Annotated in this window: 52 protein-coding genes, 5 tRNA genes and 1 pseudogene; 17 read left to right on the plus strand and 41 right to left on the minus strand. The window is 71.4% G+C overall.

Translation table 11 applies throughout. From position 1 onward, the window contains the following. The 4 genes from ACFWUZ_RS32365 to ACFWUZ_RS32380 form a co-directional block, all read right to left on the minus strand. Nucleotides 1-1,827, minus strand: a 1,827-nt coding sequence (locus ACFWUZ_RS32365) for a chromosome segregation SMC family protein (protein ID WP_384381037.1), incomplete at its 3' end; no start/stop codon positions are given. A 162-nt stretch (nucleotides 1,828-1,989) separates the two neighbouring features. Next, nucleotides 1,990-2,205 (minus strand): hypothetical protein, encoded by a 216-nt coding sequence (locus tag ACFWUZ_RS32370; RefSeq protein WP_031144198.1) that lies wholly within the window; start codon nucleotides 2,203-2,205, stop codon nucleotides 1,990-1,992. A 349-nt stretch (nucleotides 2,206-2,554) separates the two neighbouring features. Then, nucleotides 2,555-2,836: an acylphosphatase gene (locus ACFWUZ_RS32375; RefSeq protein ID WP_384381041.1), complete on the minus strand. Its 282-nt coding sequence runs from the start codon at nucleotides 2,834-2,836 to the stop codon at nucleotides 2,555-2,557. 319 nt (nucleotides 2,837-3,155) lie between these two features. Continuing rightward, entirely contained in the window at nucleotides 3,156-3,539 is a 384-nt protein-coding gene (locus ACFWUZ_RS32380; protein ID WP_384381044.1) for a hypothetical protein, read from the minus strand. Between the two features lie 40 nt (nucleotides 3,540-3,579). Here ACFWUZ_RS32380 and ACFWUZ_RS32385 point away from each other — a divergent pair, with 40 nt between their 5' ends. Next, complete coding sequence (locus tag ACFWUZ_RS32385) at nucleotides 3,580-3,936, plus strand: CAP domain-containing protein (RefSeq protein WP_384381047.1); 357 nt, start codon at nucleotides 3,580-3,582, stop codon at nucleotides 3,934-3,936. Between the two features lie 4 nt (nucleotides 3,937-3,940). On the opposite strand, the gene ACFWUZ_RS32390 is transcribed toward ACFWUZ_RS32385, so the two are convergent. Next, nucleotides 3,941-4,540, minus strand: a complete 600-nt coding sequence (locus tag ACFWUZ_RS32390) for a flavodoxin family protein (RefSeq protein WP_384381132.1) — start codon at nucleotides 4,538-4,540, stop codon at nucleotides 3,941-3,943. A 128-nt stretch (nucleotides 4,541-4,668) separates the two neighbouring features. Here ACFWUZ_RS32390 and ACFWUZ_RS32395 point away from each other — a divergent pair, with 128 nt between their 5' ends. Then, nucleotides 4,669-5,073: a winged helix-turn-helix transcriptional regulator gene (locus tag ACFWUZ_RS32395; RefSeq protein ID WP_384381050.1), complete on the plus strand. Its 405-nt coding sequence runs from the start codon at nucleotides 4,669-4,671 to the stop codon at nucleotides 5,071-5,073. On the opposite strand, the gene mutM is transcribed toward ACFWUZ_RS32395, so the two are convergent. From mutM to ACFWUZ_RS32440, 9 genes are all read right to left on the minus strand, one after another. Then, entirely contained in the window at nucleotides 5,046-5,915 is an 870-nt protein-coding gene (gene mutM, locus ACFWUZ_RS32400) for a bifunctional DNA-formamidopyrimidine glycosylase/DNA-(apurinic or apyrimidinic site) lyase (protein WP_384381053.1), read from the minus strand. The genes ACFWUZ_RS32395 and mutM overlap by 28 nt on opposite strands. Nucleotides 5,916-6,074: 159 nt before the next feature. Continuing rightward, the gene (rnc, locus tag ACFWUZ_RS32405; protein ID WP_384381056.1) at nucleotides 6,075-6,881 is read right to left on the minus strand and encodes a ribonuclease III; all 807 of its coding nucleotides are present in this window, start codon (nucleotides 6,879-6,881) and stop codon (nucleotides 6,075-6,077) included. A gap of 19 nt (nucleotides 6,882-6,900) precedes the next feature. Next, nucleotides 6,901-7,074 (minus strand): 50S ribosomal protein L32, encoded by a 174-nt coding sequence (gene rpmF, locus ACFWUZ_RS32410; RefSeq protein ID WP_003965982.1) that lies wholly within the window; start codon nucleotides 7,072-7,074, stop codon nucleotides 6,901-6,903. Between the two features lie 2 nt (nucleotides 7,075-7,076). Then, nucleotides 7,077-7,745, minus strand: coding sequence for a YceD family protein (locus tag ACFWUZ_RS32415; protein ID WP_384381059.1), 669 nt, complete (start codon nucleotides 7,743-7,745; stop codon nucleotides 7,077-7,079). A gap of 125 nt (nucleotides 7,746-7,870) precedes the next feature. Continuing rightward, a complete protein-coding gene (locus ACFWUZ_RS32420) occupies nucleotides 7,871-8,983 on the minus strand; it encodes a DivIVA domain-containing protein (protein WP_384381062.1) in 1,113 nt (370 codons plus the stop codon). A gap of 103 nt (nucleotides 8,984-9,086) precedes the next feature. Next, nucleotides 9,087-9,566, minus strand: a complete 480-nt coding sequence (gene coaD, locus ACFWUZ_RS32425; RefSeq protein ID WP_384381134.1) for a pantetheine-phosphate adenylyltransferase — start codon at nucleotides 9,564-9,566, stop codon at nucleotides 9,087-9,089. Between the two features lie 29 nt (nucleotides 9,567-9,595). Further along, a complete protein-coding gene (gene rsmD, locus ACFWUZ_RS32430; protein ID WP_384381065.1) occupies nucleotides 9,596-10,174 on the minus strand; it encodes a 16S rRNA (guanine(966)-N(2))-methyltransferase RsmD in 579 nt (192 codons plus the stop codon). Nucleotides 10,175-10,268: 94 nt separating this feature from the next. Continuing rightward, nucleotides 10,269-12,467, minus strand: coding sequence for an ATP-dependent DNA helicase RecG (gene recG, locus ACFWUZ_RS32435; protein ID WP_384381068.1), 2,199 nt, complete (start codon nucleotides 12,465-12,467; stop codon nucleotides 10,269-10,271). 37 nt (nucleotides 12,468-12,504) lie between these two features. Then, nucleotides 12,505-14,178, minus strand: coding sequence for a DAK2 domain-containing protein (locus ACFWUZ_RS32440; protein ID WP_384381071.1), 1,674 nt, complete (start codon nucleotides 14,176-14,178; stop codon nucleotides 12,505-12,507). A 243-nt stretch (nucleotides 14,179-14,421) separates the two neighbouring features. On the opposite strand from ACFWUZ_RS32440, the gene rpmB reads away from it, so the two are divergent. Further along, nucleotides 14,422-14,607, plus strand: a complete 186-nt coding sequence (gene rpmB / locus ACFWUZ_RS32445) for a 50S ribosomal protein L28 (RefSeq protein WP_073911113.1) — start codon at nucleotides 14,422-14,424, stop codon at nucleotides 14,605-14,607. Nucleotides 14,608-14,695: 88 nt separating this feature from the next. Here the strand turns inward: rpmB and thiD are convergent, their stop codons facing one another. Both thiD and ACFWUZ_RS32455 read right to left on the minus strand, forming a co-directional pair. Next, nucleotides 14,696-15,496, minus strand: a complete 801-nt coding sequence (gene thiD, locus ACFWUZ_RS32450; protein ID WP_384381074.1) for a bifunctional hydroxymethylpyrimidine kinase/phosphomethylpyrimidine kinase — start codon at nucleotides 15,494-15,496, stop codon at nucleotides 14,696-14,698. Next, on the minus strand, nucleotides 15,493-16,476 hold the full coding sequence (locus ACFWUZ_RS32455; protein ID WP_384381077.1) for a thiamine-phosphate kinase: 984 nt from the start codon (nucleotides 16,474-16,476) through the stop codon (nucleotides 15,493-15,495). The genes thiD and ACFWUZ_RS32455 overlap by 4 nt, the downstream gene beginning before the upstream one ends. 245 nt (nucleotides 16,477-16,721) lie before the next feature. Here ACFWUZ_RS32455 and ACFWUZ_RS32460 point away from each other — a divergent pair, with 245 nt between their 5' ends. Both ACFWUZ_RS32460 and ACFWUZ_RS32465 read left to right on the plus strand, forming a co-directional pair. Next, a complete protein-coding gene (locus ACFWUZ_RS32460; protein WP_030028650.1) occupies nucleotides 16,722-16,955 on the plus strand; it encodes an Lrp/AsnC family transcriptional regulator in 234 nt (77 codons plus the stop codon). A gap of 23 nt (nucleotides 16,956-16,978) precedes the next feature. Continuing rightward, entirely contained in the window at nucleotides 16,979-17,470 is a 492-nt protein-coding gene (locus tag ACFWUZ_RS32465) for a DUF3515 domain-containing protein (RefSeq protein ID WP_384381080.1), read from the plus strand. 78 nt (nucleotides 17,471-17,548) lie between these two features. Here ACFWUZ_RS32465 and ACFWUZ_RS32470 read toward each other — a convergent pair whose 3' ends face one another. The 3 genes from ACFWUZ_RS32470 to ACFWUZ_RS32480 are packed head-to-tail and all read right to left on the minus strand — an operon-like array spanning nucleotide 17,549 to nucleotide 20,505. After that, nucleotides 17,549-18,706 carry a D-alanine--D-alanine ligase family protein gene (locus ACFWUZ_RS32470; RefSeq protein ID WP_384381082.1) on the minus strand — a complete coding sequence of 386 codons (1,158 nt, stop codon included), beginning with the start codon at nucleotides 18,704-18,706 and terminating at the stop codon, nucleotides 17,549-17,551. Between the two features lie 39 nt (nucleotides 18,707-18,745). Then, a complete protein-coding gene (locus ACFWUZ_RS32475) occupies nucleotides 18,746-19,756 on the minus strand; it encodes an NAD(P)H-dependent glycerol-3-phosphate dehydrogenase (protein WP_384381084.1) in 1,011 nt (336 codons plus the stop codon). Then, complete coding sequence (locus ACFWUZ_RS32480; RefSeq protein ID WP_384381086.1) at nucleotides 19,753-20,505, minus strand: lysophospholipid acyltransferase family protein; 753 nt, start codon at nucleotides 20,503-20,505, stop codon at nucleotides 19,753-19,755. Before ACFWUZ_RS32480 ends, ACFWUZ_RS32475 begins: the two co-directional genes overlap by 4 nt. A 190-nt stretch (nucleotides 20,506-20,695) precedes the next feature. Between ACFWUZ_RS32480 and cofC the strand changes: the two are divergent. Beyond that, a pseudogene (gene cofC / locus ACFWUZ_RS32485) lies at nucleotides 20,696-21,346 on the plus strand (2-phospho-L-lactate guanylyltransferase); the annotation flags it as partial. Nucleotides 21,347-21,653: 307 nt separating this feature from the next. Here the strand turns inward: cofC and ACFWUZ_RS32490 are convergent. The 4 genes from ACFWUZ_RS32490 to leuC all read right to left on the minus strand — a co-directional run bounded on the left by ACFWUZ_RS32490 (nucleotide 21,654) and on the right by leuC (nucleotide 24,872). After that, nucleotides 21,654-22,340, minus strand: a complete 687-nt coding sequence (locus ACFWUZ_RS32490; RefSeq protein ID WP_384381088.1) for an HU family DNA-binding protein — start codon at nucleotides 22,338-22,340, stop codon at nucleotides 21,654-21,656. Between the two features lie 145 nt (nucleotides 22,341-22,485). Continuing rightward, nucleotides 22,486-22,713, minus strand: a complete 228-nt coding sequence (locus ACFWUZ_RS32495) for a hypothetical protein (RefSeq protein ID WP_384381090.1) — start codon at nucleotides 22,711-22,713, stop codon at nucleotides 22,486-22,488. A 137-nt stretch (nucleotides 22,714-22,850) separates the two neighbouring features. Continuing rightward, nucleotides 22,851-23,444 (minus strand): 3-isopropylmalate dehydratase small subunit, encoded by a 594-nt coding sequence (leuD, locus tag ACFWUZ_RS32500; protein ID WP_384381092.1) that lies wholly within the window; start codon nucleotides 23,442-23,444, stop codon nucleotides 22,851-22,853. Between the two features lie 3 nt (nucleotides 23,445-23,447). Then, nucleotides 23,448-24,872, minus strand: a complete 1,425-nt coding sequence (gene leuC, locus ACFWUZ_RS32505) for a 3-isopropylmalate dehydratase large subunit (RefSeq protein WP_384381094.1) — start codon at nucleotides 24,870-24,872, stop codon at nucleotides 23,448-23,450. Nucleotides 24,873-25,056: 184 nt separating this feature from the next. Between leuC and ndgR the strand changes: the two genes are divergently transcribed. Beyond that, nucleotides 25,057-25,773 (plus strand): IclR family transcriptional regulator NdgR, encoded by a 717-nt coding sequence (gene ndgR / locus ACFWUZ_RS32510; protein WP_007266782.1) that lies wholly within the window; start codon nucleotides 25,057-25,059, stop codon nucleotides 25,771-25,773. A 170-nt stretch (nucleotides 25,774-25,943) separates the two neighbouring features. Here ndgR and ACFWUZ_RS32515 read toward each other — a convergent pair. The 10 genes from ACFWUZ_RS32515 to ACFWUZ_RS32560 all read right to left on the minus strand — a co-directional run bounded on the left by ACFWUZ_RS32515 (nucleotide 25,944) and on the right by ACFWUZ_RS32560 (nucleotide 30,614). Then, nucleotides 25,944-26,016: transfer RNA gene (locus ACFWUZ_RS32515), tRNA-Glu, on the minus strand. 23 nt (nucleotides 26,017-26,039) lie between these two features. Continuing rightward, nucleotides 26,040-26,111, minus strand: a tRNA-Gln gene (locus ACFWUZ_RS32520). Nucleotides 26,112-26,135: 24 nt separating this feature from the next. Beyond that, nucleotides 26,136-26,208: transfer RNA gene (locus tag ACFWUZ_RS32525), tRNA-Glu, on the minus strand. Between the two features lie 61 nt (nucleotides 26,209-26,269). Then, nucleotides 26,270-26,342 (minus strand) — tRNA-Glu (locus ACFWUZ_RS32530). A gap of 27 nt (nucleotides 26,343-26,369) precedes the next feature. Then, a tRNA-Gln gene (locus ACFWUZ_RS32535) sits at nucleotides 26,370-26,441 on the minus strand. An 88-nt stretch (nucleotides 26,442-26,529) separates the two neighbouring features. Continuing rightward, nucleotides 26,530-27,258 (minus strand): HAD family hydrolase, encoded by a 729-nt coding sequence (locus ACFWUZ_RS32540; RefSeq protein ID WP_384381097.1) that lies wholly within the window; start codon nucleotides 27,256-27,258, stop codon nucleotides 26,530-26,532. A 10-nt stretch (nucleotides 27,259-27,268) separates the two neighbouring features. Next, entirely contained in the window at nucleotides 27,269-27,940 is a 672-nt protein-coding gene (locus ACFWUZ_RS32545; RefSeq protein WP_384381099.1) for a DUF4241 domain-containing protein, read from the minus strand. A 128-nt stretch (nucleotides 27,941-28,068) separates the two neighbouring features. Next, nucleotides 28,069-29,544 (minus strand): glutamate--tRNA ligase, encoded by a 1,476-nt coding sequence (gene gltX, locus ACFWUZ_RS32550; protein ID WP_384381101.1) that lies wholly within the window; start codon nucleotides 29,542-29,544, stop codon nucleotides 28,069-28,071. Continuing rightward, nucleotides 29,537-30,325 carry a fumarylacetoacetate hydrolase family protein gene (locus ACFWUZ_RS32555; RefSeq protein ID WP_384381103.1) on the minus strand — a complete coding sequence of 263 codons (789 nt, stop codon included), beginning with the start codon at nucleotides 30,323-30,325 and terminating at the stop codon, nucleotides 29,537-29,539. The genes gltX and ACFWUZ_RS32555 overlap by 8 nt, the downstream gene beginning before the upstream one ends. A gap of 97 nt (nucleotides 30,326-30,422) precedes the next feature. Continuing rightward, the gene (locus ACFWUZ_RS32560; protein WP_384381105.1) at nucleotides 30,423-30,614 is read right to left on the minus strand and encodes a hypothetical protein; all 192 of its coding nucleotides are present in this window, start codon (nucleotides 30,612-30,614) and stop codon (nucleotides 30,423-30,425) included. Between the two features lie 567 nt (nucleotides 30,615-31,181). On the opposite strand from ACFWUZ_RS32560, the gene ACFWUZ_RS32565 reads away from it, so the two are divergent. The 8 genes from ACFWUZ_RS32565 (at nucleotide 31,182) to ACFWUZ_RS32600 (ending at nucleotide 41,549) form a co-directional block, all read left to right on the plus strand. Next, the gene (locus ACFWUZ_RS32565; protein ID WP_384381108.1) at nucleotides 31,182-34,886 is read left to right on the plus strand and encodes a nitrate- and nitrite sensing domain-containing protein; all 3,705 of its coding nucleotides are present in this window, start codon (nucleotides 31,182-31,184) and stop codon (nucleotides 34,884-34,886) included. A 9-nt stretch (nucleotides 34,887-34,895) separates the two neighbouring features. Continuing rightward, nucleotides 34,896-35,309 carry a roadblock/LC7 domain-containing protein gene (locus ACFWUZ_RS32570; RefSeq protein WP_150212026.1) on the plus strand — a complete coding sequence of 138 codons (414 nt, stop codon included), beginning with the start codon at nucleotides 34,896-34,898 and terminating at the stop codon, nucleotides 35,307-35,309. Nucleotides 35,310-35,460: 151 nt separating this feature from the next. Beyond that, entirely contained in the window at nucleotides 35,461-35,853 is a 393-nt protein-coding gene (locus ACFWUZ_RS32575) for a DUF742 domain-containing protein (protein ID WP_266940920.1), read from the plus strand. After that, a complete protein-coding gene (locus ACFWUZ_RS32580) occupies nucleotides 35,834-36,415 on the plus strand; it encodes an ATP/GTP-binding protein (RefSeq protein ID WP_031144253.1) in 582 nt (193 codons plus the stop codon). The genes ACFWUZ_RS32575 and ACFWUZ_RS32580 overlap by 20 nt, the downstream gene beginning before the upstream one ends. A 293-nt stretch (nucleotides 36,416-36,708) precedes the next feature. Further along, nucleotides 36,709-39,912, plus strand: coding sequence for a nitrate- and nitrite sensing domain-containing protein (locus ACFWUZ_RS32585; RefSeq protein ID WP_384381110.1), 3,204 nt, complete (start codon nucleotides 36,709-36,711; stop codon nucleotides 39,910-39,912). Between the two features lie 10 nt (nucleotides 39,913-39,922). Continuing rightward, nucleotides 39,923-40,336, plus strand: coding sequence for a roadblock/LC7 domain-containing protein (locus tag ACFWUZ_RS32590; protein ID WP_030037347.1), 414 nt, complete (start codon nucleotides 39,923-39,925; stop codon nucleotides 40,334-40,336). 93 nt (nucleotides 40,337-40,429) lie between these two features. Next, entirely contained in the window at nucleotides 40,430-40,987 is a 558-nt protein-coding gene (locus tag ACFWUZ_RS32595) for a DUF742 domain-containing protein (protein ID WP_384381112.1), read from the plus strand. Beyond that, complete coding sequence (locus ACFWUZ_RS32600; protein WP_037792108.1) at nucleotides 40,968-41,549, plus strand: ATP/GTP-binding protein; 582 nt, start codon at nucleotides 40,968-40,970, stop codon at nucleotides 41,547-41,549. Before ACFWUZ_RS32595 ends, ACFWUZ_RS32600 begins: the two co-directional genes overlap by 20 nt. 169 nt (nucleotides 41,550-41,718) lie before the next feature. Here ACFWUZ_RS32600 and ACFWUZ_RS32605 read toward each other — a convergent pair whose 3' ends face one another. Further along, a complete protein-coding gene (locus ACFWUZ_RS32605) occupies nucleotides 41,719-41,919 on the minus strand; it encodes an acyl-CoA carboxylase subunit epsilon (protein WP_384381114.1) in 201 nt (66 codons plus the stop codon). A gap of 23 nt (nucleotides 41,920-41,942) precedes the next feature. Next, entirely contained in the window at nucleotides 41,943-43,526 is a 1,584-nt protein-coding gene (locus ACFWUZ_RS32610; RefSeq protein WP_384381116.1) for an acyl-CoA carboxylase subunit beta, read from the minus strand. Between the two features lie 248 nt (nucleotides 43,527-43,774). Between ACFWUZ_RS32610 and ACFWUZ_RS32615 the strand changes: the two genes are divergently transcribed. Continuing rightward, nucleotides 43,775-44,395, plus strand: coding sequence for a YceI family protein (locus tag ACFWUZ_RS32615; protein WP_384381118.1), 621 nt, complete (start codon nucleotides 43,775-43,777; stop codon nucleotides 44,393-44,395). A 44-nt stretch (nucleotides 44,396-44,439) separates the two neighbouring features. Here ACFWUZ_RS32615 and ACFWUZ_RS32620 read toward each other — a convergent pair whose 3' ends face one another. The 6 genes from ACFWUZ_RS32620 to ureA all read right to left on the minus strand — a co-directional run bounded on the left by ACFWUZ_RS32620 (nucleotide 44,440) and on the right by ureA (nucleotide 51,995). Continuing rightward, nucleotides 44,440-45,780 carry a hypothetical protein gene (locus tag ACFWUZ_RS32620; protein WP_384381120.1) on the minus strand — a complete coding sequence of 447 codons (1,341 nt, stop codon included), beginning with the start codon at nucleotides 45,778-45,780 and terminating at the stop codon, nucleotides 44,440-44,442. A gap of 65 nt (nucleotides 45,781-45,845) precedes the next feature. Next, nucleotides 45,846-47,474 (minus strand): citramalate synthase, encoded by a 1,629-nt coding sequence (gene cimA / locus ACFWUZ_RS32625; protein ID WP_384381122.1) that lies wholly within the window; start codon nucleotides 47,472-47,474, stop codon nucleotides 45,846-45,848. A gap of 347 nt (nucleotides 47,475-47,821) precedes the next feature. Next, entirely contained in the window at nucleotides 47,822-48,445 is a 624-nt protein-coding gene (locus ACFWUZ_RS32630; RefSeq protein ID WP_384381124.1) for a TetR/AcrR family transcriptional regulator, read from the minus strand. Between the two features lie 37 nt (nucleotides 48,446-48,482). After that, nucleotides 48,483-49,520: an agmatine/peptidylarginine deiminase gene (locus ACFWUZ_RS32635; RefSeq protein ID WP_384381126.1), complete on the minus strand. Its 1,038-nt coding sequence runs from the start codon at nucleotides 49,518-49,520 to the stop codon at nucleotides 48,483-48,485. Nucleotides 49,521-49,551: 31 nt separating this feature from the next. After that, entirely contained in the window at nucleotides 49,552-51,234 is a 1,683-nt protein-coding gene (locus tag ACFWUZ_RS32640; RefSeq protein ID WP_384381136.1) for an urease subunit alpha, read from the minus strand. A 47-nt stretch (nucleotides 51,235-51,281) separates the two neighbouring features. Next, complete coding sequence (ureA, locus tag ACFWUZ_RS32645; RefSeq protein ID WP_384381128.1) at nucleotides 51,282-51,995, minus strand: urease subunit gamma; 714 nt, start codon at nucleotides 51,993-51,995, stop codon at nucleotides 51,282-51,284. Between the two features lie 169 nt (nucleotides 51,996-52,164). On the opposite strand from ureA, the gene ACFWUZ_RS32650 reads away from it, so the two are divergent. Further along, nucleotides 52,165-53,592, plus strand: coding sequence for a cytosine permease (locus ACFWUZ_RS32650; RefSeq protein ID WP_384381130.1), 1,428 nt, complete (start codon nucleotides 52,165-52,167; stop codon nucleotides 53,590-53,592). Nucleotides 53,593-53,639: the final 47 nt, after the last annotated feature.

Here is a 53,639-nt window from a genome sequence, read left to right on the forward strand (position 1 = left end):
CGCCGGGGCCGGGGCCGGTGGGGCCGGGGCCGCCGGGGCCGGGGCCGGTGGGGCCGGGGCCGCCGGGGCCGGGGCCGGTGGGGCCGGGGCCTGGCCCGGGACCACGGCCCCGGCCGGGGCGACCAGGAACGTGGCGCGGCCCGCATCCGCCTCGCGGAGGTGGCGGATCGCCTCGGCGGCCGATGCCGGGGAGGAGACCGCCAGGGCGTCCGCCGCCGAACCCAGCGCCGCCGCCACCGCGACCTCGTACCCCGCGGTCACCGACAGCCGCTCCGCCGCCGGGCCCAGCAGCCCGGCCAACCGGTCCCGCGCCGCGAGCAGCGCGCCGGTGCCGTCCTTGCGGCGCAGTCCCAGGGCCAGCGCGTCACGCCGCGCCGACACCGCCGCCCGCGACCGCTCCTCGGCCGTCAGCGCGTCACGGGCAGCGGCCAGTGCGGTCTCCGCCGAGGCCAGGTCCGCGCGCGCCGCCTCGTACTCCCCCGTCGCCGCCGCGTCGCCGTCCAGCTCCCCGACCTCCGCGGCGAGGGCCTCGTACTCCTCCTGCGCGGCGGCCGCCCGGGACCGGGCCTCGTCCCGGGCGGCGACCAGCCGGTCGATCTCGGCCTGGGCGCCGGCCGCCCGGGACCGGGCCGCGCCGAGGCGGCCCGTCAGCCGGGCCAGGGTCTCGCGCCGGTCGGCGACGGCCCGCGCCGCGTCCCGCAGCCGCCGCTCCTCCTCGGCCAGGGCCCGTTCCAGCTCCGCCCGGTGGGCCGCGGTGTCCTCCAGGGCGTACGAGGCGGCTTCCAGCGCCGCCGTCAGCTCCGCCTCCTGCTCGCGGATCCGGGCGGCCTCCCGCTCCAGTTCCTCGGGGTCCCGGCCGCGCCGCTCCTCCTCCACCGGAGCCGAGGCGCTCTTGACCCGCGCGTCCGCCAAGGACGCGGTGCCCCGTACGCGTTCGGCGAGCTGCGACAGCTCGTACCAGGTCTGCTGGGCGCGCCTCAGCCGTGGCGCGAGCTCCCGTACGGCCTGCTCCAGCTCCGCCTCGCGCCGCTGCGCCGCCCCGAGCTGCGCCTCGGCGGCCTCCTTGCGCTCCTTGAGGGCCGCCTCGTCCGCGATCTCCGCTTCGAGGGCTCCGCGCAGCGCGACCAGGTCGTCGGCGAGCAGCCGCAGCCGCGCGTCCCGCAGGTCCGCCTGGATCACCGCGGCCCGGCGGGCCACGGCCGCCTGCCGTCCCAGGGGCTTGAGCTGGCGGCGCAGCTCGTCGCCGAGGTCCTGCACACGGGCGAGGTTGGCCTGCATCGCATCCAGCTTGCGCAGCGCCTTCTCCTTGCGCTTGCGGTGCTTGAGGACGCCGGCCGCCTCCTCGATGAAGGCGCGCCGCCCCATGGGGTCGGCGTGCAGGACGGAGTCGAGCTGGCCCTGGCCGACGATGACGTGCATCTCGCGGCCGATGCCGGAGTCGGAGAGCAGCTCCTGGATGTCGAGCAGGCGGCAGGTGTCACCGTTGATCTGGTACTCGCTGCTGCCGCCGCGGAACATGATCCGGGTGATGGTGACTTCGGCGTAGTCGATCGGCAGCGCGCCGTCGGAGTTGTCGATCGTCAGGGACACCTCGGCGCGGCCGAGGGGCGGACGCCCGGTGGTCCCGGCGAAGATGACGTCCTCCATCTTGCCGCCGCGCAGGGATTTGGCGCCCTGCTCGCCCATGACCCACGACAGTGCGTCCACCACGTTGGACTTGCCGGAGCCGTTCGGTCCCACGACACAGGTGATGCCGGGTTCGAAGCGCAGGGTGGTGGCGGATGCAAAGGACTTGAAGCCACGCAGGGTCAGGGACTTGAGGTGCACGCCGCCGGACTCTACCTTTCGCGTCCGGTTTCACCCATGAAGGTGCAGGGCACGACTGACGTCGACGGGAGGAGACCCCCGGCCGGCCCAAGAAAGAAGGGACGCCGAAGCGTCCCTTGCAGATCATGCGGGCTGGATGTGAGAGCGACGAATGAGCGCGGATCAGGTGAGCGCAGGCTCCGCCTGGGGTACGTCGATGTCGATGCTGTCCAGCAGCGAGTCTCCGTGCTGAGCGGCGGCCGCGTTCAGCGCGTCATTTTCGGACTGAATCCGTACGAGCTCGGACTCGAGGTCCTGGACGCGCTGCTGAAGCCGTCGCATCTCGGCGAGGAGTCGCGGATCGGAACCGCCGACGTAACCGAGAAGCGCCTTTGCCATGATGGATGGTCCTCCACATTGAGTGACCGACCGTAGCGGTGTGGGTCGTGAGGGAATCGCACCCGCGGATGTCCGGCAGCGACTGTCAGTCACTGCGCTTACTACTGCCAACACTGCCAAACAGCTCGGGTGCGCGGGGCTTCCAGCGTCTCACCAAAAAGTTTGACGGTCAACACGATCACGCCCTGTATCGGCGGGCGTCCCGGTCCTCGCAAGGGGCGTCGAGATCATCCTCATCTCCGAGCCTTCCACGAATCGGCCTCCTCGGCAACGCGTCGGCGGAGAATGCGCAGATCCGACCAGGTGCGGACCCTCGGAGGGTGTGATCAGTACATGATCAGCCGATCGGTCACCTGATCGCGAAGCCGTCGTAGCCACCGCGCGGTGTGCCCCAGATCTCTGTCACTCCGTCCACCCTCCCGGGCGTGTCGGCGGACCGCAGCCAGTCCAGCAGCCGGTGGCAATTCTCACGTTGACCTTCGGCCACCACCTGCACTCGCCCGTCGTCGAGGTTGAGGGCGAAGCCGACGACTTCCCCGATCTCCAGGGCGTTGGCCCTGGTGAACCAGCGGAAGCCCACTCCCTGCACGCGGCCGCGCACCCAAGCGGTCAGGCGGACATCTTCATTCATGCGTGAACGCTAACCGGGCAAACACTTCCGGGCCGCATCACCCCCCGGCGCCATGGCGTACAGTCGCGCAGCAATGAACTCACCCATTTGGGTGAGTAAAGGATGATCTTGGAAGAAAGGGCACGACGCCGATGGGACGCCACCGACTCCACGCCGCGCCGCGCCGCGGCGGCAGGCACGCCACGGCCGTGCGCACCGGCCTGCTCGGCGTCGCGGTGGCCGTGGCCCTCGGGACGACGGCCGTGACCACCGGCATGCTGTCGGTCGGCGGTTCCTTCCCCTATGTAGGCGTCAGCGGTACGGACGACTCCACCGACGGTCAGACCGAGGCCAAAGCCTCTCCGAGCCCGGAGAACTCGGCGCGGGAGCGGGGCGGCCTCGCCGGCCTCTCCGGGCGCACCCCCGAGGCGCCGGCCTCCTCACCGTCCGGCACCCCCTCGGCTCCGCCCTCCCCCTCGGCCTCGCCGAGCCCGTCCGCCTCCCCGTCCGCCTCGGCCTCGCCCAGCCTCTCCGCCTCCCCGTCCGCCTCGGCCTCGCCGAGCCCGTCGGCCCCGCCTTCGCCGAGCACGGCGCCGAGCAAGCCGCCGGCCGCCCCGCCGTCCCCGCCGGCCGAGGCTCCGCAGAAGACCAGGGCCCCGGCGCCCCCGAAGCCGCCGGCTCCGGCGCCCTCGACCCCGGCGCCCTCCACCCCGGCGCCCTCCACCCCGGCGCCCTCGGACGGGCACTCGGCGGAGGAGTCCGCCGTGGTGACCCTCGTGAACCAGGCGCGCGCCCAGGCCGGCTGCGGTCCCGTACGGGCCAACCCGCCGCTCGCCGCCCTGGCCGGAGCCTTCAGCGTGGACATGGCCACCCGGGGCTTCTTCAGCCACACCGACCCCGACGGGGACAGCCCGTGGGACCGCGCCGCCCAGGCGGGCCTGTCCGGTCTCGGCGGCGAGAACATCGCCCGCGGCCAGGGCGACGCCCCGTCCGTGATGAACGCCTGGATGGAGAGCCCGGGCCACAAGGCCAACATCCTCAACTGCGAGTTCCGCACGCTGGGCGTCGGCGCCCACTTCGCCGCCGGCGGCCCCTGGTGGACCCAGGACTTCGGCTTCTAGTCGCTCAGGCCGCGACGGAGGACAGCGCCGCACGGCCCGCGATCACGACGCGGGCGTGCTCGGCCACGCGCCGGCCCAGGTGCTCGGCGGTCGCGATGTCGGCCTTGTGGACGGCTTCCGGGCCCTCGTCGGAGTTGGTCTGGGCCGCGGCGCCGGCGAAGACGCCGAGGCGGTTGAGGTCGTTCTCGGAGGCGGTGCTGGCGTTCCAGCCCGGCTTCAGACCCAGGTTCACCCAGCTCATGCCGTGCTGCGCGGCGAGGATCTGGAAGAACTGCAGGGTGTGCAGCTTGTCGCCGCTCTTGGACGCGGAGTTCGTGAAGCCCGCGGCCACCTTGTCCTGCCACGCGTCGCCGAACCAGCGCTTCGAAGTGGCCTCGGCGAAGACGTGGAACGCACCCGAGGCGGTGCCCATGTAGGTCGGGGAGCCGAAGACGATCGCGTCGGACGCGTCGAGCAGCTCCCACTGCGCGTCGTCGATCTCGTCGACCTTGATCACGTGCACGGTGGCACCCGCCTCGGCGGCGCCCGCTCGGACGGCCTCGGCGACGACGGCGGTGTGGCCGAATCCGGAGTGGTAGGCGATCGAGACGACCGGGGCGTGCATGGCTGCGGACATGGCTGTTCTCCCTCAGGGGTTCGTTCTGGTGCCGCGGTGCGACGAGAGAAAGAAAAGCACTAACTTTTAGAAAGCGCAACCTGCCGGTTAGCGCTACCTGAGAGTACGCTTCCCTCATGGAGACCTCCGCCTGCAACGAAGCCGCCATAACCGAACTCTCGTTCGATGTCTTTGCGCGCGCCTGCCCGTCCCGGGAGACCCTGGAACACGTCACCGGCCGCTGGGGCAGCCTCACCGTGGGCGCACTGCGCGAAGGGCCCTGCCGCTTCAACGAGTTGCGGCGCCGGGTGGAGGGCGTCAGCGAGAAGATGCTCTCGCAGACCCTGCACGCCCTGGAGCGGGACGGCATCGTCAACCGCGAGGCGCAGCCGACGAACCCGCCCCGCGTCGACTACGAACTGACCCCGCTCGGTATCGAGGTCGCGGACCGGCTGCTCTCGCTCATCCACTGCCTGGAGGGGAACATGCCGCAGGTGCTGAGCGCCCGGCAGGCCTACGACGGGACGCGCGGCGGCCTCTGACAGCGCGGGCAGAAGTAGCTCGACCGGTTCATCCACGGCCGGCGGCGCATCGGCGTGCCGCAGCGCCGACAGGGCTCGTCCTCGCGCCCGTAGGCGTCGAGCGAGCGGTCGAAGTAGCCCGACTCCCCGTTCACGTTGACGTAGAGGCTGTCGAAGCTGGTGCCGCCGACGGCCAGGGCCGCGTTCATGACGTCCCGGACGTGGCCGAGGAGTTCCGCACTCCGGGGGCGCGTCAGGGCGGCGGTGGGGCGCTCGTAGTGCAGCCGGGCACGCCACAGGGCCTCGTCGGCGTAGATGTTGCCGACCCCGCTGATCAGGGACTGGTCCAGCAGCGCCCGCTTGACGGTGGTCCGCTTGGCGCGCAGCGCGAGGTGGTAGGCGCCCTCGTCGAACAGCGGGTCCAGCGGGTCGCGCGCGATGTGCGCGATGACGTCGGGCAGCCCGTCCGTGCTGTCGGGGACCGTTTCGTGCAGCGAGAGCCCGCCGAAGGTGCGCTGGTCGACGAAGCGCAGCTCCGTCCCGGCGGCGTCGGCGAAGCGCACCCGGATCCGCAGGTGCTTCTCGTCCGGGGCGCCCTCGGGCTGGACGAGCAGCTGCCCGCTCATCCCCAGGTGCCCGAGCACGGACAGGTCTCCGCTCTCCAGCGGCAGCCACAGGTACTTCCCGCGCCGCCGCGGCACGCCGAAGGTCCGCCCGCCGAGCCGTGCCGCGAAGTCCGCCCCGCCCCCGGGATGCCTCCGGACGGCCCGCGGGTGCAGCACCTCGACGGCCTCGACGGTCCGCCCGGCCACCCATCGCTCCAGCCCCCGCCGCACCACTTCGACTTCGGGCAGCTCGGGCACGGTGTTCCTCCGGAAGGTGCGGGCAGCAGGCTCCGGCGAGCGTACCCGAGCCCGGAAACGGGCCCGCCCGCCCCTGCCGGAGCAGGGGCGGGCGGGGAGATCCCGAAGGAAGGGTCAGGCGTGCGGCGCCGGATCGACGGGCACCGGCGCCCCGCCGTCCTAGGCCGGGTCCGGGGACACGTCCCCGGTCCCGGCCGGAGCGGCGGCGGCCACGGCTGTCGCCGCGATCCGTTCGTCCGCCGCGGCACGGATGCCGCGCCAGGCGGATTCCGCCGCCTGCTGCTCCGCTTCCTTCTTGCTGCGGCCGGTGCCGGTGCCGTACGAGACACCACCGACGCGAGCGGCAGCTGTGAAGGTCTTCTCGTGGTCCGGTCCGGTCTCGGTGACCAGGTATTCCGGTACGCCAAGACCTTCGGCCGCCGTGAGCTCCTGGAGACTGGTTTTCCAGTCCAGGCCGGCCCCGAGGTTCGAGGACTTCTCGATGAGCGGGTCGAAGAGCCGGTGCACCAGCTCCGAGGCCGCGTCGAGGCCCTGGTCGAGGTAGACCGCGCCGATCACCGCTTCAAGGGTGTCGGCGAGGATGGAGGCCTTGTCCCGGCCGCCCGTGCCCTCTTCGCCCCGGCCGAGCCGGATGAAGGAGCCGAGTTCGAGGCCGCGCCCGACCTCCGCCAGTGCGCGCGAGTTGACCACCGCGGCCCGCAGTTTGGCCAGCTGGCCTTCCGGCAGGTCGGGGTGGGTCGTGTACAGCGTGTCCGTGACCACCAGGCCCAGCACGGAGTCCCCGAGGAACTCCAGCCGTTCGTTGGTGGGCAGACCGCCGTTCTCGTACGCGTACGAGCGGTGGGTCAGTGCACGCACCAGAAGGGCGGACTCGAGTCGATACCCGAGCCGCCCTTCCAGAAGCGTGTGGGACGAGGCCGCGTTGTTACTGTCTGCCTGCTTCTCAGCGTTGGACAGCTCAGACATTGCGCCTCTCACCAGCCGCTCAGACCTCGAGGACCTGGCGCTTGTTGTAGGTGCCGCAGCTCGGGCACGCAATGTGCTGGAGCTTCGGCTCCTGGCAACGCTCACACGAAACCAGGGTGGGGACCGCAGCCTTCCACTGCGACCGGCGGTGGCGCGTGTTGCTGCGCGACATCTTCCGCTTCGGAACAGCCACGGCTACTTCTCCTGCTTCTCGGCGGCGCCCTGAACTCCGTCAGAGGCAGTGCCGCTCATGTTGTCCTTCTCGTCGTCCTGATCGGTCACGACGAGTCCTTGCAGTGCCGCCCAACGGATGTCGACGGCTTCATGGTGGTGGTCCGGGTCGTCGTTCAGGCTGAGCCCGCAATCGGGGCACAGTCCGAGACAGTCCTCCCGGCACACCGGCTGCAGCGGCAGTGCAAGCACCACCACGTCGCGCAGCACGGGTTCGAGGTCGAACAAGCCGTCCTCGAGGAAGAGCGTGTCCTCGTCGTCCTCGGCGTCGTCGGCCGGTTCCGCCTTGGAGCGGCTCCGGTCGTCGGCGTCAGGGTACGAGAACATCTCCTGGAAGTCCGCCTTGAGCTCGCGCTCGACGGACTCCAGACACCTTACGCACTCACCTGTTGCCGATGCACGGGCGGTGCCTGTGACAAGCACCCCTTCCATGACCGACTCCAGGCGGAGGCTGAGCTTCAGCGGGGTGCCCTCCGGCACTCCGATGACTCCTGCGAGACCGAGGTCCGCCGGTGCCGCGATCTCACGGGAAAGCCGCTGCATGGCACCAGGACGCCGACCCAGCTCGTGCGTGTCGAACACGAGGGGGTTGTGGTGGTCGAGGCGGGTATTCAGGGCCGTTCCTGCTTTCACAGATCGCTGAAGATCGAACACTCTGCTGCCGAAGAGGATCCTCTTGCGGGCAGCATGGACCGCGGTGCATACGCGCGACCGAAGAGCCAGGATACCCGCCGGGGCGCTCTGCGCCCAATCCGGTGCTAGCGGCCCTGCTCGTAGGCGCGCAGCTGGTCCAGATCGATCATGCTCGTGTCGAAGAAGCTGGTCTCGTCGAGCGCAGGCTGCTGCTGGGGCTGCGGCTGCTGGTACCCCGCGTAGGGGTCCGGCTGCTGGTAGCCCGCGTACGGGTCGGGCTGCTGCGGATCGTACGGCGCGGCGTAGACCGCTCCGCCGGAGCCTGCGTCCGCGCCGGCGTAGGGGTCCTGGTGGCCCTGGTAGGCGTAGCCGTCCTGCTGCTGCGGCTGCCCGGAGTACTGGTCGGCGTAGGCCGCCCCGGTGGAGCCGGCGCCGGGGTACGCGTCGTACACGGGGCCGGGCTGCGCCGGGACGGGCGCGTGGGCCGGGGCCGCCGGACCGGGATCCGCCAGCCCCGCCAGGAAGTCCGCGTCGCTCGCCGACCGGGAGGAGTGCCCCGCCGCGTCCTGGGCGGCCATGTGCGCGCCGAGGTCGTCCGAGGGGACCCGGCCCAGCAGCTTCTGGCGGCCGCGCCCGACGGCCTCCAGGGTCTTGGAGAGCACCGCCTCGAAGGTCGCCAGCTTCGTGTCCACGTAGGCGTCCGCCTGCTGCCGCTGGACCTGCGGGTCGTGGCTGCGTTCGGGTGCGTCCGGATCGCCCCCGTCCCCGTACTCCGGGTAGCCGTCCTGGCCGGGCCCGCGGCCCAGCAGCTTCTCCCGGCCGCGGTCGACGGAGCCGATCGTCTTGGTCAGCACGACCTCGAAGTTCGCGAGCTTGCTGTCGACGTAGTCGTCGGCCTCGGCCCGGATCTCCTCGGCCTCCCGCCGGGCCTCGTCGAGGATCCGGTCCGCCTCGGCCTGGGAGCGGCGCGCGATCTCCGTGTCGGAGATCAGCGAGCCCCGCTGGCTGTGCGCGGACTCGATGATCCGGTCCGCCTCCCGGCGGGCCTCCTCGACCAGCTGCTCGCGGCCGCCGATGAGTTCCTGGGCCTGGGCGAGCGAGCCGGGGAGCGCCTGGCGGACCTCTTCGAGCTGGGCGAGCAGCTCGGCGCGGTTGATCACGCAGGAGGCCGACATGGGCATGGACCGGGCGCCGCCGACGGCCGCGACGATCTCGTCGAGCTTCTTCTGCACGTCCATGGGGGCTCGCACTCTCTCGGCCTCAGGCGGGTCCTGAGACGGACGGGACGACTGTAAGGCCGGCGGACGGGCCCCCGACACCGACTGACGGCCCGTCAGGCGGTCAGCGGTTGCGCAACCGGTCCAGCAGCGCCGTGTGCACGTGCGCGGGCAGCAGGTGGGCGACGTCGCCGCCCCAGGCCGCGACCTCCTTGACCAGCGAGGAGGACAGGAAGCTGTACGTGGGGTTGGTCGGCACGAACAGCGTCTCGACGCCCGAGAGCCCGATGTTCATCTGGGCCATCTGGAGTTCGTAGTCGAAGTCGCTGACGGCGCGCAGGCCCTTGACGATGGCGGGGATGTCCCGCTGCTTGCAGAAGTCGACGAGCAGTCCGTGGAAGGACTCGACCTCGATGTTCCCGTAGTCGGCCGTCGCCTCGCGGATCAGCTCGATCCGCTCCTCGACGCTGAAGAGCCCCTGCTTGGACTGGTTGATCATCACGGCGACGTGGACCACGTCGTAGAGCCGGGAGGCCCGTCCGATGATGTCGAGGTGTCCGTTGGTGATGGGGTCGAACGACCCCGGACAGACGGCGCGGCGCAACTGAAGTCCCTCGCTCTCCGGTGCGGGCATCATGAATCTTCGCTGGTGAAGGCGGCGCGACCGTACCAAAGGGTGCCCTCGCCGTACTTCCGCGACCGGAGCGGCTCGAAGCCCTCCGGCCACGGGAAGGCACCGCTCCTGGTGCTGCGCTCCACGGTGACGAGCGCATCGCCGGTGAGCCAGCCATTGGACCGGAGTGTGAGCAGGATCTCCCGGAGATCGTCGTGCGTGACGACGTAGGGCGGGTCCAGGAAGACGACGTCGTACGGGTCCCCGCCGGGCCGGGCCGCGACGATCTGCTCCGCCCTGCCGGGCCGGAACTCGGCGCCGGGCAGCCCCACCGCCGTGATGTTGTCCCGGATGGACCGGGCGGCCTTCGGGTCGGTCTCGACCAGCAGGGCGTGGCCGGCGCCCCGGGAGAGGGCCTCCAGGCCGACGGCGCCCGAGCCGGCGTAGAGGTCGAGCACCCGGGCCCCTTCGAGGCCGTGCAGGGACTCCCAGGTGGAGAAGAGGCCTTCGCGCATCCGGTCCGAGGTCGGCCGGGTGCCGGTGCCGGGGGGCACGGACAGCCGTCGCCCGCCGGCGCTTCCGGCGATCACGCGGGTCATCTGGGGTCCTTCGCTACGGCGGTCGGGGGCTGCCGGGAGCAGCCGAGGGGTGCCGCGGGGGGTGCCGCGGAAGTCCAACGATAGGTCGTACCGCTCAGCCCTTCTCCAGGTACTGCTCCCGCTCGGTGTCGAGGAGGGCGTCCAGGGCGGTCCGCAGGCCCGGCAGCCGCTCCAGCTCGGGGTCGTCGGCGACGACGCGGGCGGCCTCCTCCCGGGCCTGGGCGATGACCTCCTCGTCCTCGATGACGGCCAGCATGCGCAGCGAGGAGCGCACTCCCGACTGGGCCTGTCCCAGGACGTCGCCCTCGCGGCGCTGTTCCAGGTCGATCCGGGAGAGCTCGAAGCCGTCGAGGGTGGCGGCGACGGCGGCCAGCCGGGCGCGGGCGGGGCTCGCCTCGTGCATCTCGCTGACCAGCAGGCACAGTCCGGGCGCGGAGCCGCGGCCGACGCGGCCGCGCAGCTGGTGGAGCTGGGAGACGCCGAACCGGTCCGCGTCCATGATCACCATGACGGTGGAGTTCGGGACGTTCACCCCGACCTCGATGACGGTCGTGGCGACCAGCACCTTGACCTCGCCGGCGGCGAAACGGCGCATGACGTCGTCCTTGTCGGCCGGGTCCATCCGGCCGTGCAGCACCTCGACGGCGAGGCCGGCGAGCGGGCCGCGGGTGAGCTGCTCGGCGATCTCCAGGACCGCGAGCGGGGGCCGCTTGTCCCCGTCCTCCTCGGCGGCCTTCTTCTTCTTGGTCCCGGCCTCGTCGTCGATCCCGATCCGCGGGCAGACCACGTACGCCTGGTGGCCGTTCTCCACCTCCTCGCGGACCCGTTCCCAGGCACGGGCCAGGAAGTGCGGCTTGTCCTTGGCGGGCACCACGTGGGTGGCGATGGGCGAGCGGCCGGCGGGCAGCTGGTCGAGGACGGAGGTCTCCAGGTCGCCGAAGACGGTCATCGCGACCGTGCGCGGGATCGGGGTGGCGGTCATCACCAGCAGGTGCGGGGGCTGCTTCCCCTTGGAGCGCAGGGCGTCGCGCTGTTCCACGCCGAAGCGGTGCTGTTCGTCGACGACGACCAGGCCGAGGTCGTGGAACTGCACCTTGTCCTCGATCAGGGCGTGCGTGCCGATCACGATCCCCGCCTCGCCGGTGACCAGGTCCAGCAGGGCCCGGCGGCGCGCGGCCGTCCCCATCGAGCCGGTCAGCAGCACCACCTTGGTGCCCTGGTCGGAGCCGCCGAGCATGCCCCCTTCGGCCAGCTCGCCCATCATCTCGGTGACGGAGCGGTGGTGCTGCTGGGCGAGCACCTCGGTCGGCGCGAGCATCGCGGCCTGTCCCCCGGAGTCGACGACGGCGAGCATCGCCCGCAGCGCGACCAGCGTCTTGCCCGATCCGACCTCGCCCTGGAGGAGCCGGTGCATGGGGTGGCTGGTGGCCAGGTCGTCGAAGATCTCCTTGGAGACGGTCTGCTGGCCCTCGGTGAGAGTGAAGGGCAGTTCGGCGTCGAAGGAGTCGAGCAGCCCGCCGGGGGCGGGCCGCCGCGGTACGGCCGGGAGCTGGGAGTCCGCGTGGCGGCGGCGGGCCAGGGCGACCTGGAGCACGAAGGCCTCGTCCCACTTCAGGCGCCGGCGGGCGTCCTCGACGTCGGCCTTGGTGCCCGGCCGGTGGATCTTCAGCAGGGCCTCGGTGAGGGGGACCAGGGCGCGGCCGTCGCGCAGGGCGGGCGGCAGCGGGTCCACGACGTCCGGGACGCGGGGCAGTACGGCGTCCACGCACTTGGCGATCTTCCAGGACTCCAGCTTGGCGCAGGCCGGGTAGATCGGGATGAGCTGGTTGGCGAAGGCGGTGGCGGCGTCGCGGTCGGAGGCGTCGGCGCCGAGCGGCTCGTAGGCCGGGTGGGAGAGCTGGAGCTTGCGGTTGAACAGGCCGACCTTTCCCGCGAACATCGCGCGGGTGCCCGGCAGCAGGTCCTTGTGCGGTTTGTGGACGCCCGCGCCGAAGAAGACGAGCTGGAGCCGGCCGCTGCCGTCGGTGATGGTGACCTCCAGGCGTCTGCCGCGCCCGCCGTTGAAGGTCAGGATCCGGGCGTCTGCGACCTGGGCGACGACCGTCACGTGCTCGTCGAGCTGGTCGGCCAGCTCGGCCAGCGGGGTCAGCTCGCCGCGCTCCGCGTACCGCCGCGGGTAGTGGTGCAGGAGGTCCAGGGCCGTGTGCAGGCCGAGCTGTTCGGCCAGCACCTTGGCGGTGGCGGGGCCGAGGGTCTTCTTGAGGTCTTCGTCGAGCGCGGGCACGTGTTCCATTGCACACCATGGCGCCGACAAGCCCCGCTCCCGACCCTTATTCCACCCCGATGAGCAGCGGCGCCGAGTACCGGCCGCCGTGGTAGGTGACGGTGTCCACGGCGAGGTGCCCGTGCTGGACGTACGCCTCCAGGCGCTCGGCGAGGGCGTCCGGCACCTCGGGTCCCAGGACCAGCGTGACGAGTTCGCCGCCCGAGCCGAGCATCCGGTCCAGGACGGCCTCCGCGGTCTCGGTCAGGCCTGTGCCGATGACGGCGACGTCGCCGTCGATGAGCCCGAGCACGTCGCCGGCCTGGCAGATGCCGGCGGAGGTGAAGGACTGGCGTTCGGCGACGGCCAGTTCCCCGTAGCGGGTGGCTCCGGCGGCCGCGGTCATGGCGACCACGTCCTCGTCGAAGCTGCCGTCCGGGTCGTGCACGGCGAGGGCGGCCAGGCCCTGGACCGGCGACCGGGTGGGGATCACGGCCACGCGCACGCCGTCGGCACGGGCCTGCTCGGCCGCCGCGGCCGCGACCGCGCGCAGCTCCACCGCGCCGGGCAGCAGCACCACTTCGCGGGCGTGCGCGCGCCGGACGGCATCGAGCAGCTCGGCGACGGCCGGCAGCTCCCCGGCGCGGACGAGCACGGTGGTGGCGCCCGCGTCACCGCAGAGCCCGGCCAGCCCCTCGCCCGGGACGACGGCGACCACGGCCCGCTGGGTGCGCTCGCCGCGGGCCCGGCGCCGCTCGTCGCCGAAGTGGGTGATGCGTATCCGGTACGGCCGCCCGGCGACCACTCCGGCCTCCACGGCCGCGCCGGGGTCGTCGACATGGACGTGGACGTTCCACAGCCCGTCGCCGCCGACGACGACGAGGGAGTCGCCGAGCCCGTCGAGCCGCCTGCGCAGCTCCCCGACGGCCGCGTCGGAGGCCTCCAGCAGGTAGATCACCTCGTACGCGGGCCCGTCCTGCTCCTGCGCACAGGGTTCCGGCGGCTGCGGCACGGGCACGGCCCGGCCGCGCACCGCCTCGGCGGCGGGCTCCTGTCCGGACAGGGCCTGCCACAGGGCCCCGAGGACGGCGACCAGCCCGCAGCCCCCCGCGTCGACCACCCCCGCCCGGCCCAGGACGGCCAGCTGCCCCGGGGTCTCGGCCAGGGCGGTGCGGGCACCGTCGTAGGCGGCGCGGGCCACGTCCACCGCGGTCCCGGCGGCGACCGCGGCCCCCTCACCGGCCCGGGCGGCGGCGGTGGCGACGGTGAGCATGGTGCCCTCCACCGGATGCGCGACGGCCTCGTAGGCCGATTCCGCGGCCCGGGTCAGCGCCTGGGCCAGCAGCCGGCCGGGCCCGCGTCCGGCGGGTTCGTCGCCGAGGACGTCGGCCACACCGCGCAGCAGCTGGGCCAGGATGGTGCCGGAGTTGCCGCGGGCCCCGAGGAGCGCTCCGTGCGCGTAGGCGCGTACGGCCTCGGAGAGGGAGGCCGGCACTGTGGCGTCGGCCACGCCGTCGGGGCGGCCCGGCGCGCCGTGGAGGGTCTCGGTCAGCGCGCGGTCGGCCGATTCGGCGGTCAGGTAGAGGTTGGTGCCGGTGTCGGCGTCGGCCACCGGGTAGACGTTGATCGCGTCGATGTCCTCGCGGGCCCGGCCCAGTGCGGCCACGGCCAGTGAGCTCCAGGTGCGCACCGCTTCGGCGTCGAGCTCGGCTGGGGGCTGCGGCTGGGGCTCGTGCGGCACCGGGCGTTCCTCCTTGTGCGGGCCAGGGTTCACCGCAGGGTAACGAAGGACCGCCCGGGCGTCCGGACCGCGGGGCGGGGGGCAGCGGCGGTCATGGTAGTTTTCTTGGACGGACGCAGTCGTTGTATGCTGCTCCGGTTGCCCGATGAGAGTCGGGCCAATCCCCCCGGCAAACCACTTCAGATCTCTGATTCCGGTGCGCCGGTTTCACTGTAAGTGCATCTGAAGTCTTTGGAGTGACCTGTGGCTGCCAACTGCGACGTTTGCGCCAAGGGGCCGAGCTTCGGCAACAGCATCTCCCACTCGCACCGCCGCACCTCGCGTCGCTGGAACCCGAACATCCAGCGCGTCCGTGCCGTGGTCAATGGGACGCCGAAGCGCCTCAACGCCTGCACCTCGTGCATCAAGGCCGGCAAGGTCTCGCGCTGACGCCTCCCGTCGTAGCGCAGCCCTTTCCGGTTGCCAAAAAGGCCGGTTCACCTCTGGTGAACCGGCCTTTTGCCTTGTCCGGCGGGGGTCAGCGGTACCGCCAGGCGTGATCCACCGGGCCGATGCCCCCGCCGAGCGCGAAGCCGGCGGCTATGGCCCCCGTGACGTACTCCTTGGCGGCCGTGACGGCCTCCGGGACGTCCAGTCCCTTCGCCAGGCCCGCCGCGACGGCGCTGGCGAGGGTGCAGCCCGTGCCGTGGGTGTGCCGGTTGTCGTGGCGCGGCGCCCGCAGCCACCGCTCCTCGGTCCCGTCGGTCAGCAGGTCCACGGCCTCGTCCCCGTGGGCCGCCAGGTGCCCGCCCTTGATGAGCACCCACTGCGGCCCGTACCCGAGGATCGCGTCGGCGGCCCGCCGCATGTCGTCCTCGGTCTCCACGGCCAGGCCCGTGAGCTGCGCCACCTCGTCGAGGTTCGGCGTGGCCACCGTGGCCCGCGGCAGCAGCTCCTTGCGTACGGCGTCCAGCGCGGAGGCGGCGAGCAGCGCGTCCCCGTGCTTGGAGACGCCCACGGGGTCCACGACGGCCGGGGCGGCGGTGGTGGCCAGCAGGGCGGCCACCGTCTCCACCAGGACGGCGGAGGAGAGCATGCCGGTCTTGACCGCCCGTACGCCGATGTCGTCCACCACGGCCCTGTACTGGGCCGTCACCGCTTCGGCGGGCAGCTCCCAGGTTCCGCGTACCCCGAGGGAGTTCTGCGCGGTCACGGCGGTCACGACGCTCATGCCGTGGACGCCGAGCGCCATCATGGTCTTCAGGTCGGCCTGGATGCCCGCGCCGCCGCCGGAGTCGGATCCGGCGACGGTCAGGCACAGCGGCGGGGCTCCGCTCACCGGGGGTTCTCCTCGGGGACCGGGTCGGCCCCGAAGTGGTCCCAGCCTCCGGTGCTGGCCCAGGGGGCGCCGTCCACCGTCACCTGGGGCAGGGCGGAGCGGTTCAGCACCTCGCCGATGACCTTCCAGCGGGCCGGCAGCTTCACGTCGGGCGGGAAGGTCGCCACGATCGCGTGGTCCTCTCCCCCGGTGAGCACCCACTGCAGCGGGTCCACACCGACGGCCTGCCCGATGTCGTGCATCTGCGTCGGGATGTCGACGGCCGCCGTGCGCAGGTCGATCCGCACCTTGCTGGCCTCGGCGATGTGGCCGAGGTCGGCGATCAGGCCGTCGCTGACGTCGGTCATGGCGGTGGCGCCCAGCCCGGCGGCCGCGGGGCCCGCGTGGTACGGCGGCTCGGGCCGCCGGTGGGCCTCGACGAAGGCCCGCGGGGAGCGGAAGCCGCGCGAGAGCACGGCGAAGCCCGCGGCGGACCAGCCCAGCCAGCCGGTGACGGCCACGACGTCCCCGGGCTGGGCGCCGGAGCGCAGGACGGGTTCGTGGTTGCGCAGGTCGCCGAGGGCGGTGATCGCCACGGTGATGGTGTCCCCGCGGACCACGTCGCCGCCGACCACGGCCGCGCCGGCGACCTGGCACTCGTCGCGGATGCCGTCCATCAGCTCGGTGGGCCAGGTGACCGGCAGCTCGGCCGGGACGACCAGGCCGAGCAGGAGCGCGGTCGGCACCGCGCCCATGGCGGCGATGTCGGCGAGGTTCTGCGCGGCGGCCTTGCGGCCGACGTCGTAGGCCGTGGACCAGTCGCGCCGGAAGTGCCGCCCCTCCAGCAGGATGTCCGTGCTGGCCACGACCCGGCGGTCGGGGGCCGACACCACCGCGGCGTCGTCGCCCGGTCCGAGCCGGACCGCCGGGGTGGTGGTGAGCCGTGAGGTGAGTTCACGAATGAGCCCGAACTCCCCCAGCTCGCCCACAGTGCCCTTCATCGCTGTGCCCCTTCTTGCCCAGTCCGCTTGCGGTCGCGAGCCGTCACAGCTCTGGGTACCGTCAACAGATACGTCAACTTCTGCTCTCCGTACGCCTCGCCGTGCGCGGCGCCTCGCCCAGGGGTCTCCCCGCGGCGCGCGGCGACGCGGTACCGTGGCGTCCCTTCTTCCCCCGGCCCTGTCCATCGTGTGGGGTCCACCCGAAGATTAGGGGAAATGATCCTCGTGGCCGCCCTGGAGGTTCCGTGGTACAGGCGTACATCCTTATCCAGACCGAGGTGGGCAAGGCGTCGTTCGTCGCCGAGTCCATCGGGCAGATCCCGGGGGTGATCCAGGCCGAGGACGTGACGGGCCCGTACGACGTGATCGTGCGCGCCCAGGCCGACACCGTGGACGAGCTCGGCCGCATGGTCGTCGCCAAGGTCCAGCAGGTGGAGGGGATCACCCGCACCTTGACCTGCCCGGTGGTCCATCTGTAGCCCCCGTCTACTCTTGGCCGGTGATGTCCCTCCACCGCCGGCCCCTGCGTCTGCTGGCCATGCCCACCGCGATGGCCGTTGCGGCCCTCGCGGGCTGTACCCCGGGCGGTTCCCAGGCCCGGGTGGACCCTCCGCCCACGCCGCCCGCCGACGTCGCGGGGCTCTGTGCAGCACTGCACGGGGAGCTCCCGGAGACGGTGGCCGGCCTGGCGCGGACCCCTACCGCACCGGAGTCCGATCTGACGGCCGCGTGGGGCGGCTCGGCGATCGTACTGCGGTGCGGTATCCCCAAGCCCCCCGAGATGACGGATCCGGAGCAGGACGGCGTTCAGGTCGACGACGTGTCCTGGCTGCTGCAGAAGACCGGTGACGGGGGGTTCCGGTTCATCACGGGGATGCGGGTGGCGTACACGGAGGTCCTGGTCGACGAGGAGCATGCCACGGATGCGGGGATGCTGGTCGGGCTGTCCGCCGCGATCGCCCGGACCGTGCCGGAAGGCATCTCCTCGTACTGAACCCACAGCGACCGCCCGCCGGGAATCCCGGCGGGCGGTCGGCCGTGGGTACGTCGTGTGCCGGAGGACCGGCTCTCGCTAGCGCAGCCCGGTGGAGCGGCGCAGCGCCGCCTGGATGAGGCGGTCCACCAGCTCGGGGTACTCGATGCCCGTCTCCTGCCACATGCGCGGGTACATGGAGATCGGCGTGAAGCCCGGCATGGTGTTGATCTCGTTGATCACGAAGGTGCCGTCCTCCGTGAGGAAGAAGTCGGCGCGCACCAGGCCCTCGCAGGAGGCCGCGTCGAAGGCCTCGATCGCGAGCTTCTGCACCTCGGCGGTCTGCTCCGGGGTGAGCGGGGCGGGCACGATCCCGGAAGCGGAGTCGATGTACTTCGCCTCGAAGTCGTAGAAGTCGTGGCTGGATACCGGCGGGATCTCGGCGGGCGCGCTCGCGCGCGGGCCGTCCTCGAACTCCAGGACCCCGCACTCGATCTCGCGGCCGCGCAGCAGCGCCTCCACGATGATCTTCGGGTCGTGGCGGCGGGCCTCCTCGACGGCGGCGTCCAGGCCGGACACGTCGTCCACCTTGGTGATGCCGATGGAGGAACCGGCGCGGGCGGGCTTGATGAACAGCGGCCAGCCGTGCTCGGCGGCGAAGTCCAGGATCCTGCCCCGGGCGGCGTCCCGGTCGGCTTCCCATTCGCGGGGGCGGACGGTCACGTACGGGCCGACGCGCAGCCCGAAGGAGGTGAACACCCGCTTCATGTAGTCCTTGTCCTGGCCGACGGCCGAGGCGAGGACGCCCGAGCCGACGTACGGGATGCCGGAGAGCTCCAGGAAGCCCTGCAGGGTGCCGTCCTCGCCGTAGGGGCCGTGGAGCACGGGGAAGACGACGTCGACCTCGCCCAGGGCCTTGGGGACGGCGCCCGGCTCGGTGTAGACGACCTCGCGGTTGGCGGGGTCGACCGACAGCACGACGGAGCCCTCCTCGGAGTCCGCCAGCTGCCCGACGTCCGGCAGCCGGCGGTCGAGGATGGCCATCCGCGCGGGCTCGTCGGCGGTCAGCGCCCACCGGCCGTCCGTGGTGATGCCGATGGGCAGCACCTCGTACTTGGAGCGGTCGATGGAGCGCAGCACGGCGCCCGCGGTGACGACCGAGATGGCGTGTTCCGAGCTGCGGCCGCCGAACACGACGGCCACGCGGGGCTTGCGGCCCTGCTGCTCAGGGGTCTGGGGGAGGTTCTCGCTGCTCATATCGCCACGAGAGTACCCGCTCAGACGTCCGGATCGGAGTCAGTGCCGTTCCGGTTTGGCGCTGCGCCCCATCAGTTCCTTGAGCGCGACCAGGGTGGGCTTGCCGTGGTGGACGATGTCCACCACCGTGTCGGTGATAGGCATGTCGACCCCGTGGCGCCGGGCCAGATCCGCCACCGACTGGCAGGACTTGACCCCTTCGGCGGTCTGCTTGGTGACCGCGATGGTCTCCTCCAGGGTCATGCCCCGGCCGAGGTTGGTGCCGAAGGTGTGGTTCCGGGAGAGCGGTGAGGAGCAGGTGGCGACGAGGTCGCCGAGGCCCGCGAGACCGGAGAAGGTGAGCGGGTCGGCGCCCATCGCCACGCCCAGCCGGGTCGCTTCGGCGAGCCCGCGGGTGATGAGGGAGCCCTTGGTGTTGTCGCCCAGCCCCATGCCGTCCGCGATGCCGACGGCGAGCCCGATGACGTTCTTGACCGCGCCGCCGAGTTCGCAGCCGATGACGTCGGTGCTCGTGTACGGGCGGAAGTACGGGGTGTGGCAGGCGGCCTGGAGGCGCCGGGCCAGGTCCTCGTCCACGCAGGCGACCACGGAGGCGGCGGGCTGCCGGGCGGCGATCTCGCGGGCCAGGTTGGGGCCGGTGACGACGGCGACGCGCTCGGCGGGGACCTTGGCCACCTCCTCGATGACCTCGCTCATCCGCTTGGCGGTGCCGAGTTCGATGCCCTTCATCAGGGAGACGAGCACGGTGTCGGGGGCCAGCAGGGGCGCCCAGGCGGCGAGGTTGCCGCGCAGGGTCTGGGAGGGGACGGCGAGGACCGTGAAGTCGGCGCCGGCCGCGGCCTCTGCCGGGTCGGTGGTGGCGCGGATGCCCGCCGGCAGTTCGACGTCGGGGAAGTAGTCCGGGTTCGTCCGCCCGGTGTTGATGGCGTCCACCAGCTCCTGGCGGCGGCCCCAGAGGGTCACCTCGCAGCCGGCGTCGGCCAGCACGATGGCGAAGGCCGTGCCCCACGAGCCGGTTCCGAAGACGGTGGCCTTGACGGCGCGTGTCACTTCTTGCCCTCCCCTGCGGCCTTGCGCCGCTGCTGCTCCCTGGCCTTGCGATGGTCGTACGGCTGCGCGGGCGCGGTCTCGCCCCGCACTTCCTCCAGCAGCCCGGTGATGGCCGCCATGATGACCTCGGTGGCCTCCCTGAGGACCTCCGGGGTGGGTTCCCGGTCGTAGAAGGCCGAGAGGTCCACCGGCGGTCCGGCGAGCACCTGGAGGGTCTTGCGCGGGAAGAGCCGGAGCTTGTCCTGCTTGGCGTAGGGCGGCATCGCGAGGTTCGCGCCCCACTGGGCCACCGGGACGACCGGGGCCCGGGTGATCAGCGCGACGCGGGCGGCGCCGGTCTTGCCCGCCATCGGCCACATGTCCGGGTCACGGGTGAGGGTGCCTTCCGGGTAGAAGGCCACGCATTCGCCCCGCCCGATCGCCTCCACCGCGGCCCGGAATGCGTCCAGGGCGTTGGTGCTCTCCCGGTAGACCGGGATCTGTCCGGATCCGTGCAGGATCGCTCCGACAATGGGGACCTTGAAGAGGGCGGCCTTCGCGAGCAATCGGGGCACCCGGCCGGTGTTGTACTGGAAGTGCGCGTAGGAGAGCGGGTCCAGATACGAGTTGTGATTGACGGCGGTGATAAAGCCGCCCTCGGCCGGAATGTGCTCCATTCCCCGCCAGTCCCGCTTGAAGAGCACTACCAGCGGCGGTTTCGCGATGACCGCCGCGAGGCGGTACCAGAAGCCGATTCTGCGGCGGGACACTCGGACACCTTCCTCTAGGACCGGTGCGCGGCTTGGGCACCTCCTCGGCCGGACAAGTCTCGCTTGAGGCCCGGTCTCTGTCGAGGACACCGTACGCCCCGCTCAGGACACCGGGCCCCCGGGCGGCCCGGCCGGAGGCGACAATGGGCCGACACATGACCGGGCCATGACCTGACCATGGCACAAGGCCGTGCCGGAGCGCGGTGGAGGGAAGGGGAGGGCCACGAACGCCGTCTGGACCCTGGTGGTCCCGCTGAAGCCGCTGGCGATGGCCAAGAGCCGCCTCGCCGCTGCCGTCGGCGCGTCCCGTCCGGGGCTCGCCCTGGCCTTCGCGCAGGACACCGTGGCAGGGGCTCTGGCCTGCGCGGCGGTCGCGGATGTGGTGGTCGTCACGGACGACGCCGTGGCGCGGGCGGAACTGTCCCGGCTGGGGGCACGGATCGTCCCGGACGCCCCGGGGGCGGGGCTCAACGCGGCGGTGGCCCACGGGGCGCGGACGGTGCGCGCTGTCCGGCCCGCCTCGGCGGTGGCCGCGATGAACGCGGATCTGCCCGCCCTGCGGCCGACGGAATTGCAACGGGTGCTCGAAAACGCCGCGGCATTTCCCCGGGCATTTCTGACGGATGCCGCCGGAATCGGGACGACGTTGCTTTCCGCCGCTCCGGATGCCGAATTGACACCCTCGTTCGGCGGGCCCTCCCGGGCCCGGCATTCCGCCTCGGGGGCGGTGGAAATCGTCCTGTCGGGCGTCGACAGCGTGCGCCAGGACGTGGACACGGCGACGGACCTGCGGACGGCGCTCTCCCTCGGGGTGGGCCTTCACACGGCCCGATACAGTGCCGGTATGCAGGCGACCGCGTACACGTACGACTCCCAGACCCGCAGCGGCAGTGTGCTGCTGGACGACGGCACCCCGGTGTCCTTCGGGGCCCCGGCCTTCGACGCGGGCGGCCTGCGGCTGCTGCGCCCGGGGCAGCGGGTGCGGATCGAGACGGACGGCGCGGGCGCGGACCTGCGCATCACCCTGGTCACGCTGCAGACCTTCTGATCCGCCGGGCCCTTCGCACCCGCCTCGAGCTTCGAGAACAGCACCGCGGGCCGGCTTCCCAGCAGTGAGGGAAGCCGGCCCGGCGTGTGTGACTCGTGCCCTACTTCTTGCGGGCGGTGGTCTTCTTCGCGGTGGCCTTGCGCGTCGCCGTCTTCTTGGCGGGCGCCTTCGTCGCAGCGGTGGCCTTCTTGGCCGCCGGGGCGGTCTTCTTGGCGGTGGCGGTGGTCTTCTTCGCCGCCGGCGTCGCCTTCTTCGCCGTGGCGGTGGTCTTCTTCGCCGTCGCCGTCGCCGTCGCCTTCTTCGCCGTGGCCGTGCTCTTCACGGCGGCCTTCTTGGCGGTGGCGGTGGTCTTCTTGGCCGTGGTCTTCTTCGCGACGGTGGTCTTCGCCGCCGCCTTCTTGGCGGTGGTGGCCTTCTTGGCCGCGGCCTTCTTGACCGTCGCCGAAGCACCACCGGTGAGGCTGCCCTTGGGCGCCTTCTTCACCGAGACCTCGCCGCCCTTGGGCAGCTTCTTGGTGCCGCTGACCAGGTCCTTGAAGCCCTGGCCCGCACGGAAACGGGGAACCGAGGTCTTCTTGACCCGGACGCGCTCACCCGTCTGCGGGTTGCGGGCGTAGCGGGCCGGACGGTCGACCTTCTCGAACGAGCCGAAGCCCGTGACCGAGACCCGGTCGCCCGCGACGGTAGCGCGGACGATCGCGTCCAGTACCGCGTCGACAGCGTCCGCGGCCTGCTGGCGGCCGCCCAGCTTGTCGGCAATCGCTTCTACGAGCTGCGCCTTGTTCAACGTCTTCCCCTTCGGAGACTTCGCCAGAACGAATGTGTTCAAGCTTATTTCGCACGTTAGGCGGATATATACCGCAAATCAAACACGAAACGGGCTAATCACCCTAGTGCCGCAACGCCGGAGGCCGTTACGGAGTTCCTTCGCATCAGTCGCCTTCAGGGAATCGACCCTCGTCGAGGTCCTTCATCAACCTGTCCAGGCGCCTTACCGCATCGGCGAGATCATGCTTCGCCGCGGCCGTGGCGACCAACAGCTTCCGGGACAGCGCCATCCTTACGCCCTCCGGGACTTGCAGTGAGCGCACCCGTGTGTGTGCTTCTTTCAGCCGGTCCGCGACGAGTTCGTAGAGCTCGAGTTGACTGTCGCGTTCCATGCACAGATTGTGCCATCTGGGGCGAGTTGTCGCCTCACGGGGCCTCAACAAACGCCTGTGCCCCCCGCCGGAAGGCGAGGGGCACAGTGTTGCCTATGTGATCACCCGAAGGCGAATAAGCGCTGATCAGGCCGGAATCAGACCCTAATCGTGCGCGGCTTGAAGGCCGGGCGGACGCTTTCGTAGGTCGCGATGTCCGCTTCGTTCTGAAGGGTGAGCGAGATGTCGTCCAGCCCCTCCAGCAGACGCCAGCGGGCGTTGTCGTCGAGTTCGAACTCCGCCTCGACGCCCTCCGCGCGCACCTGGCGGTCGACCAGGTCGACGGTGATCTCGGCGGTGGGGTCGGCCTCGGTCAGCTGCCACAGCCGCTCGACGGTCTCCTGCGGCAGGACGACGGTCAGCAGGCCGTTCTTCAGCGAGTTCCCGCGGAAGATGTCGGCGAAGCGGGAGGAGATGACCGTCTTGAAGCCGAAGTTCTGCAGGGCCCAGACGGCGTGCTCGCGCGAGGAACCGGTGCCGAAGTCGGGGCCGGCCACCAGCACGGTGGCGCCCGCGCGCTCCGGACGGTTCGTGATGAACTCCGGGTCCTTGCGCCAGGCCTCGAACAGCCCGTCCTCGAACCCGTCGCGGGTGATCTTCTTCAGCCAGTGGGCCGGGATGATCTGGTCGGTGTCGACGTTGCTGCGGCGCAGCGGGACGGCCCGGCCGGTGTGGGTGGTGAAGGCTTCCATGGTTCAGACTCCGGCGGTCGCGGGGGCTTCGGACAGGTCGGCGGGCGAGGCCAGATGGCCCAGTACCGCGGTGGCGGCGGCCACCTGCGGGGAGACCAGGTGGGTCCGTCCGCCCTTGCCCTGCCGGCCCTCGAAGTTGCGGTTGGAGGTGGACGCGGAGCGCTCACCGGGCGCCAGTTGGTCGGGGTTCATGCCCAGGCACATCGAGCAGCCCGCGTGCCGCCATTCGGCGCCGGCCTCCTTGAAGACCTTGTCCAGGCCCTCTTCCACGGCCTGCAGGGCCACCCGGACCGAGCCGGGGACGACCAGCATCCGTACGCCGTCGGCGACTTTGCGGCCCTCGATGATCCCGGCGACGGCGCGCAGGTCCTCGATGCGGCCGTTGGTGCAGGAACCTACGAAGACGGTGTCGACCTTGATGTCGCGCAGCGGCTGCCCGGCGGTCAACCCCATGTACTCCAGGGCCTTTTCGGCGGCGTGGCGCTCCGAAGCGTCCTCGTACGAAGCCGGGTCGGGGACAGCGGCCGACAGCGGCGCGCCCTGGCCCGGGTTGGTGCCCCAGGTGACGAACGGGGACAGCGTGGTGCCGTCGATGACGACCTCGGCGTCGAAGACCGCGTCGTCGTCGGTGCGCAGGGTCTGCCAGTACTCGACCGCCGCGTCCCAGTCGGCGCCCACGGGGGCGTGGTCGCGGCCCTTCAGGTACTCGAAGGTGGTCCGGTCGGGGGCGATCATGCCCGCCCGCGCACCGGCCTCGATCGACATGTTGCAGATGGTCATGCGGGCTTCCATCGAGAGGTTGTCGATGGCCTCGCCGCGGTACTCCAGGATGTAGCCCTGGCCGCCGCCGGTGCCGATCCTGGCGATGATGGCCAGGATCAGGTCCTTGGCGGTGACGCCCTCGGCCAGCGCGCCGGTGACGGTGATCGCCATCGTCTTGGGGCGGGCCAGCGGCAGCGTCTGGGTGGCCAGCACGTGCTCGACCTGGCTGGTGCCGATGCCGAAGGCGAGCGCACCGAAGGCGCCGTGCGTGGAGGTGTGGGAGTCACCGCAGACCACGGTGGTGCCGGGCTGGGTCAGGCCCAGCTGCGGGCCCACGACGTGGACGACGCCCTGCTCGACGTCGCCCAGCGAGTGCAGGCGCACACCGAACTCGGCGCAGTTCTTGCGCAGCGTCTCCAGCTGGGCCCGGGAGACCGGGTCCGCGATCGGCTTGTCGATGTCGAGGGTGGGGGTGTTGTGGTCCTCGGTCGCGATGGTGAGGTCGAGGCGTCGGACCTTGCGGCCGGCCTGGCGCAGGCCCTCGAAGGCCTGCGGGCTGGTCACCTCGTGCAGCAGGTGCAGATCGATGAAGAGGAGGTCGGGCTCGCCTTCGGCGCGCCGGACGACATGGTCGTCCCAGACCTTCTCCGCGAGTGTCCTACCCATCGCTTTCCCTCCGGCCGGCCGGTTGTGCCGGCGCTTCATAGAGATCTGGTGCGCCTGATCGCCCGTACCCCACGTTCCGGACGACGGCTCGGACCCAGTGGTTCGTGGACCCGCACATACAGACTCGCTCGTTCTTGGAAAATTTGAACTTGCGTTTCACAGTGTGAGACGTGAATATCGTTTCATGGACAACTCTAGCGGCGTCGGCGTTCTCGACAAGGCAGCTCTGGTATTGAGCGCACTGGAGTCCGGTCCGGCCACCCTCGCCGGGCTGGTCGCGGCGACAGGGCTCGCACGACCCACGGCGCATCGCCTTGCCGTGGCTTTGGAACACCACCGGATGGTGGCGAGGGACATGCAGGGCCGGTTCATCCTCGGCCCGCGGCTGGCGGAGCTCGCCGCCGCGGCCGGCGAGGACCGCCTGCTGGCCACGGCGGGACCGGTACTCACCCACCTCCGCGACGTGACGGGCGAGAGCGCGCAGCTCTACCGCCGTCAGGGAGACATGCGCATCTGCGTGGCCGCCGCGGAGCGGCTGTCGGGCCTGCGGGACACCGTCCCGGTGGGCTCGACGCTCCCGATGAAGGCCGGCTCGGCGGCGCAGATCCTGATGGCCTGGGAGGAGCCCGAGCGGCTCCACCGCGGCCTCCAGGGCGCGCGCTTCACGGCGACGGCGCTCTCAGGCGTACGCCGCCGGGGCTGGGCCCAGTCGATCGGCGAGCGGGAGCCCGGTGTGGCCTCCGTCTCCGCGCCGGTGCGCGGGCCCTCGAACCGCGTGGTGGCCTCCGTATCGGTGTCCGGCCCGATCGAGCGTCTGACCCGCCACCCGGGCCGGATGCACGCCCAGGCCGTCATCGACGCGGCCGCGCGTCTGACGGAGGCCCTGCGCCGCTCCGGCTGAGCGCCTCCCGCTCGGCCCTTTCCCCCTCTCACCCCCGGGCCCGGGGGCGCGTACGACGCCGCACACGTCCGAACACGCGCCGCCGGGCCCGTACTTGTGCGCGCGCCGGCAACCGGCCGGAAACGGCGAAGAGGCCCTCCGCGATGATCGCGGAGGGCCTCTTCGATGCGTACCCCCGACCGGATTCGAACCGGCGCTACCGCCTTGAGAGGGCGGCGTGCTAGGCCGCTACACAACGGGGGCCAGCTGGTGCTGCTGTTACTGCGCTGGGCTACCAGGACTCGAACCTAGAATAAGGGAACCAGAAACCCTCGTGTTGCCAATTACACTATAGCCCAAAGTGGTCTAGACCAGACCAACAGTACCCCCGACCGGATTCGAACCGGCGCTACCGCCTTGAGAGGGCGGCGTGCTAGGCCGCTACACAACGGGGGCCCTAGCGATCCTGCATCAAGACGTCCGGGTGCGACCCTGGAGATCTCGCGGGAAGGATCTGTACCCCCGACCGGATTCGAACCGGCGCTACCGCCTTGAGAGGGCGGCGTGCTAGGCCGCTACACAACGGGGGCAAAGCACTGCGTTACTGCTGCACTGCGCTGGGGTACCAGGACTCGAACCTAGAATAAGGGAACCAGAAACCCTCGTGTTGCCAATTACACTATACCCCACCAAAAGTCAACCCCTTGAGGGGCTTTCCTTTTTTTGGTGGCGCCTCCGTCCGGCCTTTCGGCCCGCTCCGGCGGCGCAGAAAGAACATTACCGGATGCCTGACCGTGCTCCAAAACGGGTATCTCCGGCCAGCAGCTCCGGCAGTCCCGCGAGCCCGGTGATCCGGTGCACCCCTTCGGGCCCGGGCCCCCGCTGCCCTGCGCGGTCGAGCCAGACCGCCACCAGCCCGGCGTCACGGGCCCCGCGCGCGTCGATCTCCGGCTGGTCCCCCACGTACGCCACCTCACCGGGCGGCAGTCCGAGCGCCTCGCACGCCGCGAGGAAGGACGCCGCATCGGGCTTGCTGACGCCCAGCTCGGCGGCGCACAGGAGCACCTCGAAGCGCTCCCGCAGACCGAGGCGGCGCAGCTTGGGGTCCTGGTTCGCGACGCTGGAGTTGGAGAGCACCCCGTGCCGGTGCGTGGCCGCGAGGGCGTCCAGTACGGGCAGCACGTCGGGGAAGAGGGCCCAGGCGGCCTGGTAGTGCTCGACGTAGCGGCCGAACCAGAGGTCGGCCTCGGCGTCGGTCATCCCCGGTGCGTCCAGGAAGTCCCGCACCCGGTCCCGGCGCTGCCCCTGGAAGGTGGTCCCGCCGGCGGCGAAGCGCTGCCAGTGGCGGTCGGTGGTCCCGCGCCAGACCGCGAGCGCCCGCTCCGGCGTCCCGTAGCGCTCCAGCAGGTGCTCCGCCTCCAGCTGCCGTGCGAGTCCGGCGGAATCCGCCCCCGTGTAGTCGAAGAGGGTGTCGTCGATGTTCCACAGCACGGCGCGGATCGGCATACGGCCGAGCCTACGCCGGGGGCACCTGCGCCGTGGGCACGACGAGGAAGTCCGTCACGAAACAGGTGACCCGGCCCCCGGCGTCGCGCCCGACCCAGGTCGGGTAGCAGCCGTCGCCCCAGCCGGAGGTGAAGCCGGCGAGGGTGTGACCGTCCTGCCCCTCGGCCAGGAAGACCCCCGGGCCGTCGCCCACCGCCTCCATGGCGGCCCACACGGGCCCCTCCTCGTCGTCGGTGCCGGGGAACGAGCCGTCGGCGCAGGCGTCGTAGAAGCAGCCGGTGCCGGCGTCCACGCCGTAGCCGTAGAACTCGTCCTCGCCGAGGACGGCGGGATCCTGGCCCTCGTCCACGGCCATCTCCCAGCTCGCGGCCGGCGCGTCCCGGATCACCAGGCGCGCGGCTGCGACCCGGGTGTGCGGCAGGGCGTCCTGCGGCGCGCCGGGGCGCACCAGTGTGGCGATGGCGGCCTCGGCCCGGTAGCGGCCCGGATCCACCGTCACGCCGAAGGGCTCCATGTCGCCCGTCCCGAGGTACACGAAGGGGTCGCAGGCGACGACCCGGCCGGTGGGCAGGGTCACGTCGCCGATGACGACCGGGGCGAGGGTCCCCGTCATGCCGTCCTCGTAGGCGAAGGCGGCACCCGGGGTGAAGTGCCAGGAGTAGTCGGGAGGGGTCATGGGCACGGCGGGCTCCGGAGTGCGGGAGGGGGCGGGTGATCGTCTCCGGGACTGTAGGGGGTGCCTGTGACAACGCCGCAGGGGGTGGCGGCCGGGGGTCCGGCCGCCACCCCCTGCGGGAGTGCGGGAGAAGGCTACGCGGCGAGCTTGGCCAGGGCCGCGTCGATACGGGCCAGGGACTTCTCCGCGCCCAGGATCTGCAGGGACTCGAAGAGCGGCAGGCCCACGGTGCGCCCGGTGACGGCGACGCGGACGGGCGCCTGAGCCTTGCCGAGCTTGAGCCCGTGGGCCTCGCCGGCGGTCAGGACGGCCTGCTTGAGGGACTCGGGGTCGTTCCAGTCGGCGGCGGCGAGGTTCTCGCGCGCGGTCGTCAGGAGGGCCGCCGGGTCGCCCTTCATGGCCTTGTCCCAGGAGGGCTGGTCCTCGACCGGCTCCTTGCGGAACAGGAAGTCGACGTTGGCCGTGATGTCCGACAGAACGGTCACCCGGGTCTGGGCGTACGGCGCGATGGCCGCCCAGGCCTCGGCGTCGAAGTCCTCGGGCTCCCAGTTGGCGTGCGGGGCGCGGAGCCAGGGGGTGCAGGCGTCCGCGAAGGCCTTCGGGTCCAGCAGGCGGATGTGGTCCCCGTTGATCGACTCAGCCTTCTTGAGGTCGAAGCGCGCCGGGTTGGCGTTGACGTCCGGGATGTCGAACTTCGCGACCATCTCCTCGACGGAGAAGATGTCCTGGTCCTTGGAGAAGGACCAGCCCAGGAGCGAGAGGTAGTTCAGCAGGCCCTCGGGCAGGAAGCCGCGGTCGCGGTAGAGGTTGAGCGAGGCCTCGGGGTCGCGCTTGGAGAGCTTCTTGTTGCCCTCGCCCATGACGTAGGGCAGGTGGCCGAACTCCGGGATCGCCTTGGCCACGCCCAGCTCGATCAGCGCCTTGTAGAGGGCGATCTGGCGGGGGGTGGAGGAGAGCAGGTCCTCGCCGCGCAGGACGTGGGTGATCTCCATCAGCGCGTCGTCGACCGGGTTGACCAGCGTGTACAGCGGGGCGCCGTTGGCCCGGAGGATGCCGAAGTCCGGCACGTTCTCGGGGGTGAAGGACAGCTCGCCGCGGACCAGGTCCGTGAAGGTGATGGTCTCGTCGGGCATCCGGAAGCGGACGATCGAGGCGCGGTGCTCGCCCTGGTACGCCTCCACCTGCACGGTGGTGAGCTCGCGGCAGTGGCCGTCGTAGCCGGAAGGCTTGCCGGCGGCGCGGGCGGCCGCGCGGCGGGCGTCCAGCTCCTCGGTGGTGCAGTAGCAGTGGTACGCGTAGCCGCCGTCGAGCAGCTTCTTCGCGACGTCCGCGTAGATGTCCATGCGCTCGGACTGGCGGTACGGGGCGTGCGGGCCGCCCACCTCGGGGCCCTCGTCCCAGGTGAAGCCGAGCCAGCGCAGCGAGTCGAGCAGCTGCTGGTACGACTCCTCGGAGTCGCGGGCCGCGTCGGTGTCCTCGATGCGGAAGACGAACGTACCGCCGTGGTGGCGGGCGAACGCCCAGTTGAAGAGGGCGGTGCGGACCAGGCCCACGTGGGGGTTGCCGGTCGGGGAGGGACAGAAACGTACGCGGGGGGTCGCGTTAGCCACGCTTGATCACCTTGTTGGTGAGAGTGCCGATGCCTTCGATGGTGACGGCGACCTCGTCGCCGACGTTCAGGGGGCCGACTCCGGCCGGGGTCCCCGTGAGGATGACGTCGCCCGGGAGCAGCGTCATGGCCTCCGTGATGTGGACGATCAGGTCCTCGACGGAGCGGACCATGTCGCTGGTGCTGCCGAGCTGTCGCTGTTCGCCGTTGACCGTGCACTGGACGGCCAGGCCCGCGGCGATCGCCGCCGTGTCGAGGCCGGTCTCGATCCAGGGGCCGAGGGGGCAGGCGCTGTCGAATCCCTTGGCGCGGGCCCATTGCTTCTCCCGCTGCTGGACGTCGCGCGCGGTGACGTCGTTGGCGCAGGTGTAGCCGAGGATGACGTCACCGACGCGTTCCCGGGGCACCTCGCGGCACATGCGGCCGATGACCACGGCTAGCTCCGCCTCGTGGTGGACCTCCTGGGAGAAGGAGGGGTAGGCGATCGGGTCGCCCGGGCCGACCACCGAGGTGGAGGGCTTGAAGAAGGTGATCGGCGCCTCGGGTACCTCGTTGCCCAGCTCTGCCGCGTGCTCCGCGTAGTTGCGGCCGATGGCCACGACCTTGTTCGGGAGCACGGGCGGCAGCAGCCGGACCTTGCTGAGCGGGACCTTCGTACCGGAGAGCTCGAAGTCCGCGAACGGAATGCCCTTGATGATGTCGAGGACGAGCTCGTCGGGAGCGGAGCCCTCCACCGCGCCGAAGGCGACATTGCCGTCGATCGAGAACCTGGCGATGCGCACGTGTTGCGTCTGCCCCTCTGTATGTCCGCTGGCTGGAGTCTGCGGTCCCCAGGCTAACGCGGCGGGCAGGGACGCTTCGCGTTCCTGTGCTCCGTGCCTACTGCGCGGCGGTGACCGGCGCGTCCATGAGGATCGTGCGGCGCGGGTTCGCGGTCTGGGTCGGCAGCTCGACGGCGTGCTCCGGGGCCAGGGGCGCCTGCAGCTCCTCGGCGTCCTTGAGGTGGGCGAGGGTGGTGCGGCGGGGGTTGGCTATGTTGCGGAACAGCGGCCGCGTGGTCTTCGCGTTCATCGGAGTTTCGGACCCTCGGTCTGTCGTGTGGGCGTCGGTTGTCGCATGCGCCAACCCTTCAAGAGGCAAGGCTAAACATCTGAATCCCCCGCAGAACCGGGAAGTAATGGCCACAGCTGTGTGAGTTTGCTCACCCGTGACCAGGCATTACCGGCATAACGGACAGTCAATTCCACTCCCAGAAACGGACATTGCGCCACTGAATGCGCCATTCCGCTCCTGATCATCTCGACTGGGACACCTCGCCAACAGCGCTGTTTGGTCGGCGTAAGTCCGGTTCATCCCGAAAGAGGGAGTACATCGCGTAGCCCTCCTGTCACCAGCCGTCACCGACTCTCCGGGCCGACACCCGCACCTTGTTGGAGATCCTCCACTGTGCTGGAATTCGCGGGACCGCCGCGGGAATCAGCCGGCGCGCAGGTGGCGCGACTCAGCGCCGAGCGCGGTGGCAAGGAGAGGGAGACGCGCCGGTCACCGACGACCACCATGGGGCCGTCAGTGCCCCACGACTCGACACCGTCCCACCGGTCGCCCGGCGGGACGCCTGGTCCAGAGGTTGCGACGCTAGTGCAGGGACGATTCAAGAGGGATGGCAAGGGGTCTCCCCAGGCCCGCCAGGGCCGTGGGGAAGCTGCGGCGGAGCAGGAGCCGCGCGGCGGGACCGACCGTGGCGCCTCGCCCCAGCACGCCCAGAACCGCGGGCCGGCTGTCGCAGGAGCACGCCCCGACGCCTCCGCCTCGGTGAAGGCGAAGGGCCGCGGGAAGTCCGGCAAGGACAGGGCCAAGGCGAAGGACAGCGGGCCCGCCCCACAGGACGTGGCGATACCCAAGGCCCCCAGCGGGCCCGGCTCTCGCCTCGCCATGCAGAACTGGCGCATCAGCACGCGACTGGTGTCGCTGCTGACCCTGCCGGTCGTCGCCGCCACCACGCTCGGTGGCTTCCGCATCAACGACTCGCTCAATGACATCTCCCAGCTGGAGCACATGCAGCTGCTGACGACGATGACCCGGCAGGCCACCAACCTGGCCGCCGCGCTCCAGGAGGAGCGGGACAAGTCCGCCGGTCCGCTGTCGGTGACCCCGGGCAAGTCCAACAGCATCGTCGACGGCGTCCGCGAGACGACCGACTCCGCGGCCAAGGCGTTCAACGCCGCGACCGACAAGGTCGACAGCGCGCAGGACAAGGACGAGACCCTCAAGTCGATCCGCAACAACATCCTGCAGATCGGCCGCCAGCTCACCGGTATCGACGACATCCGCAAGAAGGCGTACGTCAACGGCGCCCAGCAGACCGTCACCGAGTACAACGCCCTGATCGTCTCGCTGCTCTCGCTCTCCCAGGACATGGCGCAGGCCACCTCCAGCCCGGAGATGATCAAGCGTACGCGCGCCCTGGCGGCCTTCTCCTCCGCCAAGGAGTACGCCTCCATCCAGCGTGCGATCATCGCCGCCTCCCTCCCCGACAGCAGTGAGCGGCAGGGCAAGCTGCTGGAGAACGACCGGCTCTTCGCCCTCTCCGCGCTCCGCGGCGAGAGCCAGTCGAAGAAGACCTTCGAACTCGTCTACCAGGGCAAGCCCGAGGAGCTCCTCGCCGCGCTCGGCGACGGCAACACGGAGATCGGCAGCGCCGACCACTACGCCCGCCGCGTCCTGAGCACCGAGGGCCAGTTCGCCAAGGAGAAGAACCGGTCCTGGATGGACTGGTACGACGCCGACGACACCAAGCTCCAGGCGATGAAGGTCATCGAGCTGACCCTGCTCGAGGACATGGAGCAGAAGGCCCGCGAGCTCAAGAACGAGTCGCAGCAGGACGCCATCATCAACGGTGCCCTGATCCTCCTCGTCCTCGGTGTCTCCCTCGTCGGCGCCTTCGTCATGGCCCGCTCGATGATCCGCTCGCTGCGCCGTCTGCAGGACACCGCGACGCGCGTGGCCCAGGACCGGCTCCCCGAGCTCGTCAAGCAGCTGTCCGAGTCCGACCCGCAGGACGTCGACACCTCCGTGGAGTCGGTCGGCGTGCACACCCGGGACGAGATCGGCCAGGTGGCGGCGGCCTTCGACGACGTGCACCGCGAGGCCGTCCGCCTCGCCGCCGAGCAGGCCCTCCTGCGAGGCAACGTCAACGCGATGTTCACCAACCTCTCGCGCCGCTCGCAGGGCCTCATCCAGCGCCAGCTCTCGCTCATCTCCGAGCTGGAGTCGCGCGAGGCCGACCCGGACCAGCTGTCCTCGCTCTTCAAGCTCGACCACCTCGCGACCCGCATGCGCCGTAACGGCGAAAACCTCCTCGTCCTCGCGGGCGAGGAGCCGGGCCGCCGGTGGACCCGCCCCGTCCCGCTCGTCGACGTGCTCCGCGCCGCGGCGTCCGAGGTGGAGCAGTACGAGCGCATCGAACTCTCCTCGGTGCCCGGCACCGACGTCGCCGGCCGCGTCGTCAACGACCTCGTGCACCTCCTCGCCGAGCTGCTGGAGAACGCCACCTCGTTCTCCTCCCCGCAGACCAAGGTCAAGGTCACCGGTCACGCGCTGCCCGACGGCCGCGTGCTCGTGGAGATCCACGACACCGGCATCGGCCTCTCCCCCGAGGACCTCGCCGCGATCAACGAGCGGCTCGCCTCGCCGCCGACCGTGGACGTCTCCGTCTCCCGCCGCATGGGCCTGTTCGTGGTCGGCCGCCTGTCCCTGCGACACGGCATCCGGATCCAGCTGCGCCCCTCCGACTCGGGCGGTACGACCGCCCTCGTCATGCTGCCGGTGGACGTGGCCCAGGGCGGCAAGAAGCCGGGCGGCATGCCCGGCCAGGGCGGTCCCGGTGGCGGCCCCTCGGGCGGCCAGGGCGGTCCCGGCGGGCAGGCCTCCGTCCCCGGTGGCGGCGCGCGTCAGCCGGTGGGCGCCGCCCCGCAGCGCGGGCAGGTCGCCGGTGGCGGCCAGCGCACCGCGCTGCCCGCACGGGACGGCTCCGCCGCGGGTCAGCAGCGTCCGCAGGGCCAGCACAACCAGCAGGGCCTGCAGGGCGGCCGTCCCCAGCAGGGCGGCCCGGGTGCTCCCGGTGCCCGCCCGCAGCCGGGTCCGACCACCGCGGGCCAGGGCCAGGCCGCCTTCGGCGCCGGTGCACCGCTGCCGGGCCGTGGTCCCGCCGGCGGTCCGCAGGCCCGCCCGGCCTCCGGTCCCGGCGGGTTCCCCCAGGGCAACGGCTTCGAACGGCCGCAGCAGCAGCCGCAGGCCCAGCAGCCCCAGCAGCAGCCCGCCGCTGGGGCCCCGCGCGACTCCCGGCCCCAGCTGCCGCCGCGCGGCGGCGCCCCGCGCGCGGAGCTCCCGGCCCCGCAGACGACCAGCTGGGGTGCGGACCAGGCCCGTGGGCACGACGAGCTGTCGGGTCCCGGCTCGACGGCCGAGTTCGCCCGCCCCGACTTCAACGCGCCGCTGCCCCAGGCGGACGGCGGCAACAGCACCACCGGGCAGTTCGAGCGTCCTGACGTACGGGGCCCCCTGAGCCCGTCCCCCACCGGGCAGTTCGAGCGTCCGGAGCTGCGCGGCCCCGCGGACGCCTCCGCGACGGGGCAGTTCGCCCGCCCGGGCACCCAGGCCCCGCGGCCCGGCGGTCCCGGTGTCGGCGGCTTCGCCCGCCAGCCCCAGGGCCCGCAGCAGGCGCAGGCTCCGGCCCCGCAGCCCGGCGGCGGGTACGCACCCGCACCGCAGGCGCGTCCGGAGGCTCCGCGGCTGCAGCAGGCGCACCGTCCGGAGGCCCTGCCCCCGGCGCAGAGCTCCGGTGACGCCCGCAGCCCGATCTTCGACACACTGGAGTCGAACTGGTTCCGCGAGGAGGGGCAGCAGCCCCCCGCTCAGGGACCTGCCGTGCCCCAGCAGCCGCAGCAGTCCGCTCCGGCGGCTCAGGCTCCGCAGCAGCCGCAGCGCGGCCAGGAGTACGCGCCGGAGTCCGCGGCGGCGACCGGCGCCATGCCGACCGTCAGCTGGAAGTCCTCCCCCAACGACGAGCTGATGCGGCAGGCCGAGCGCGTGCGCCAGCCCGCTGCCGGCGGCATCACCACCTCGGGGCTGCCCCGCCGGGTCCCACGGGCGAACCTCGTGGCCGGCACCGCGCAGCAGCAGGCCGAGGCCCAGGCCGGTCCTCAGGTCTCGCGTGCACCCGACGACGTACGCGGCCGTCTGACCAACCTCCGACGCGGTATCCAGCAGGGTCGTCAGGCCGGCAACAACGGCCCGGCGACCGGCAGCTACCAGATCGACCCCACTTACCAGCAGGAGCGTTAGTTGAGTTCGATGAGCCAGGCGGCACAGAACCTGAACTGGTTGATCACCAACTTCGTGGACAACACCCCAGGGGTGTCCCACACCGTGGTGGTCTCCGCCGACGGACTCCTTCTGGCGATGTCCGAAGGTTTCCCCCGCGACCGCGCGGACCAGCTGGCGGCCGTGGCCTCCGGTCTGACCTCCCTGACGGCCGGAGCCTCCCGGATCTTCGAGGGCGGCGCCGTCAACCAGACCGTCGTCGAGATGGACCGGGGATTCCTCTTCCTCATGTCCGTCTCTGACGGATCCTCCCTGGCCGTACTGGCGCACCCCGAGTGCGACATCGGCCTCGTGGGCTACGAGATGGCCCTCCTGGTGGACCGAGCGGGCAGCGTCCTCACCCCGGACCTGCGCGCGGAGCTGCAGGGAAGCCTGCTCAGCTGACCGCCACTCTTCCGGCCGGACGGTACTTCCGGCCGGAAGACGGGGGCACCGCCCCCGGAACCAAGTACCCCCGCCAGGCCGTCATACCGTCCCCCCACCGGCCGCCCCGTCAGACGGCACGCTGACCACTGCTGTCCAGCCCGGAGGATCAATGACCCCGCCCCCCGCCTACCCCGATGCGTACGGAGATTCGTACTCGGACGGCGATCAGCCGCTGGTGCGTCCGTACGCGATGACCGGCGGCCGGACCCGGCCCCGCTACCAGCTCGCCATCGAGGCGCTGGTCAGCACCACGGCCGATCCGATGCACCTGTCCGGCCTCCTCCCGGAGCACCAGCGCATCTGCACCCTGTGCCGGGAGGTCAAGTCGGTCGCGGAGGTCTCCGCACTGCTGTCGATGCCGCTCGGTGTCGCCCGGATCCTCGTCGCCGACCTGGCGGAGGCCGGAATGGTGGCCATCCACCAGCCGGGCAATGGAGAGGCCGGCGGCACGCCGGATGTAACGCTGCTCGAAAGGGTGCTCAGTGGCCTTCGGAACATCTAGCGGTGGAGCGGCTCGCTCCACCACCTCCGCGAAGATCGTGGTGGCGGGCGGCTTCGGCGTGGGCAAGACCACGTTCGTCGGCGCGGTCTCCGAGATCAACCCGCTGCGGACCGAAGCCGTCATGACCAGCGCCTCCGCGGGGATCGACGACCTCACCCACACCGGTGACAAGACGACCACCACGGTCGCCATGGACTTCGGCCGCATCACCCTGGACCAGGACCTGATCCTGTACCTCTTCGGTACGCCGGGCCAGGACCGCTTCTGGTTCATGTGGGACGACCTCGTCCGCGGCGCCATCGGTGCGATCGTCCTCGTCGACACGCGCCGTCTCGCCGACTGCTTCCCCGCCGTCGACTACTTCGAGAACAGCGGCCTGCCGTTCGTCGTGGCGCTCAACGGGTTCGAGGGGCACCAGCCGTACACCCCGGAGGAGGTCCGCGAGGCCTTGCAGATCGGTCCGGGAGCTCCCATCATCACCACCGACGCCCGCCACCGCGCGGACGCCAAGAGCGCGCTCATCACGCTCGTCGAGCACGCCCTGATGGCACGGCTCAAGTAGCACGGTTTCAACTGCCGCGCGTGAGGGGCGGGCTGTGTCATGCGACACGGCCCGCCCCTCTCGTTCATAACGTTTCGACAGAGAATTGCAGCCAGGTGGACACAGGGTGCGTTCGGTTGGTGCCGCTACGCTCACAACTCCCCCCATTTTTGCCGTAGGACGCTCTTTATGTCCGATTTATGTGGGGCATAAGGCGCTGGGAATGGCCGTTTTCAACTGTTTGGAACACGGCCGTTAACCGTGCTGGAATTCAACGAACTAGCTAGTAGCACCGCCGAGAGGTTGTTGGTCGAGTGAGGCGAAGCAACACGAGCCCCGCGGATGAACCCGCGCGCGGCAACTTCACCCCGCCGCCGCGAGCGGCCGCGTCGTCCGTCGACGTGCCCGCGGACCCACCGGCGCGCAACGGGAGCACCAGCAGGTTCTCGCCCCGCAACTGGCGCGTGCCGACCCGTCTGAACGCCATCCTGCTCGTGCCCGCCCTCGTCGGGCTGGTCATGGGCGGCTTCCAGGTGAAGGGCTCCATAGACACCTGGAACGAGGCCAAGGATGCCGAGAAGATAGCCGGGGTCGTCCAGGCCGCCTCCGAGTACAGCCAGGCGCTGCTCAACGAGCGCGACCTCACCGCTGAGCCGCTGCTGAACGGCGACACCAAGAACGAGGCCGTCTCCAAGGCGTACGGAGCGACCAACTCGGCCAAGGTGAAGTTCGACAAGGCCGTCCAGCACATGCCCAAGGCACAGGGCCTGGAGCGCCGCCTCGAACTCTTCCGCGCGGACGAGCCCAAGCTGGAGCAGGTCCGCAAGACCGCCTACCAGGCTCCGCTCGAGACCGCCAAGAAGAACCTCCCCTCCGCGGCGGGCCCCATCCCGACCGAAGAGGGCTACGTGCTGGTCCAGCACTACCTCATGCAGTTCGCCAACGAGCTCGGCCTCGGCACCGGCAACGTCACCTCCTACGGCCGCATGGTCTACGCGATCCAGCTGGCCAAGGCGGCGAACTCGCTCCAGCGCTCCGTCGGCACCCACCTGCTGGTGCGCCCGAGCGCGGACGAGAACATCCGCAAGTCCCAGCTCATCGCCTTCTCCTCCTACGCCTACCTCGAGGAAATCGCCATCGGCGAGTACGTCGCGGCGGGCACCGAGGAGGACGTGAACCGCCTCAAGGAGGTCATGGGCAAGAAGGCGCAGGACGGCGCGGTCAAGATCACCGAGGCCAAGACGAAGGCGGAGCAGGCCGGTGTCCGCTTCGTGCCCCCGCCCACGCACGTCGGCAACTCCCCGCTCGCCAGCATGACCGACATGATCGCCAGCGGCGACAACAAGGCCAAGCTCGCCGCGGGCGGCACCACGCCCCTCAACTGGCAGGCCGCCGCCACCGCCAAGTTCGACGGCTACGACGAGGTCGAGAAGGAACTCCTCGACAAGGCCGTCAAGGACGCCATCGCGGTCTCCGACGAGGCCCGCAACGACGCCATCACCAACGGCGCCATCGTCGTCGTGGCCCTGCTCGCCGCCTTCATCCTGGCCGGCATGATGGCGCGCCAGATGAGCCGCGCCATGTCCCACCTGCGCACCGCCGCCTTCGAGGTCGCCGAACAGCGCCTGCCGGCGCTCGTCGACCAGCTCTCGCGCACCGACCCCGGCAAGGTCGACACCCGGGTCGTGCCGATCCCCATCAACTCCCAGGACGAGATCGGCGAGGTCGCCCGCGCCTTCGACCAGGTCCACCAGGAAGCGGTACGGCTCGCCGCCGAGCAGGCGCTCCTGCGGGGGAACGTCAACGCGATCTTCACGAACCTCTCCATGCGCAACCAGTCGCTGATCGAGGGCCAGCTGACCCTCATCACCGACCTGGAGAACAACGAGGCCGACCCGGACCAGCTGGAGAACCTCTTCCGCCTGGACCACCTGGCCACCCGCATGCGCCGCAACGGCGAGAACCTCCTCATCCTCGCGGGTGAGGAGCCGGGCCGCCGCTGGGACCAGCCGGTGCCCCTCGTCGACGTCCTGCGCGCCGCCTCCTCCGAGGTGGAGCAGTACGAGCGCATCGAGCTCTCGGGCGTCTCCGAGGCCGAGATCCACGGCCAGGCCGTGACCGACCTCGTGCACCTGCTCGCCGAGCTGCTGGAGAACGCCACCACGTTCTCCTCCCCGCAGACCAAGGTCCGCGTCACCGCCACGCGTCTGCCCGACGGCCGCGTGATGGTCGAGATCCACGACAAGGGCATCGGCCTCACCGCCGAGGACTTCGCGGATATCAACCACAAGCTGGCCAACCCGCCGACCGTGGATGCCGCGATCTCGCAGCGCATGGGTCTGTTCGTGGTCGGCCGGCTGGCGGACCGCCACAGCATCCGCGTCCAGCTGCGCCCCTCGGGCGAGGCGGCCGGCACCACGTCGCTGGTCATGCTCCCCGACGCCATCACCCACGGTGGCGGTGGCGAGGGCATACCCGACGACGACTTCACGGTCTCCTCGATCATCCCGGAGCAGAAGGCCCAGCAGGCCGCTCCGTTGCGCACGGCCGCCGAGCTCGGCTTCGACGACTCCCGGTACGACCAGCAGGGCCCCGAGGGCCGCGATCTCGACCCGGTCGGCCGGTCCCTCCTCGCCGAGGAGCGGCGGGCCGCGCTGAAGGCCCAGGTCTCCTTCCCGCAGGAGCCGCAGCCGTACGCGGACCCCGCCGGCCCGGACTATCCGGAACCTCAGCCTGAGCACGGCTACCAGCCGTACCAGGGCTACGAGCAGCAGCCCGAGCAGGGCTACGACGCTCCGTACGAGGCTGCCGGCGACTTCGGGACGCAGCAGGGCTACGAGGAGTACCAGCAGCAGGGCTACGCCTATCCGGAAGCCGGCTACCAGGACCAGCAGCAGGGCGCCGCGAGCTACGACGACGGCTACGAGGCCCAGTCGAAGCAGGCCGAGTGGCCTGGGCAGAACACCTACCCGGGCGGCTACCAGCAGGATTACGGGACCGAATCGGAATCCCAGGCCGGTCCCGAACAGGCCACGGAACGCGTAGGCTTCGACCGTCCGGGTGCCGCTGCCGACACCGGCCACGCGATCACCGGGGCGGGCCTGCCGCGTCGCGGGAGCCAGCAGCAGTGGCAGCCGGCGCAGCAGGAAGCGGAGTCCACCGGATCCCTCTTCGAGCAGCGGCCGCAGCGTCAGCAGCAGCCCGCCGCGGCGGAGCAGGAGCCGGAGAGCACGGAAGGCACGGCGGCCTGGCGTTCGCGCAACGACGAGCGCTGGCAGCAGGCCGGGAAACTCCGTGAGCCGAAGGCGGGCGGGGTCACCCCGTCCGGTCTCCCTCGGCGGGTGCCCAAGGCCAACCTGGTCGAAGGCACCGCGGAGTCGACCCCGCAGGGGGGCCCTCAGGTCTCCCGCGCCCCGGAGGACGTCCGCGGCAGGTTGAGCAACCTGCGGCGGGGTGTCCAGCAGGGACGCAACGCGGGTTCCGAGCAGTCAAGTAACAGCTATGACCAGGAGCGTTAGTGTGAGCCCGATGAGCCAGGCGGCACAGAACCTGAACTGGTTGATCACCAACTTCGTGGACAACACCCCAGGGGTGTCCCACACCGTGGTGGTCTCCGCCGACGGACTCCTTCTGGCGATGTCCGACGGGTTCCCGCGCGACCGCGCCGATCAGCTGGCGGCCGTGGCCTCCGGTCTGACCTCGCTGACCGCCGGAGCCTCCCGGATCTTCGAGGGCGGCGCCGTCAACCAGACCGTGGTGGAGATGGACCGGGGATTCCTCTTCCTCATGTCCGTCTCCGACGGATCCTCGCTCGCGGTGCTCGCGCACCCCGAGTGCGACATCGGCCTCGTAGGCTATGAGATGGCCCTCCTGGTGGACCGAGCGGGCAGCGTCCTCACCCCGGACCTGCGTGCAGAGCTGCAGGGAAGTCTTCTCAACTAGCAGACAGGCAGTGCGTTTCGCGTCATCGCACCATAGGGTGCGGTGGCGCGGTTCCACAGGGAGTACTGCGTACTTGGAGTCGGAGGAGGAAACGTGACAACACCCGGAGGACATCCTTATGGCGGCGCGCAGCAGCCGCAGGGTGGGCACGACCAGAACCGCTTCAACTTCCCCTCCTCCCCCAGCCGGCCCGTGCCGGAGCACAACCCCTACCAGCAGCAGCCGTACGGTCAGCCCCAGCAGCCCCAGCAGCCCCAGATGCCTCCGCAGCAGCCTCCGCGCGCCACGCGGCAGCAGGCTCCCAAGGCGCACAACCCGCTGGTGCGTCCGTACGCGATGACCGGCGGCCGTACTCGGCCGCGCTACCAGCTCGCCATCGAGGCGCTGGTCAGTACCACGGCCGATCCTGCGCGGCTGCAAGGGCAGTTGCCCGAGCACCAGCGCATCTGCCGCCTGTGCCAGGAGATCAAATCCGTCGCGGAGATCTCGGCACTTCTCTCCATTCCTCTTGGTGTCGCCCGTATCCTCGTCGCCGACCTGGCGGAGGCGGGCCTTGTCGCCATTCACCAGCCCGGCGGCGACGAGTCTGCCGGCGGCCAGCCAGATGTGACACTGCTCGAAAGGGTGCTCAGTGGACTTCGCAAGCTCTAACGGCGGAGCGGCTCGCTCCACCACCTCCGCGAAGATCGTGGTGGCGGGCGGCTTCGGCGTGGGCAAGACCACGTTCGTCGGCGCGGTCTCCGAGATCAACCCGCTGCGCACCGAAGCCGTCATGACCAGCGCCTCCGCCGGCATCGACGACCTCACCCACACCGGTGACAAGACGACCACCACGGTCGCCATGGACTTCGGCCGCATCACCCTGGACCAGGACCTGATCCTGTACCTCTTCGGTACGCCGGGCCAGGACCGCTTCTGGTTCATGTGGGACGACCTCGTCCGCGGCGCCATCGGCGCCGTCGTCCTGGTCGACACGCGCCGTCTCGCCGACTGCTTCCCCGCCGTCGACTACTTCGAGAACAGCGGCCTGCCGTTCGTCATCGCCCTCAACGGCTTCGACGGGCATCAGCCGTACACCCCGGAGGAAGTCCGCGAGGCCCTGCAGATCGGCCCGGACGCCCCCATCATCACCACCGACGCCCGCCACCGCGCGGACGCCAAGAGCGCGCTCATCACGCTCGTCGAGCACGCCCTGATGGCGCGCCTGCGGTAGGACCGCGCCCCAGCCCTGCGAGGCCCCCGTGTCGTCCGGCGCGGGGGCCTTCGCCGTACGGGCACCCCGGCGCACCGGCGCCGCGCCGTACGGGCGGGCCGCCGCCGCCGCCAACGCGTAAGGCCCCGCACCCTGGACGGGTGCGGGGCCTTGCGTCGTGCTCGGGGACTCAGCCCTGCCAGCTGTGCGGGGCGCGGAAGCCCGGGGTGCGCTCCAGGCGGCGCCAGCCGGCCTGGGACCGGGGGACGCGGACCTCGGCCTCCGGCGTGGCGGCGGCGCGGGCGAGCAGGATCGCGGTGATCGCGGCCAGCTCTTCGGGCTCGGCGTTGCCCTTTTCGACGCGCAGCAGGGTGTCGGTGGCGTTGCTCATGGGGTGGCAGGTCTCCTTCGCGGTCACTGCGGCGGGTTGCCGTGCTTGCGGGACGGCAGATCGGCGTGCTTGTTGCGGAGCATCGCGAGGGCGCTGATGAGGACCTCGCGGGTCTCGGCGGGGTCGATGACGTCGTCGACGAGGCCGCGCTCGGCCGCGTAGTACGGGTGCATCAGTTCGGCCTTGTACTCCTTGACCATGCGCACCCGCATGGCTTCGGGGTCCTCGGCGTCCGCGATCTGCTTGCGGAAGATGACGTTGGCCGCACCTTCGGCGCCCATGACGGCGATCTCGTTGGTGGGCCAGGCGTAGGTGATGTCGGCGCCGATGGACTGGGAGTCCATGACGATGTACGCGCCGCCGTAGGCCTTGCGCAGGATCAGGGAGATCCGCGGGACGGTGGCGTTGCAGTACGCGTACAGGAGCTTGGCGCCGTGGCGGATGATGCCGCCGTGCTCCTGGTCGACGCCCGGCAGGAAGCCCGGCACGTCCAGGAGGGTGATGATCGGGATGTTGAAGGCGTCGCAGAGCTGGACGAAGCGCGCGGCCTTCTCCGAGGCGTGGATGTCCAGGACACCGGCGAGGTGGCCGGGCTGGTTCGCGACGATGCCGACGACCTGGCCGTTCATCCGGCCCAGGGCGCAGATGATGTTGCGGGCCCAGCGCTCGTGGATCTCCAGGACGTCGCCGTCGTCGACGAGCTCCTCGATGACCTTGAGCATGTCGTACGGCCGGTTGCCGTCGGCGGGCACCAGGTCCAGCAGGATCTCCGAGCGGCGGTCGGCCGGGTCGGCGGTGTCGTGGACCGGGGGGTTCTCACGGTTGTTGGAGGGCAGCATCGAGATGAGGTACCGGACCTCGGCGATGCAGGTCTCCTCGTCGTCGTACGCGAAGTGCGCGACGCCCGAGGTCTCGGCGTGCACGTCCGCCCCGCCGAGGCCGTTCTGGGTGATCTCCTCGCCGGTCACCGCGCGGACCACGTCCGGGCCGGTGATGAACATCTGCGAGGTGTCCCGGACCATGAACACGAAGTCCGTCAGCGCCGGGCTGTAGGCCGCACCGCCGGCGCAGGGGCCCAGCATGACCGAGATCTGCGGGATCACGCCCGAGGCCCTGGTGTTGCGCTGGAAGATCCCGCCGTATCCGGCCAGGGCCGAGACGCCCTCCTGGATACGGGCGCCCGCGCCGTCGTTGAGGGAGACCAGCGGGGCACCGGCCGCGATGGCCATGTCCATGATCTTGTGGATCTTCGTGGCGTGGGCCTCGCCCAGCGCACCGCCGAAGATCCGGAAGTCGTGTGCGTAGACGAAGACCGTGCGGCCCTCGACCGTGCCCCATCCGGTGATCACGCCGTCCGTGTAGGGCTTCTTCGACTCCAGGCCGAAGCCGGTCGCCCGGTGCCGGCGCAGCTGCTCGACCTCCTTGAAGGAACCCTCGTCGAGGAGGAGCGCGATGCGCTCGCGCGCCGTCAGCTTGCCCTTGGCGTGCTGGGTCTCGGTCGCCCGGTCACTGGGGCCGCGACGCGCCTGCTCGCGCAGGGAGTGCAGCTCGGCGACGCGCCCTCGGGCGTCCGTCGGCTCGCTCGGAGTCTGGTCCACAACGGTCATGTACCGACCTTACGAAGCCGTACATGAAAAACCTCCGTTGATTCCACACAGTCTCGGAAGTGTTCCGCTGTCCGGCCCGGACAGAACCGCCGTGCGATGCACCGACTCCGCCAGACGGGGCCATCACCCTTTGTCGGGTCCCCACAGATCGGCGCGACACACCGTCCAGAAGTTGAAATTTGAACGGAATGGGTCTAGCGTCAATCTCGTTGAAAGTTCAACGAACACACGCTACCGAGGAGGAAGCCATGGGTCTCTTCACCCGCCGGAGCCAGGAGTCGCAGGGCACGGACGGCGCCGCCGTCGCCACGCTCGAAGTCGACCCGGGACTCGCCGCACTGACCGGCGACTACGTCATCGACGCCGCCCACAGCAGCATCGGCTTCACGGTCCGCCACGCGATGGTGACCAACGTCCGCGGCTCCTTCGCCGACCATGAGGGCACCCTCCACCTGGACGGCAGCGACCCCTCGCGTTCGACGGCCGCCATCGACGTCAAGATCGCCTCCGTGGACACCGGCATCGCCGACCGCGACGGCCACCTGCGCAGCGGTGACTTCTTCGACGCCGAGGCCTTCCCCCTGATGAGCTTCCGCTCCACCGAGGCCGGCCGGCTCGGCGGCGACACGTACCGCATCACCGGCGACCTGACGATCAAGGACGTCACGCGCCCGCTCTCCATCGACCTGGAGTTCAACGGCTCCGCCACCGACGTGTACGGCAACGAGCGCGTGGGCTTCGAGGGCTCCGCCGAGATCCTGCGCTCCGACTGGGGCCTGACCTGGAACGCCGCCCTGGAGGCCGGCGGTGTGATGGTCAGTGACAAGGTGAAGCTGACCTTCGACATCTCGGCCGTCAAGCAGGCCTGAAGGCGCGGCGGCCGGGGCCGGCCACGGCCCGGGCCCCGGCCCCTCTAGAAACCGCCGCCCCCGTCGAAGCCGCCGCCGTCGAAACCTCCTCCGCCGCCCCCGAAGTCGGAGGGGTTGTAGTCGGCACCGGAGAAGTCCCCGCCCTCGTAGCCGGCGCCCCCGCCGGAGTCGGCGGCGTAGGCGGGACCGGACATCATCGAACCGAGCATCGTGCCCATGAGGAGGCCGGGCAGGATGCCTCCGCCGAAGTAGCCGCCGGCCCAGGGACCGTACGCCGGGCCGGCGTCGTAGTAGGGGCGCGGCCCGCGCTCCGTGTCGACCGTGCGCACCGCCGGGTCCCGCCCGTCGCGCAGGCGCACGGCGTCGGCCGTGCAGACGGGCACGGTGCGCGAGGCACCGCCCGCCGGGGCCCATGCGGCGTCCTCGGTGCTCGGCCCGTGGCGCGGGTCGAAGAAGCAGGGCGACCGGCGCTCGGGAAGGGGCTTGCCCCGGCGGCGCGCGTCGAGCCGGGCCAGGGCGAACCGTCCGTCCTCCAGCGCCTGGGTCACTCCCCTGACCTCTTCGGGGTGCTGCACCTCGGCCATGATCTGCTTGGCCTTCTCGTAGGAGTCGAGCCCCTGCTCGTAGTCCTTGCGCATGGCGTCGTCCGCGCCCGGCTCGCCGGGGTGGAAGTCGAGGCGGTCCAGTTCCTCGCCGAAGGCCGTGATGTCCTCGTCCACGACCACGCCGAGACGGGCCACGGCCTCGCGCCGGGCCTCTTCCTTCTTCCTGCGGTTGCGGCGCACCAGGGTGTACGCGCCGCCACCGCCGACCACGGCCACCGCGCCGAGGGCGACCAGGGCGCCGACGGGGGCCCCGGCGTCGCCGCCGGCCGTCCCCCAGGAAGCGGGTGCGCCGCCCTTGGCCTGGCTCAGGGCCTGGTCCACGAAGGTGTTGAGCTGGGTGCTCGCGTCCACCGGTCCGCCGGCCTTCACGGCGTCCGTCAGGTTGCGTACCGCGTTGGACGGCATGACGGCCGGGTCGGCGCCCGCGCTGAACCCGTCGCCGAGCCGGACCGCGTAGAGCCCGGTGATGCCCGTCTGGGCGCGCAGCGCGGACAGCAGTCCCTCGGCCGGGAACTCGCTGGTGGCGGGCAGCACGGCGACGAACACCGGCTTCCCGGCTGCCTTGATCTTCTGGGCGAGCGCGTCGGCGTCCGCCGGGGACAGTTGCGCCTCGGCGCGCGGGTCGACGTGGACGGGGCCCCTCTTGAGGGCCTCCGCCACGGCAGCCGGCCCGGTGGCGGCCGACGCCTGCGGGGCGGCCGCGAGGGCGGTCGCCGACAGGGCCAGCAGCAGACCGGACAGCAGGGATCCGAAGCGCACGGATATCAGCCTGGTCCTCATATCCATGACGCTACCCGAACCGGTACATTTCTGTGTGAGCTGGACATAAGGCAGCTCGGGCCGGGCTATTCGGCCGGTTCGACCCCGGCGTGGAGCAGGCCGTAGGTGAAGGCGTCCTCGAGGGCCTGCCAGGAGGCCGCGATGACATTGGGGGCCACGCCGACCGTGGACCACTCGCGGACCCCGTCGGTCGTGGAGACCAGTACGCGGGTCGTGGACTCCGTACCGTGCGTGCCCTCCAGGATGCGGACCTTGTAGTCGACCAGCTCGAACTTGGCCAGCTGCGGGTAGAACCGCTCCAGCGCCACCCTCAGGGCCCGGTCCAGCGCGTTGACCGGGCCGTTGCCCTCGGCCGTCGCGACGATGCGCTCGCCCTTGGCCCACAGCTTGACCGTGGCCTCGTTGGCGTGGGTGCCGTCCGGGCGGTCCTCGACGATGGCCCGCCAGGACTCGATGCGGAAGTACTTGCGCGCCCGGCCCTCGGCCTCGGCGCGCAGCAGCAGCTCGAAGGAGGCGTCGGCCGCCTCGTAGGTGTAGCCCTGGAGTTCGCGCTCCTTGACCCGCTCCACGACCCGGGAGATCAGCGCGCGGTCCCCGCCGAGGTCGACGCCGAGTTCCTGGCCCTTGAGCTCGATGGAGGCCCGGCCGGCCATGTCGGAGACCAGCATCCGCATGGTGTTGCCGACCCGTGCGGGGTCGATGTGCTGATAGAGGTCGGGGTCGACCTTGATCGCCGAGGCGTGCAGGCCCGCCTTGTGCGCGAAGGCGGAGACGCCGACGTACGGCTGGTGCGTGGAGGGGGTGAGGTTGACGACCTCGGCGATGGCGTGCGAGATCCGGGTCATCTCGGCGAGCGCCCCGTCGGGGAGGACCCTGCGGCCGTACTTGATCTCCAGGGCGGCGACCACGGGGAAGAGGTTGGCGTTGCCCACGCGCTCGCCGTAGCCGTTGGCGGTGCACTGGACGTGGGTCGCGCCCGCGTCGACGGCGGCCAGGGTGTTGGCGACGGCGCAGCCGGTGTCGTCCTGGGCGTGGATGCCCAGGCGGGCTCCGGTGTCGGCGAGGACCGTCGCCACCGTCGCCGACACCTGGGCGGGCAGCATGCCGCCGTTGGTGTCGCAGAGGATGACGACGTCGGCGCCGGCCTCGTAGGCGGTGCGGACGACGGACTTGGCGTACTCGGCGTTGGCCCGGTAGCCGTCGAAGAAGTGCTCGCAGTCGACGAAGACGCGGCGGCCGCGGCCCACCAGGTGGGAGACGGTGTCGCGGACCATCTCCAGGTTCTCCTCGAGCGTGGTGCGCAGCGCCAGCTCCACGTGGCGGTCGTGCGACTTGGCGACGAGGGTGATCACCGGGGCGCCCGACTCCAGCAGGGCCCGTACCTGCGGGTCCTCGGCGGCCGAACCGCCGGCGCGGCGGGTCGCGCCGAAGGCGACGAGCTGGGCGTTCTTGAAGGCGATCTCGGCCCGGGCACGGGCGAAGAACTCGGTGTCGCGGGGGTTGGCGCCGGGCCAGCCGCCCTCGATGAAACCCACTCCGAAGTCGTCCAGGTACCGGGCGATGGCCAGCTTGTCCGCGACCGTGAGGCTGATGCCCTCACGCTGGGCGCCGTCGCGCAGGGTGGTGTCGAAGACGTGGAAGCTGTCGTCCAGGCCCCCTGAGCGCACAGTTGCCGCCTCTGGTGTCGTCGTCATGCTGATCTGACTCCTGTCGGATGAGTGGTTCCGGATACCCGGGGGATCCACTGCCCCCATCATCGCGCGCGTCCCTCCCGGCGGGGATGAGGCCGGGAAACGAAAAAACCTCTCGCGGGTGCGAGAGGTTTGCGCGCGGGTCTGGGGCACGGTGGCCGCTTGCCGCGAAGGTCTTCCACGGTTCAGCGGCCACTGAGGACCGGCGCGCTGCTGGCGATAATCATGAGCTGAGCAGGCACGCTGGCAGTGTGCCACAACGCCCGCGGGGCGCGGACACCGATCTCAGCATGCGGGCACCCCCTGCCCGCGGGTGCCCCGGGCCCCCTCGCAGGTGGCCGCCCGGGGGGTCAGCGGGTGTCCGGGGACAGGGTCTCGGTGAGGAACTCCCGGACGTGGGCCAGGATCTCCGTCCGGTCCAGCGTGGGCAGCCCCACCGCCAGCTGGATGCTGAACCCGTCGAGGAGGGCCCGGATGCGGGCCGCGACGCGGTCGGGGTCCACCGGGCGGAATTCGCCGCGGGAGACGCCCTCGGCGAGCAGCGCGACCAGGTCGCGGTGCCACGCTCCTTCGATGGCGGCCTGCCGGTCGCGTTCCTCGGGGCCGGCGTTCTGGGAGCGGTTCCAGACCTCCAGCCACAGCGTCCAGTGGGGGTCGCGGGGCTGCGTGGGCACGTACAGGTCGACGTACGCCTGCAGGCGCTCGCGCACCGGGCCGCGGCGCGCGAGCAGGGCCCGCCGCTCGGTGCCCAGCGCGGCCTCGCTCCACTCCAGGGTCTGCAGCAGGAGTTCGTCCTTGCTGCGGAAGTAGTAGAGGAGGTGGCCGCTGCTCATGCCGACCTCACGGCCCAGTCCGGCCATGGTCAGGCCTTCGAGGCCGCGCTCGGCGATCGTGGCCATGGCGGCGACGAGTACGTCCTCGCGCGGGGGCGCGTTCTTGCGCGCCGCCCGTACCGGTACTGCACCCGCCGCCATGGGCCACTCCTCGTCGGTCTGCCGCCGGTCCTGTCGGTCAGACCTTCGGCTGCTGCTGGGTGATGCAGTGGATACCGCCACCCCCGGCGAAAATCGTACGTGCGTCGACGAGGGTCACGGTCCGCTCGGGGAACAGACCGCGGAAGATCTCGGCCGCCTCCTCGTCGCGCGGGTCGTCGAAGGAGCACAGCACGACGCCGCCGTTGCACAGGTAGTGGTTGATGTAGGAGTAGTCCACCCACTCCCCGTCCTCCTCCAGCACGGTGGGCGCCGGGATCTCGACGACCTCCAGCCGGCGGCCCCGGGCGTCGGTGGAGGCGCGCAGGATGGCGGCGATCGTCTTGCAGCGCTCGTGGTCCGGGTGGGCCGGGTCGGGCTGGGTGTGCACCATCACGACGCCGGGGCGGGCGAAGGCGGCGACGATGTCGACGTGTCCCTGCGTGCCGTAGGTGCCGTAGTCGCCGGCCAGGCCGTACGGGAGCCAGATGGCCTTGGTGGTGCCGAGGTGGGCGTGGATCTCGGCTTCGACCTGCTGGCGGGTCCAGCCGGGGTTGCGGCCCTCGCCGAGCTGCACGGTGTCGGTGAGCAGGACGGTGCCCTCGCCGTCGACGTGGATGGCGCCGCCCTCGTTGACCAGCTCGGTGCTGTAGGTGCGGGTGCCGACCACGTCCGAGACGTGCCGGGCGATCTTCGCGTCGTGGTCCCAGCGGGCCCACTCCTGGGCTCCCCAGCCGTTGAAGGTCCAGTCGACGGCCGCGAGCTCGCCCGCCTCGCTGGTCACGAAGGTCGGGCCGATGTCGCGCATCCAGGCGTCGTCGAGTTCCTGCTCGACCAGCTGCACGTCGTCGCCGACGATCGCGCGGGCGCTCTCGGCGTCACCGGGCGAGACCACGAGGGTCACGGGCTCGTACGCGCGCACCGCGCGGGCCACCGCGCCCCAGGCCTCGCGGGCCTCGGCGAGCTCCTGCGCGGTGGTGAAGGTGGGGTTGGGGCGGGGCCAGGCCATCCAGGTGCGCTCGTGGGGCGTCCACTCGGCGGGCATCCGGAATCCGTTGTGCACGGGCTTTGCGGTCATGGCAGGGGGGGTCCTTACGGGCTGTGCTGACTTACAGGAAGTACAGGCGGTTGAGGGAGACCGATTCGGCGGCTTCGGAGCGCAGCGGCTCTCCGTCGAGGGAGACGAGGCCGCTGCGCGCGTCCACGTCGACCGCGCCCACCCGGGAGTTGAGGAGCAGGTTCCCGGGGCCGATGCCGCGGGTGCCGCGGACGGCGACCCGGCGCCTGCGCGTGGGCATCCCGTCGCTGCCGAGGGCCGCGGCGGCGGCCGAGACGAAGGCGACGGAGATGTCGGCGGCGGTGGCCCCGTACGCACCGAACTGCGGTCCGAGGACCAGCGGTTCGCAGGTGTCGGTGGCCGCGTTGGGGTCGCCGGTGACCCCGTACGCCGGGAAGCCGGACTTGAGGACCAGCTGCGGCTTGGCGCCGAAGAACTGGGGGCGCCACAGCACGATGTCGGCGAGCTTGCCGACCTCGATGGAGCCGATCTCGTGGGCCAGGCCGTGGGCGATGGCGGGGTTGATGGTCAGCTTGGCCATGTAGCGCAGGACGCGGGCGTTGTCGTCGCCCTCGCCGTCGCCTTCCAGCGGGCCCAGCTCGCCCTTCATCTTGGCGGCCATGGCGAAGGTGCGGCGGATGGTCTCGCCCGCGCGGCCCATGCCCTGGGCGTCGGAGGAGGTGATGCCGATGGCGCCCAGGTCGTGCAGGACGTCCTCGGCCCCCATGGTGCCCGCCCGGATCCGGTCGCGGGCCATCGCGGCGTCGCCCGGGAGGTCCGGCTTGAGGTCGTGGACGGAGACGATCATGCCGTAGTGCTCGGCGACCGCGTCCCGGCCGAAGGGCAGGGTGGGGTTGGTGGAGGAGCCGATGACGTTCGGCACGCCCGCCATCTTGAGCACGTTCGGTACGTGTCCGCCGCCGCAGCCCTCGATGTGGAAGGCGTGGATGGTGCGGCCGTCCAGGACGCGCAGGGTGTCCTCGACGGAGAGGCACTCGTTGAGGCCGTCGCTGTGCAGGGCGACCTGGACGTCGTACTCCTCGGCCACCCGCAGGGCGGTGTCGAGGGCGCGGGTGTGGGCGCCCATGTCCTCGTGGACCTTGAAGCCCGAGGCCCCGCCCTCTGCGAGGGCCTCCACCAGCGGGGCGGCGTCCGAGGAGGAGCCGCGGGCGAGGAAGCCGATGTTGACGGGCCAGGCGTCGAAGGCGTTGAAGGCGTGTTTCAGCGCCCACGGGGAGTTGACGCCGACGCCCCAGACCGGACCGAACTCCTGCCCGATGACCGTGGTGACGCCCGCGGCGAGCGAGGCCTCCATGATCCGCGGCGAGAGCAGGTGGACGTGGGTGTCCACGGCTCCGGCGGTGGCGATCAGGCCCTCGCCGGAGACGATGGAGGTGCCCGTGCCGACCACGACGTCGACCCCGTCGAGGGTGTCGGGGTTGCCGGCCCGGCCGATGGCGTGGATGCGGCCCTCGCGGATGCCGACGGAGACCTTGCGGATGCCGAGGACCGCGTCGATGACGAGGACGTTGCTGATCACGACGTCGCAGGTCTCGCGGACGGCGGCGGCCTTCAGGTGCAGGCCGTCGCGGGCGGTCTTGCCGAAGCCGGCCAGGAACTCGTCGCCGGGCTTCTGCGCGTCGTGCTCGACCCGGACGGTGAGCCCGCAGTCGCCGAGCCGGACCCGGTCGCCGGCGCGAGGGCCGAAGACGGAGGCGTACTCGTGGGGGTCGATGTGCCGGCTGCCCGGCGCGCAGTGGTCGCTGTGCGGGGTCTTCTTGCTCACGCCTGCTCTCCGTCCGCGTGCTCGGTGGTTCCGGTGCCCAGGTAGCCGCATGCCGCCGCGCGGCGCAGGGCCTCCTCCTTGGCCCCGGGGGCGTCCAGGGGGCCGTCGACCAGGCCCGCGAAGCCGACGGCGATGCGGTCGCCGCCGATGGGGACCAGGCCGACCTCGCCCTCGCCGTGCGGGTCGAACCGTACGGACGAGCCCGCCGGGACGCACAGCCGCATCCCGTAGGCCGCGGCCCGGTCGAAGTCGAGGCGCGGGTTGGCCTCGAAGAAGTGGAAGTGGGAGGTGACGCTGACCGGCACGGCGGCGGTGTTGCGCACGCGCAGGTGCAGGACGGGCTCCGGCTGGGGGGCGCCTGGGCCGGGGAGGATCGCGCCCGGGGCGTCGTCGCCCAGGGAGGCGGCGCCCTGGACGGGGGACGAGACCACCGCGAGGCGGGACCCGTCGTCGAAGACGGCCTCCACGTGCACCTCGGTGACCACGTCGGCGACACCGGGCAGGACGTCGCCGGGGCCCAGCACGCTGCGGGCCTCCTCGATGGCCTCCGCGAGCCGCTTACCGTCGCGCGCGGCCTCGCAGACCGTGTCCGCGATCAGCGCGGTGGCCTCCGGGACGTTGAGCTTCAGGCCCCGGGCCCGCCGGGCCCTGGCAAGTTCCGCTGCGCTGCGGAGCAGCAGCCGGTCGCGCTCCGTAGGGGTCAGCCGCACGCCGATCCACCACCTCTTGAGTCGATGGGTTAGAGCATCACTCTAACTCTTCATTTCGTCCACGGGAATCATTGACCTGAGAGCAGGGCTTGAGTCACATTGAGTGTCGCTCAAAACCTCACCCATTTCCGGTGCCCCCGCCCCCTCGCCCCGCCAAGGGAGTCCCCCCATGCCCATCGAACAGCGCGGAGTCGACACCATCCCCGAGGAGGAGCGGACGAGCGGTCCCCGGGACCTCGTCGCGATCCTGCTCGGCTCCAACCTCTGTCTCGGCGTGATCGTCTTCGGCTGGCTCCCCCCGTCCTTCGGACTGGGCCTGTGGCCCTCGGTCACCGCCATCGTGACCGGCACCCTCGTCGGCATCGCCTTCACCGCGCCGCTGGCGCTGGTCTCGCTGCGCACCGGGACCAACCTCTCGACCTCCAGCGGGGCCCAGTTCGGCGTCCGCGGCCGCCTGGTCGGCTCGGTGGTCGGCCTGCTGCTCTCCCTCGGCTACACGGCACTGACCCTGTGGATCGGCGGGGACGTGATGGTCGGCGTGCTGTCCCGGCTCACCGGGCTCCCGGACACCGGGGTATCGCGCGCGGTGATGTACGGGGCCCTGGCCGCCTGCACCGTCGTCGCGGCCGTGTTCGGCTACCGGCTGCTGCTGCGCATGAGCAAGGTCCTGTCCGTCGGCATGCTGGTCCTGCTGGCCGCCGGCGTCTTCGCCTACGCCGGTGACTTCACCACCGCCGCCCCGCCGGAGACCCCGTACCTGCTCGGCTCGTTCTGGCCGACCTGGCTGCTCGCCGCCGTCGCCGCCGGACTCAGCGGCCCGGTCGCCTTCATCACCCTGCTGGGCGACTACACCCGCTACATCTCCCCGCGCCGGCACGGCTCCCGCAGGGTGCTGTGGGCCACCGGCCTCGGTCTGCTCGCGGGGCTGCTGGTGCCCCAGCTGTTCGGCACCTACACCGCGCTGGCCGCCCGGGCCGGGGCGGACTACGCCGGCCCGCTCGTCGAGGCCGCGCCGTTCTGGTACCTGGTGCCGCTGCTCGCCGCGGCCGCGGGCGGCTCCGTGGGCAACGCCGGGCTGATGCTGTACTCCATGGGCCTCGACCTCGACGCCATCGTGCCCCGGGCCACCCGGACCACCGCCACCCTGGTCGCCGCGGCCGTCGCCACCGCCTTCGTCTTCGTCGGTTCCTTCGAGTGGGACGTACAGGCCGCGATGACCTCGTTCGTCCTGCTGCTGACCGCCCTCGGCACCCCGTGGGCCGTGATCACCCTCATCGGCTACGCGCGCTGCCGCGGCCGCTACGACGCCGACGCCCTCCAGGTCTTCAACCGCCGCTCGGTGGGCGGGATCTACTGGTACCGGGGCGGCTGGAACCCGGCTGCCACCGCCTCCTGGGCGCTCGGCGCCGGGGTGGGCCTGCTCGCCGTGGCCACCCCCTTCTACCAGGGCCCGCTGCTCTCCCTCACCGGGGGCGTGGACTGCTCCTTCGTCCTGTCCGGGCTGGCGGGCGGGCTGGCCTACGCGGCCCTGACCGCGCGCAGCGCCGCGGCCCCCGCCCCCGCGGCGACGGCCGCCGAGGAGCCCGCCGCCGTCTAGGGCTCCCCGTACGTACGAAGGCCCGCGCCCCGGGGATCCCCCGGGCG

Source organism: Streptomyces sp. NPDC058646 (assembly GCF_042716875.1).
Taxonomy (GTDB): Bacteria; Actinomycetota; Actinomycetes; order Streptomycetales; family Streptomycetaceae; genus Streptomyces.

Coding starts and splice junctions, on each gene's coding strand:
- ACFWUZ_RS32370 (WP_031144198.1), bottom strand. CDS start 2,205: ATGGCAAAGGCGCTTCTCGGTTACGTCGGCGGTTCCGATCCGCGACTC.
- ACFWUZ_RS32375 (WP_384381041.1), bottom strand. CDS start 2,836: ATGAATGAAGATGTCCGCCTGACCGCTTGGGTGCGCGGCCGCGTGCAG.
- ACFWUZ_RS32390 (WP_384381132.1), bottom strand. CDS start 4,540: ATGCACGCCCCGGTCGTCTCGATCGCCTACCACTCCGGATTCGGCCAC.
- ACFWUZ_RS32395 (WP_384381050.1), top strand. CDS start 4,669: ATGGAGACCTCCGCCTGCAACGAAGCCGCCATAACCGAACTCTCGTTC.
- rnc (WP_384381056.1), bottom strand. CDS start 6,881: ATGTCTGAGCTGTCCAACGCTGAGAAGCAGGCAGACAGTAACAACGCG.
- ACFWUZ_RS32420 (WP_384381062.1), bottom strand. CDS start 8,983: ATGGACGTGCAGAAGAAGCTCGACGAGATCGTCGCGGCCGTCGGCGGC.
- rsmD (WP_384381065.1), bottom strand. CDS start 10,174: ATGACCCGCGTGATCGCCGGAAGCGCCGGCGGGCGACGGCTGTCCGTG.
- recG (WP_384381068.1), bottom strand. CDS start 12,467: ATGGAACACGTGCCCGCGCTCGACGAAGACCTCAAGAAGACCCTCGGC.
- ACFWUZ_RS32455 (WP_384381077.1), bottom strand. CDS start 16,476: ATGAAGGGCACTGTGGGCGAGCTGGGGGAGTTCGGGCTCATTCGTGAA.
- ACFWUZ_RS32465 (WP_384381080.1), top strand. CDS start 16,979: ATGTCCCTCCACCGCCGGCCCCTGCGTCTGCTGGCCATGCCCACCGCG.
- ACFWUZ_RS32470 (WP_384381082.1), bottom strand. CDS start 18,706: ATGAGCAGCGAGAACCTCCCCCAGACCCCTGAGCAGCAGGGCCGCAAG.
- ACFWUZ_RS32495 (WP_384381090.1), bottom strand. CDS start 22,713: ATGGAACGCGACAGTCAACTCGAGCTCTACGAACTCGTCGCGGACCGG.
- leuD (WP_384381092.1), bottom strand. CDS start 23,444: ATGGAAGCCTTCACCACCCACACCGGCCGGGCCGTCCCGCTGCGCCGC.
- leuC (WP_384381094.1), bottom strand. CDS start 24,872: ATGGGTAGGACACTCGCGGAGAAGGTCTGGGACGACCATGTCGTCCGG.
- ndgR (WP_007266782.1), top strand. CDS start 25,057: ATGGACAACTCTAGCGGCGTCGGCGTTCTCGACAAGGCAGCTCTGGTA.
- ACFWUZ_RS32540 (WP_384381097.1), bottom strand. CDS start 27,258: ATGCCGATCCGCGCCGTGCTGTGGAACATCGACGACACCCTCTTCGAC.
- ACFWUZ_RS32560 (WP_384381105.1), bottom strand. CDS start 30,614: ATGAACGCGAAGACCACGCGGCCGCTGTTCCGCAACATAGCCAACCCC.
- ACFWUZ_RS32570 (WP_150212026.1), top strand. CDS start 34,896: ATGAGCCAGGCGGCACAGAACCTGAACTGGTTGATCACCAACTTCGTG.
- ACFWUZ_RS32575 (WP_266940920.1), top strand. CDS start 35,461: ATGACCCCGCCCCCCGCCTACCCCGATGCGTACGGAGATTCGTACTCG.
- ACFWUZ_RS32590 (WP_030037347.1), top strand. CDS start 39,923: ATGAGCCAGGCGGCACAGAACCTGAACTGGTTGATCACCAACTTCGTG.
- ACFWUZ_RS32605 (WP_384381114.1), bottom strand. CDS start 41,919: ATGAGCAACGCCACCGACACCCTGCTGCGCGTCGAAAAGGGCAACGCC.
- ACFWUZ_RS32610 (WP_384381116.1), bottom strand. CDS start 43,526: ATGACCGTTGTGGACCAGACTCCGAGCGAGCCGACGGACGCCCGAGGG.
- ACFWUZ_RS32615 (WP_384381118.1), top strand. CDS start 43,775: ATGGGTCTCTTCACCCGCCGGAGCCAGGAGTCGCAGGGCACGGACGGC.
- ACFWUZ_RS32620 (WP_384381120.1), bottom strand. CDS start 45,780: ATGAGGACCAGGCTGATATCCGTGCGCTTCGGATCCCTGCTGTCCGGT.
- cimA (WP_384381122.1), bottom strand. CDS start 47,474: ATGACGACGACACCAGAGGCGGCAACTGTGCGCTCAGGGGGCCTGGAC.
- ACFWUZ_RS32630 (WP_384381124.1), bottom strand. CDS start 48,445: ATGGCGGCGGGTGCAGTACCGGTACGGGCGGCGCGCAAGAACGCGCCC.
- ACFWUZ_RS32635 (WP_384381126.1), bottom strand. CDS start 49,520: ATGACCGCAAAGCCCGTGCACAACGGATTCCGGATGCCCGCCGAGTGG.
- ACFWUZ_RS32650 (WP_384381130.1), top strand. CDS start 52,165: ATGCCCATCGAACAGCGCGGAGTCGACACCATCCCCGAGGAGGAGCGG.